This is a genomic window from Aeromonas sp. QDB30 (genome assembly GCF_027707645.1).
GTDB lineage: Bacteria > Pseudomonadota > Gammaproteobacteria > Enterobacterales > Aeromonadaceae > Aeromonas > Aeromonas caviae.
Genome location: NZ_JAPCIY010000018.1, coordinates 1 through 57,671 on the forward strand (window position 1 = coordinate 1; position 57,671 = coordinate 57,671).

Annotated in this window: 46 protein-coding genes, 1 tRNA gene and 6 pseudogenes (1 of these 53 running past the window's edge); 31 read left to right on the forward strand and 22 right to left on the reverse strand. The window is 60.3% G+C overall.

All coding sequences use genetic code 11. The features are described from left to right. Positions 1–146: 146 nt before the first annotated feature. The 3 genes and pseudogenes from PG896_RS07865 to PG896_RS07875 all read right to left on the reverse strand — a co-directional run. Positions 147–356, reverse strand: a pseudogene (locus tag PG896_RS07865) (ISL3 family transposase); the annotation flags it as partial. A gap of 155 nt (positions 357–511) precedes the next feature. Next, entirely contained in the window at positions 512–1,501 is a 990-nt protein-coding gene (locus tag PG896_RS07870) for a D-alanine--D-alanine ligase (protein ID WP_010674866.1), read from the reverse strand. A 200-nt stretch (positions 1,502–1,701) separates the two neighbouring features. Next, positions 1,702–2,310 (reverse strand): 2OG-Fe(II) oxygenase, encoded by a 609-nt coding sequence (locus PG896_RS07875; RefSeq protein ID WP_041211488.1) that lies wholly within the window; start codon positions 2,308–2,310, stop codon positions 1,702–1,704. A gap of 208 nt (positions 2,311–2,518) precedes the next feature. Between PG896_RS07875 and PG896_RS07880 the strand changes: the two genes are divergently transcribed. Together PG896_RS07880 and PG896_RS07885 are read left to right on the forward strand one after the other, a co-directional pair. Further along, the gene (locus PG896_RS07880) at positions 2,519–2,995 is read left to right on the forward strand and encodes a glutathione peroxidase (protein WP_039038588.1); all 477 of its coding nucleotides are present in this window, start codon (positions 2,519–2,521) and stop codon (positions 2,993–2,995) included. Between the two features lie 196 nt (positions 2,996–3,191). Further along, positions 3,192–4,586, forward strand: a complete 1,395-nt coding sequence (locus PG896_RS07885; protein WP_270835585.1) for a DEAD/DEAH box helicase — start codon at positions 3,192–3,194, stop codon at positions 4,584–4,586. A 70-nt stretch (positions 4,587–4,656) separates the two neighbouring features. Here PG896_RS07885 and PG896_RS07890 read toward each other — a convergent pair whose 3' ends face one another. From PG896_RS07890 to PG896_RS07900, 3 genes and pseudogenes are all read right to left on the reverse strand, one after another. After that, positions 4,657–5,094 (reverse strand): acetyltransferase, encoded by a 438-nt coding sequence (locus PG896_RS07890; protein WP_069784644.1) that lies wholly within the window; start codon positions 5,092–5,094, stop codon positions 4,657–4,659. A gap of 36 nt (positions 5,095–5,130) precedes the next feature. Beyond that, a pseudogene (locus PG896_RS07895) lies at positions 5,131–5,615 on the reverse strand (GNAT family N-acetyltransferase). A 116-nt stretch (positions 5,616–5,731) separates the two neighbouring features. Next, positions 5,732–6,577: a DUF5718 family protein gene (locus PG896_RS07900; protein ID WP_103243065.1), complete on the reverse strand. Its 846-nt coding sequence runs from the start codon at positions 6,575–6,577 to the stop codon at positions 5,732–5,734. A gap of 267 nt (positions 6,578–6,844) precedes the next feature. Here PG896_RS07900 and PG896_RS07905 point away from each other — a divergent pair, with 267 nt between their 5' ends. From PG896_RS07905 to PG896_RS07920, 4 genes are all read left to right on the forward strand, one after another. After that, a complete protein-coding gene (locus tag PG896_RS07905; protein WP_270835586.1) occupies positions 6,845–7,396 on the forward strand; it encodes a class IV adenylate cyclase in 552 nt (183 codons plus the stop codon). 26 nt (positions 7,397–7,422) lie between these two features. Beyond that, positions 7,423–7,815, forward strand: coding sequence for an NUDIX hydrolase (locus PG896_RS07910; RefSeq protein ID WP_103243063.1), 393 nt, complete (start codon positions 7,423–7,425; stop codon positions 7,813–7,815). Positions 7,816–7,916: 101 nt separating this feature from the next. Beyond that, on the forward strand, positions 7,917–8,423 hold the full coding sequence (locus tag PG896_RS07915) for a GNAT family N-acetyltransferase (protein WP_010674875.1): 507 nt from the start codon (positions 7,917–7,919) through the stop codon (positions 8,421–8,423). A gap of 104 nt (positions 8,424–8,527) precedes the next feature. Beyond that, positions 8,528–8,836, forward strand: a complete 309-nt coding sequence (locus tag PG896_RS07920) for an antibiotic biosynthesis monooxygenase family protein (RefSeq protein ID WP_103243062.1) — start codon at positions 8,528–8,530, stop codon at positions 8,834–8,836. A 40-nt stretch (positions 8,837–8,876) separates the two neighbouring features. Here the strand turns inward: PG896_RS07920 and pdxY are convergent, their stop codons facing one another. The 3 genes from pdxY to PG896_RS07935 form a co-directional block, all read right to left on the reverse strand. Further along, on the reverse strand, positions 8,877–9,740 hold the full coding sequence (gene pdxY / locus PG896_RS07925) for a pyridoxal kinase PdxY (protein WP_103243061.1): 864 nt from the start codon (positions 9,738–9,740) through the stop codon (positions 8,877–8,879). A 542-nt stretch (positions 9,741–10,282) separates the two neighbouring features. Next, positions 10,283–11,038, reverse strand: coding sequence for a DUF429 domain-containing protein (locus tag PG896_RS07930; RefSeq protein WP_103243060.1), 756 nt, complete (start codon positions 11,036–11,038; stop codon positions 10,283–10,285). 77 nt (positions 11,039–11,115) lie between these two features. Next, on the reverse strand, positions 11,116–11,679 hold the full coding sequence (locus PG896_RS07935) for a VC2662 family protein (RefSeq protein ID WP_103243059.1): 564 nt from the start codon (positions 11,677–11,679) through the stop codon (positions 11,116–11,118). A gap of 316 nt (positions 11,680–11,995) precedes the next feature. Between PG896_RS07935 and ybcJ the strand changes: the two genes are divergently transcribed. Both ybcJ and PG896_RS07945 read left to right on the forward strand, forming a co-directional pair. Then, positions 11,996–12,229 carry a ribosome-associated protein YbcJ gene (gene ybcJ / locus PG896_RS07940; RefSeq protein ID WP_128274016.1) on the forward strand — a complete coding sequence of 78 codons (234 nt, stop codon included), beginning with the start codon at positions 11,996–11,998 and terminating at the stop codon, positions 12,227–12,229. A gap of 36 nt (positions 12,230–12,265) precedes the next feature. Beyond that, positions 12,266–12,340, forward strand: a pseudogene (locus PG896_RS07945) (ribosome-associated protein); the annotation flags it as partial. A gap of 149 nt (positions 12,341–12,489) precedes the next feature. On the opposite strand, the gene PG896_RS07950 reads toward PG896_RS07945, so the two are convergent. After that, a complete protein-coding gene (locus PG896_RS07950) occupies positions 12,490–12,963 on the reverse strand; it encodes a DUF4442 domain-containing protein (protein WP_270835588.1) in 474 nt (157 codons plus the stop codon). 428 nt (positions 12,964–13,391) lie between these two features. Between PG896_RS07950 and PG896_RS07955 the strand changes: the two genes are divergently transcribed. Further along, positions 13,392–14,573 (forward strand): hypothetical protein, encoded by a 1,182-nt coding sequence (locus tag PG896_RS07955; protein WP_043155175.1) that lies wholly within the window; start codon positions 13,392–13,394, stop codon positions 14,571–14,573. A gap of 54 nt (positions 14,574–14,627) precedes the next feature. On the opposite strand, the gene PG896_RS07960 is transcribed toward PG896_RS07955, so the two are convergent. The 3 genes from PG896_RS07960 to PG896_RS07970 all read right to left on the reverse strand — a co-directional run bounded on the left by PG896_RS07960 (position 14,628) and on the right by PG896_RS07970 (position 21,163). Next, positions 14,628–16,379, reverse strand: coding sequence for an ABC transporter transmembrane domain-containing protein (locus PG896_RS07960; protein WP_043155177.1), 1,752 nt, complete (start codon positions 16,377–16,379; stop codon positions 14,628–14,630). 109 nt (positions 16,380–16,488) lie between these two features. Then, the gene (locus tag PG896_RS07965; protein ID WP_041211502.1) at positions 16,489–18,225 is read right to left on the reverse strand and encodes an ABC transporter transmembrane domain-containing protein; all 1,737 of its coding nucleotides are present in this window, start codon (positions 18,223–18,225) and stop codon (positions 16,489–16,491) included. Positions 18,226–18,364: 139 nt separating this feature from the next. Next, entirely contained in the window at positions 18,365–21,163 is a 2,799-nt protein-coding gene (locus PG896_RS07970; RefSeq protein ID WP_270835589.1) for a hybrid sensor histidine kinase/response regulator, read from the reverse strand. A 153-nt stretch (positions 21,164–21,316) separates the two neighbouring features. Between PG896_RS07970 and trxC the strand changes: the two genes are divergently transcribed. From trxC to PG896_RS07995, 5 genes are all read left to right on the forward strand, one after another. Next, positions 21,317–21,757 carry a thioredoxin TrxC gene (gene trxC, locus PG896_RS07975; RefSeq protein ID WP_010674892.1) on the forward strand — a complete coding sequence of 147 codons (441 nt, stop codon included), beginning with the start codon at positions 21,317–21,319 and terminating at the stop codon, positions 21,755–21,757. Positions 21,758–21,911: 154 nt separating this feature from the next. Next, positions 21,912–23,300 carry an SLC13 family permease gene (locus tag PG896_RS07980; RefSeq protein ID WP_043155181.1) on the forward strand — a complete coding sequence of 463 codons (1,389 nt, stop codon included), beginning with the start codon at positions 21,912–21,914 and terminating at the stop codon, positions 23,298–23,300. A gap of 201 nt (positions 23,301–23,501) precedes the next feature. Further along, positions 23,502–23,711 carry a hypothetical protein gene (locus PG896_RS07985; protein ID WP_424924215.1) on the forward strand — a complete coding sequence of 70 codons (210 nt, stop codon included), beginning with the start codon at positions 23,502–23,504 and terminating at the stop codon, positions 23,709–23,711. 75 nt (positions 23,712–23,786) lie between these two features. After that, a protein-coding gene (locus PG896_RS07990; protein ID WP_270835590.1) for an IS3-like element ISAs17 family transposase occupies positions 23,787–24,991 on the forward strand; the annotation gives its coding sequence in 2 pieces (ribosomal slippage) (positions 23,787–24,105 and positions 24,105–24,991; 1,206 coding nt in all). A gap of 22 nt (positions 24,992–25,013) precedes the next feature. Beyond that, a complete protein-coding gene (locus PG896_RS07995; RefSeq protein WP_270835592.1) occupies positions 25,014–25,406 on the forward strand; it encodes a cytochrome b/b6 domain-containing protein in 393 nt (130 codons plus the stop codon). Positions 25,407–25,470: 64 nt separating this feature from the next. Here the strand turns inward: PG896_RS07995 and PG896_RS08000 are convergent, their stop codons facing one another. Beyond that, entirely contained in the window at positions 25,471–27,945 is a 2,475-nt protein-coding gene (locus tag PG896_RS08000; protein ID WP_113978769.1) for a glycogen/starch/alpha-glucan phosphorylase, read from the reverse strand. A 393-nt stretch (positions 27,946–28,338) separates the two neighbouring features. Further along, complete coding sequence (locus tag PG896_RS08005; protein ID WP_005323525.1) at positions 28,339–28,536, reverse strand: DUF4250 domain-containing protein; 198 nt, start codon at positions 28,534–28,536, stop codon at positions 28,339–28,341. 234 nt (positions 28,537–28,770) lie between these two features. On the opposite strand from PG896_RS08005, the gene PG896_RS08010 reads away from it, so the two are divergent. Further along, a complete protein-coding gene (locus PG896_RS08010) occupies positions 28,771–29,250 on the forward strand; it encodes a cell division inhibitor (protein WP_201888295.1) in 480 nt (159 codons plus the stop codon). A 73-nt stretch (positions 29,251–29,323) separates the two neighbouring features. Then, entirely contained in the window at positions 29,324–29,590 is a 267-nt protein-coding gene (locus PG896_RS08015; protein WP_270804892.1) for a hypothetical protein, read from the forward strand. Positions 29,591–29,621: 31 nt separating this feature from the next. On the opposite strand, the gene PG896_RS08020 is transcribed toward PG896_RS08015, so the two are convergent. Continuing rightward, positions 29,622–31,145 (reverse strand): fumarate hydratase, encoded by a 1,524-nt coding sequence (locus PG896_RS08020; protein WP_039040872.1) that lies wholly within the window; start codon positions 31,143–31,145, stop codon positions 29,622–29,624. Positions 31,146–31,355: 210 nt separating this feature from the next. On the opposite strand from PG896_RS08020, the gene pabB reads away from it, so the two are divergent. The 3 genes from pabB (at position 31,356) to PG896_RS08035 (ending at position 34,850) form a co-directional block, all read left to right on the forward strand. Further along, the gene (pabB, locus tag PG896_RS08025) at positions 31,356–32,726 is read left to right on the forward strand and encodes an aminodeoxychorismate synthase component I (RefSeq protein ID WP_223932033.1); all 1,371 of its coding nucleotides are present in this window, start codon (positions 31,356–31,358) and stop codon (positions 32,724–32,726) included. 43 nt (positions 32,727–32,769) lie between these two features. Continuing rightward, positions 32,770–33,336 carry a CoA pyrophosphatase gene (locus PG896_RS08030; RefSeq protein WP_029314598.1) on the forward strand — a complete coding sequence of 189 codons (567 nt, stop codon included), beginning with the start codon at positions 32,770–32,772 and terminating at the stop codon, positions 33,334–33,336. A gap of 215 nt (positions 33,337–33,551) precedes the next feature. Further along, positions 33,552–34,850, forward strand: a complete 1,299-nt coding sequence (locus PG896_RS08035; RefSeq protein WP_113978762.1) for a serine/threonine transporter — start codon at positions 33,552–33,554, stop codon at positions 34,848–34,850. A gap of 740 nt (positions 34,851–35,590) precedes the next feature. Here PG896_RS08035 and sstT read toward each other — a convergent pair. Beyond that, positions 35,591–36,841, reverse strand: coding sequence for a serine/threonine transporter SstT (gene sstT / locus PG896_RS08040; protein WP_049636004.1), 1,251 nt, complete (start codon positions 36,839–36,841; stop codon positions 35,591–35,593). Between the two features lie 332 nt (positions 36,842–37,173). Between sstT and PG896_RS08045 the strand changes: the two are divergent. The 5 genes and pseudogenes from PG896_RS08045 to PG896_RS08065 all read left to right on the forward strand — a co-directional run. Next, positions 37,174–38,055, forward strand: a pseudogene (locus tag PG896_RS08045) (RecQ family ATP-dependent DNA helicase); the annotation flags it as partial. 217 nt (positions 38,056–38,272) lie between these two features. Next, a pseudogene (locus tag PG896_RS08050) lies at positions 38,273–39,313 on the forward strand (RecQ family zinc-binding domain-containing protein); the annotation flags it as partial. A gap of 572 nt (positions 39,314–39,885) precedes the next feature. After that, positions 39,886–41,808, forward strand: a complete 1,923-nt coding sequence (locus tag PG896_RS08055; RefSeq protein ID WP_010674903.1) for a PrkA family serine protein kinase — start codon at positions 39,886–39,888, stop codon at positions 41,806–41,808. Positions 41,809–41,832: 24 nt separating this feature from the next. After that, on the forward strand, positions 41,833–43,104 hold the full coding sequence (locus PG896_RS08060) for a YeaH/YhbH family protein (protein WP_052815757.1): 1,272 nt from the start codon (positions 41,833–41,835) through the stop codon (positions 43,102–43,104). Between the two features lie 10 nt (positions 43,105–43,114). Further along, entirely contained in the window at positions 43,115–44,635 is a 1,521-nt protein-coding gene (locus PG896_RS08065; RefSeq protein ID WP_039040868.1) for a SpoVR family protein, read from the forward strand. 59 nt (positions 44,636–44,694) lie between these two features. Here PG896_RS08065 and fadR read toward each other — a convergent pair whose 3' ends face one another. After that, positions 44,695–45,408, reverse strand: coding sequence for a fatty acid metabolism transcriptional regulator FadR (gene fadR / locus PG896_RS08070; protein ID WP_010674906.1), 714 nt, complete (start codon positions 45,406–45,408; stop codon positions 44,695–44,697). Positions 45,409–45,741: 333 nt separating this feature from the next. On the opposite strand from fadR, the gene nhaB reads away from it, so the two are divergent. Further along, a complete protein-coding gene (nhaB, locus tag PG896_RS08075) occupies positions 45,742–47,316 on the forward strand; it encodes a Na(+)/H(+) antiporter NhaB (RefSeq protein WP_052814370.1) in 1,575 nt (524 codons plus the stop codon). A gap of 86 nt (positions 47,317–47,402) precedes the next feature. Beyond that, positions 47,403–47,924 (forward strand): disulfide bond formation protein DsbB, encoded by a 522-nt coding sequence (gene dsbB / locus PG896_RS08080; protein WP_010674908.1) that lies wholly within the window; start codon positions 47,403–47,405, stop codon positions 47,922–47,924. Between the two features lie 246 nt (positions 47,925–48,170). Here the strand turns inward: dsbB and PG896_RS08085 are convergent, their stop codons facing one another. The 3 genes from PG896_RS08085 to uvrB all read right to left on the reverse strand — a co-directional run bounded on the left by PG896_RS08085 (position 48,171) and on the right by uvrB (position 51,247). Next, positions 48,171–48,833, reverse strand: a complete 663-nt coding sequence (locus tag PG896_RS08085; RefSeq protein ID WP_010674909.1) for a DedA family protein — start codon at positions 48,831–48,833, stop codon at positions 48,171–48,173. A 147-nt stretch (positions 48,834–48,980) separates the two neighbouring features. Further along, a complete protein-coding gene (locus PG896_RS08090) occupies positions 48,981–49,238 on the reverse strand; it encodes a DUF1232 domain-containing protein (RefSeq protein WP_041215068.1) in 258 nt (85 codons plus the stop codon). After that, a complete protein-coding gene (uvrB, locus tag PG896_RS08095) occupies positions 49,235–51,247 on the reverse strand; it encodes an excinuclease ABC subunit UvrB (RefSeq protein WP_264787762.1) in 2,013 nt (670 codons plus the stop codon). Before uvrB ends, PG896_RS08090 begins: the two co-directional genes overlap by 4 nt. A 132-nt stretch (positions 51,248–51,379) precedes the next feature. Between uvrB and PG896_RS08100 the strand changes: the two genes are divergently transcribed. The 3 genes and pseudogenes from PG896_RS08100 to PG896_RS08110 all read left to right on the forward strand — a co-directional run bounded on the left by PG896_RS08100 (position 51,380) and on the right by PG896_RS08110 (position 55,636). Continuing rightward, positions 51,380–51,455, forward strand: a tRNA-Asn gene (locus tag PG896_RS08100). Positions 51,456–52,227: 772 nt separating this feature from the next. Next, positions 52,228–53,913 carry an aspartate:alanine antiporter gene (locus tag PG896_RS08105; protein WP_029314601.1) on the forward strand — a complete coding sequence of 562 codons (1,686 nt, stop codon included), beginning with the start codon at positions 52,228–52,230 and terminating at the stop codon, positions 53,911–53,913. A gap of 177 nt (positions 53,914–54,090) precedes the next feature. Beyond that, positions 54,091–55,636, forward strand: a pseudogene (locus tag PG896_RS08110) (transglycosylase SLT domain-containing protein). Here PG896_RS08110 and PG896_RS08115 read toward each other — a convergent pair. After that, positions 55,580–56,806, reverse strand: coding sequence for an RNA-guided endonuclease InsQ/TnpB family protein (locus tag PG896_RS08115; RefSeq protein ID WP_261921534.1), 1,227 nt, complete (start codon positions 56,804–56,806; stop codon positions 55,580–55,582). The pseudogene PG896_RS08110 and the gene PG896_RS08115 overlap by 57 nt on opposite strands. Positions 56,807–56,863: 57 nt before the next feature. Between PG896_RS08115 and tnpA the strand changes: the two genes are divergently transcribed. Together tnpA and PG896_RS08125 are read left to right on the forward strand one after the other, a co-directional pair. After that, positions 56,864–57,268, forward strand: a complete 405-nt coding sequence (gene tnpA / locus PG896_RS08120; protein ID WP_021141233.1) for an IS200/IS605-like element ISAs26 family transposase — start codon at positions 56,864–56,866, stop codon at positions 57,266–57,268. Positions 57,269–57,596: 328 nt separating this feature from the next. Next, positions 57,597–57,671, forward strand: partial view of a tripartite tricarboxylate transporter substrate binding protein gene (locus tag PG896_RS08125; protein ID WP_052815427.1) — the beginning only. 891 nt of this gene lie beyond the right edge of the window; the window shows 75 of its 966 coding nt (coding positions 1–75); it begins with the start codon at positions 57,597–57,599; its stop codon lies off the right edge, out of view.

Here is a 57,671-nt window from a genome sequence, read left to right on the forward strand (position 1 = left end):
GAAAGTGTGCTAACGCCAGGAATCGCATGCGTTTCCTGGCGTTGGTTTCTGCCTTGGCGAGGGCCAAGAAATCGATTGGATCGGACATACTGAGTACAGTGAAACCAGAATAGAGCAATTAGATCACATCTTTAATCTGATTGGTATAACCAGACTTGTCGGTCAAATAGGTCTCGCTCACGCACCCGGCGGATACGTTGGTCGTGGATCAATGGCGTGGGTTGCAGGCATCGGCGACAACGGGGCAACAGGTCGGCGCGAGGCTCAAGGGTAAACAGGGTGTGATGGTTGGCAGAAAGCGCTTGGGCGATGACGGTATAACCTGGCCAGAAGGAGGCAATATCAATATGATGCACGGCGACAGCAGGGTGATGGTGGTGGTGTGTTTGGAGACAGCCAGTTTACCAGCACCCTGTCTGTCAACTTCCACTTCCCCAAGATCCCGCGAAGAACCTGATAAAAGGGCCCTGAGGCCCCTACTCACCATCCGTTGCAACCGGGTCTGGCGATGTCAGACCGCCTTTCGCAGGATCTGCTCCAGATAGTGCGCGAAGCTGTGGCCGTGGTGCTCCAGCAGTTTCGGGAACATGGAGATGGAGGTCATGCCCGGGAAGGTGTTGATCTCGTTGAGCAAAATCTCCCCTTCTTCGGTCAGGAAGAAGTCGATGCGCGACAGATGGGTCAGCTTGAGCTGACGGAACGCCTTGAGCGCGTACTCGTGGATGGCGTCGGCCTGGGCCTGAGTCAGCCCCTCGGCCTTGAGCGCGGTCTCGGTGTGACTGGCGCTGCTGTACTTCTCTTCATAGGTGTAGAACTTGTCCTGGGGTACGCAGATCTCCCCCGGATAGGTGGCCACCAGCTCGTCACCATACTGGTAGACCGCCACTTCCAGCTCGCGGGGCTTGACCGCTTTTTCGATCAATACCTGCTCGGAGTAACCGAAGGCATCGGCAATGCCCTTCACCAGGTCTGCCTCGTTGCTGGCGGAGTAGCAACCCACGGAAGAGCCCTGGGAGGCCGCCTTGATGAAGACCTTGCCCCACTTGGCCAGCGCCGCTTTTGCCTCGATCAGGCTCGCCTCACCTTGCTCGGTCAGGAACAGGTAGGGGGTATTGGGGATGCCGATGGCGGTGAGCCACAGCTTGGTGGTGATCTTGTTGAAGCACACCTTGCTCGCCTCGGCGTCACAACCCAGATAAGGCAGGCCGGCCAGCTCGAGGAAGGATTGCAGATCGCCGGTCTCACCGGGATAGCCGTGGATGCAGGGCACCACGTAGTCCACCGGACGGGCCACGCTGTCGAACGAGAGCAGCTTGTCCAGCCCCAGCTTGCACTCGCGACCGTCGGCGGAGAGCCAGCGGTCGGCAAACATCTCGACCCGGGTCACTTCGATACCGGGCAGGAGCCCAAGCTGTTTTTCGAGGAAATTGGCGCTGCGCAGCGAGACTTCGTGCTCGGAGCCGCCACCGCCGCACAGCAGCAAGACATGCATGTTCTTCATTAGATGTGATCCCTTGGGAGAAGCGGCTTCGTCATCATCATGTCAAACCCAACCGCATGAAAACCGGACGAAGCCAGAAACGAACATAAGTGCGGGCAGTGTAGCAAGGGAGGGGAAGCCTTGTCAGCCGATGGGGCGCACCTCCCCCTGCCCGGGCAGATAAAAGTCTCTTCCTGTGTCAGAAACAGGATGAAATGCGCTCAGCGGGGGGGATCGACCCGCCCGGCGCCATTGCCGTTGACCCGAAACCAGCCGGCAATGCTGTAACGCTCCCGGCTTGCGGGCAACACCTCGTGGGGAAACTCTTCAGACAGGAAGAGCACCAGCCGCCCGCCCCGGGGGGAGACATCCATCAGAAACTGCTCGCTGTCGTCATAGACTCGCAATATTCCCCCCGCCTCTGGCTGCCAGTCGTTGTTCAGGTAGAACACCGAGGTGAGCCGGCGGTTGGATCGCCCGGCGAAGGCGTCGCGATGGGTGGCGTAGAAGTCCCCCTGACGGTAGCGGGCAAAGTGGGCCTCGTAGTCGAACAGGCCCAGCATCAGGCTGCGATTGGCGGCCAGACGCAGGGACTCCATCCGGGCCAGATAGTCGGCCACCGGCGCGCCGAGGGAGGCGTCGAGCCAGTGGATCTGATCCCGACGGATATCGCGGTTGTCCTGATGCAGGGTCTCGCGCCCGATCCCCGCCGGTCGCCACTCGTCCGGCAGGCAAGCCTTGAGGGCATCCACCTCGGCGGCGGTTAAAAAATCATCCACTATCACCCAACCCCGGGTGTAGATGGCATCCATGACGGCTTGATAGTCCAAGATAGGCTCGCAGCGAGGGGAGAGAGTGCGCTTTGTAGCGACTTCGGACCATCGGCACAAACCGGATTGCTTCTCTTGAGAAGTCCCGCCATCAATAGGAGTCTGGGGGGCACAGACGCCCTCCCCCTTGCTCCCCGGTCCTCGGCCCGTTAACGTGCAAGGATTGTCCCCCGGGCGCCTTGTCGCCCCTCTTGCATCAGGAGAAACCATGCCCCTGCCCCTCATCCCCCTGCAACGACTCGATGGCACGGCCTGGTCCACCGCCGATCTGCAGGGCCGTGTCGTGCTGGTGGTCAACGTGGCAAGCCGCTGCGGTTTTACCCCCCAATACACCGGGCTTGAGGCCCTCTATCGCCAGTTCGGCCCCCAAGGCTTCGAGATCCTGGGCTTTCCCTGCGATCAGTTTGGCCATCAGGAGCCGGGCGATGCCGAGGAGATCGCCCGCTTCTGCTCTCTCGACTACCCTGTCAGCTTCCCCCTGATGGCCAAATGCGAGGTCAACGGCGCCGGGGCCCACCCCCTCTATCGCTGGCTCAAGGAACAAAAGCCCGGACTCCTTGGCAGCGAGGCCATCAAGTGGAACTTCACCAAGTTCCTGATTGACCGTGAAGGCCGAGTGGTGGACCGCTTCGCCCCCCAGACCAGACCGGAGGATCTGGTGCAGGCCATCGAGGGACTGCTCTGACGGGCGTGCGCCGCTCGCGACACGGCTGCTGCGCGTACGCCTCGCATCTGCTATATTACGCGCCCACTGTTCTCTTGTACGGTCGCTTTGCCGGGCTCAGGCCCAGCCTCGATGGCGACCCACCCTATTTTCCATGTCGTGACGGACCAAGGCTGCCGTCACCCGTTGAGCCCAAGGCTCGGAGTGTCCCTCGAACATGTCATTCAATGAACTGGGTCTGTCACCGCACATCCTGCGGGCCGTCAAGGAGCTGGGTTACGAACAACCCACCCCCATCCAGCAGCAAGCCATTCCCGCCATCCTGGCCGGGCAGGACGTGCTGGGCGGCGCCCAGACAGGCACGGGCAAGACGGCCGGTTTCACCCTGCCCATGCTTCATCGACTGCTGGCCAACCACGGCCGTGGCGGTCGTCGCCAGGTGCGAGCCCTGGTGCTGACCCCGACCCGGGAGCTGGCCGCCCAGGTGGGCGAAAGCATCATCAAATATGCCCACCACCTGCCGTTTCGTACCCTGATCGCCTATGGCGGCGTCAGCATCAAGCCGAACCTGGACGCCATCAAGCTCGGGGTCGACATCCTGGTCGCCACCCCGGGCCGCCTGCTGGATCTGCTGACCCAGGGCGCCCTGACCCTGAGCGCCCTCGAGGTACTGGTGCTGGATGAAGCGGACAGAATGCTCGACATGGGGTTCATCACCGACATTCGCCGCATCATGAAGGCCCTGCCGGAGGAGCGTCAGACCCTGCTCTTCTCCGCCACCTTCTCCAATGACATCAAGGCACTGGCGGACGATCTGCTCAAGGATCCCACCCTCATCGAGGTGGATCCCAGCAACACCGCCGCCGAGCAGGTAAGCCAGCGCATCATCCAGGTCGATCGGGAGCGCCGCCGGGAGATGCTCTCCCACATGATTGGCCGTGGCAACTGGCAGCGGGTGCTGGTGTTCGTGCGCACCAAGCAGATTGCCGACAGGCTCGCCCAGCAAATGCAGAAAGATGGCCTGGATACGGTCGCCATCCACGGTGACAAGAGCCAGGGGGCCCGCAACCGGGCGCTGGCGGATTTTCGTGAAGGCAAGGTGCGGGTGCTGGTTGCCACCGACATCGCCGCTCGCGGCCTGGACATCGATCAGCTGCCCCACGTGATCAACTTCGAGCTGCCCCAGATGGCGGAGGATTACATCCACCGCATCGGCCGCACCGGCCGTGCCGGGCGCGGCGGCGAGGCCATCTCCCTGGTGAGCCAGGATGAGCTGGGTCAGCTCAAGGAGATCGAGGCGCTGATCGGCCAATCCCTGACCGTGGAGATCCTGGAAGGGTACGAGCCGAGCGGCAAGCCGAGCCGCCAGACCCTGCCGGGCAGCAAGCCGGTGCAAAACCCGCCCCGCGCCCGTGGCCATGCCAACGCCAACGCCAAGGGCAAACCCGCCGCCGGGAAAGGCAAGGGTGATGGCGCCAAGAAGCCGGCCCAGCCTGCGCAAAACAAGTCCCGCAAGCGGGAAGTGGTGGGCGAGGACATCGGTTTCGCCCCTATGCGCCGTCTCCCCAAGGCCCAGCGGGGCGACTATCAGGACAACTCCAGCGAGGAGTGAGGGGGCGCGAGCCAAACCTCCTGAACAACAAAAAACCGCCCTCGGGCGGTTTTTTTATGCTCTAGCGCCCTTAACCGGCGGCCAAGGCCATGTGCAGCAGCGGATAGGGCTTGCCCTGGCCATCCAGGGGGGAGCGCCCCGTCACCTCGAAGCCCAGGTGCTGGTAGAAGCCGACAGCCTGGGCATTCTGTTCGTTGACGTCCACGCGAGTCGCCCCCAGACAACGGATGGCGTGGTCCACCAGCTGGCGGCCGACCCCGCCCCCTCTCGCCTCGGGGGCGATGAATAGCATCTCGATATTGCCCTCAGCCACCCCGATAAAACCGACGATCACGCCATCCTGCCTGGCGCAATAGAGGCGCACGGCATCGAAATAGTGTTCGAGGATGAGAGGCTTGAGGGTCGCGATATCCTCCTCTTGCAGGAAGTGATGGGTAGCGCGTACCGAGGCCTCCCAGAGAGCGATCAGGGCCGGGTAATCCCCGGTTTGTGCTGGTTCTATCTTCATGAATTGTTGGCTCAATTTATGGCAAAAGCGCCGATGCTAAGCCTCGGGGCCGAACCTCGTCAAGGTGCAGCCCTGGGCCTCTGCCTGCTTGATGACAAACCCCTTCTCGATGCCCGCCTTGAAGCCCAGCTTCTCATAGAGGCGATGGGCTTCATCGCGCCCTTCCCCCGAGAGCAGCATCACCTTGTAGCCATCCAGCCCCCAGGCCAGGGAGAGCGCCTGTTCAAGCACCTTCTGGCTCAGCCCCTGGCGTCGGAACGCAGAGGCCGTTACCACGTGCTCTATGATGCCACAGGGCCTGCCGCCGTTGCTCAGGGTCGGGATCACCCCGAGCTGGCAGGTGGCGGCGAGCTCACCGCCCACCTTCGCCACGATGATCCGCACCTCGGGCCTGGCCAGCAGGCTCGCGAGCGTCTCCCTCGCCATGGAAAGCGGCATCACGGGATCCCGTGGTCTGAGCTCGGCGTAAAGGCTGAGCAAGCCGCCAGATCCTGCTCCCTGCACTCTCTGATCACCACCATGGCAACCTACCTGATCTGCCACTCCTCTTTCGGCTGATCATGCATGACGCCAGCATGGAGTGTGCGCAGGCATAAAGAGAAAGAAGATGCCTCCCCAGGTTGGGAAGGCATCGCGATCAACGGGTCTTGACCGCCTGGAGCAGGACAGAGACGTCGGCGCCAACGCGGCGGGTCGCGATGGCTTCGCGAATGTCGCGCTCGCTGTAGCGACTGGCGGGGTAGACCACCACGCAGGCAGTGTCACCGGGAGCGAGGAAGTGGGTCTCGCCAAAGGGGGTGTAGCGGGTGGCGCCAATGCTGATGAGTGCATGGGCCGGGCGCCCCGCCTGGGCCAGCAGCCCCTGGATATGCTCGGCCGGGCCTTCGTCCTGCTGATGGTTGAACTTGTCGATGGCCCACGCCAGCAACTGACCGTGGAAGTAGCTGTAGTCCACCGCCGCGCTGTCGATCCCGTAGGGGTGCAGCTCGCCGCCGCGCTCCAGGTAGCAGGCGATGCGGTAGTCATCGAGCTCGCATCCTGCGGCAAAGTGGGTCAGGGGCAGCAGGTTCGCGGCCAGCCCCTTGCTCTCTTCACCCCAGTTCTTCTTCTCGCTGATCTTGTTGGCATTGGGGCGACGGATGGAGCAGTCGTTGTAGGCGCCAAACGCCTTGGGATGGATGGCCACCACCTGCTCCCCCGCGTACTCCAGCTCGCACCACAGTGCCACCTCGGGTTCAATCTGCACCTTCTCGTCCCCGCTCACCGCCGCCTCCGGCAGGAAGATGGCCTCGCCGCTCAGGGGAAAGACCCCGAGCTGGCCGGGATGGTTCGGCACATAGAAGGGGAACAGCGCCTTGGGGGCGACCTTGTCGTCAACCTTGACGGCGACGAAGTCCGCCGCCTCCCCTGCCTGTTCCAGGTGACCGGCGAAGTTGCCCGCCACGCCCAGTCCGATAAAGGGGGTCTGTGAGGTGATCTGCATCTGTGGCTCCACTGGCGCGGCCGGGGCCGCCGCCTCGTTGTCGTTGTTCAGGGCGGAAATACCGCCAAAGAGGGAGCTTATTAGAGCACAGCCCCCGTACGGCGCCCAGCCACCGGGCCACAAGCTGTGCACCAGGGCGGATTTTCCCTCACCATCTGGTCATAAAGTCGGCAGTCAATACGAAGCTGTGATCCCGATGCTTGGGAGAGCCCGGCACTTTTGCTAGGCTGACCTATTCATTTGCCGTTCGGGAGCCGTCGCAAGGCCATGACCACCCACTTTCAGGGGCGCTTCGAGGTGGAGTTCAAATACCGCCTGACGGACAGCGCCGCCTTTGTACATACCCTCACGGCCCTCGGCCCCGAGGTGATGGTGGCGGACAATCATGAGCAGGACTGCTACTTCGACACGGCAGATGGCGCCCTGGCCCGGGCAGAGAAGAGCCTGAGCATCCGCACCATGGCCCCCAGCGGCATCCGGCTCTGGATAGTCAAAGGACCCGGACCCGATCGCTGCGAGGCGGTCAACATCACCGATGCGGACAAGGCGGCCAGCATGGTGCGCACCCTGGGCTACCAGCCGGTGCTGACCATCGACAAGCGGCGCAGCATCTATTTTCTGGGGGCCTTCCACGTCACGGTGGATCACCTGGCAGGCGTCGGTGATTTTGCCGAGCTCGCCATCATGACTGACGACGAGACCGCCCTGCCCGCCTACCGCGCGCAGTTGCTGGCGCTGGCTAGCCGGCTGGGACTGGCGCCCGAGATGCGGGAAACCCGCTCCTATCGCACCCTGTGCGAGCAGCGAGCCCCCCTTTGACAAGCGGCAACAAGAGGAATCTGCCCATGATCGACAAACTCGCCTGGCTGACCTTCAAGAAGGGACAACTGCTGTGCGCCCGCTCCCACGGCAAGGACATCTACTACATTCCGGGGGGCAAGCGCGAGCCGGGCGAGAGCGACGAGGCGGCCCTCGTTCGTGAAATCGAGGAAGAGCTCGCGGTCACCCTGAAACCCGACACCCTGACGTTCGCCTGCGAGTTCAGCGCCCAGGCGGACGGCAAGCCGCAAGGGGTGAATGTCAATCTGCGTTGCTACACGGGGGACGCCGACGGCACGCCCGTCGCCTCGGCGGAGATCGCCGAGCTGCGCTGGCTGGACAGCCGCCACCTGGCCGAGGTCTCCCCCGTCTCCCGCCTGCTGTTCCAGTGGCTGGCAGCGCAGGGACTGATCCATTAAGAGACGGCGCACCTGACCGGATGACGATGGCACCGGCAGGAGAGTCCGCGCCCGAGACATTAATCCCCCACGTGGGCCAAGAGAGAAGATGAGGACATTCAATGGAGATCCTTGAGGTCGAGAGTACCAGAGGCATCAAACCGGCGCTGATCGCCCTGCTGCAAGATTGCGTGGCCAGCGGTGCCTCGGTGGGCTTTCTGCCTCCCCTGCAGGAAGAGCAGGGGCTGGCGTACTGGCAAGGCATCGAAGGGGAGCTGGCGGATGGAGTGCGCAAGCTCTGGGTGGCGTTTGATCAGCACCATCTGGTGGGCGCCCTGCAGCTCTCCCTGTGCACCAAGGCCAACGGGGGCCACAGGGCCGAAGTGGAAAAGCTGATGGTCCACAGCCAAGCCCGTGGCAAGGGGGTGGGCCGAGCCCTGATGAACGCCATGGAGCAAGGGGCCCGGGACGCCAGGCGTACCTTGCTGGTGCTGGATACCCGGGTCGGCGACGTGGCCTCCAGCCTCTATCGCCAGCTCGGCTATCAGGAGGCCGGCCAGATCCCGGACTTCGCCCGCAATGGGGACGGCACCCTGGCCGCCACCCAGTTCTTCTACAAGCAGCTCTGAGGCAGACGGCTTGGCAAGATCGGACAGCGTGCCGGTCTTGCCCCCTCCAAGGCTCGGCGCACATAGGTTTTTGGTTCAATCAGACTCATCGGCAAGGAGCCATCATGATATTGGAAGTCGCCCATCTGCAGATCATTCCCGGCAAGGCCACTGACTTCGAGCAGGCCTTCGCCCAGGCCCAGCACATCATCAGCGCCATGCCCGGCTACCTGGGCCACCAGTTGCAGCGTGCCCTGGACGATCCCCATCACTACCTGCTGCTGGTGCAGTGGGAACGGCTGGAAGATCACACCCGGGGGTTCAGGGGCTCCCCCCAGTACCAAGAGTGGAAGGCCCTGCTGCACCACTTCTACGACCCCTTCCCCAGGGTCGAACATTTTCAGGATGCAACACCGATCAGCGCCGCAAGCTGAACCTTGATCAGACAGTCCCGTCACGGGCTGATCAATGGCGTCAGGCCAGTCGCTCGGCCCTGTGGGCAATCTGCGGCTCGGCAAAGGCGCCCTGGGCCGCGATGAGCTGCAGCTCGTAGGCATTCGCCTCCCAGGTCTGTCGCAGCACCGCATCCACCGCGGCGTTGGTGCGCTCGAAGGCGCTCACCCCATCATATCCCGCCTGCAGGTTGGCCAGCATCAGGGCGCTGATGAGATCCCCCACGCCCACCGGTTGGCGCGCGAAATCGTAAAGGGGACGGGCGATCAGATAGTCTCCCTCGGGGGTGGCAAGCAGCATCTCGAAGCGGCCGGGGACGCTGGCGGCGCGACCCAGGTGCTTGACCAGCACCATCTTCACCCCCCTCTCCAGCAACTGGTGTGCGGCGACCCGGGTCTGGGCCAGGGTTGTCAGATGGACATCACACAGGGTCTCCAGCTCCAGCAGATTGGGGGCCATGATGTCCGCCACCGGCAGGGCCTGCTCGGTGAGAAAGCGGGTGACGCCCGGGGCGACGATGCACCCCTTCTCCGGATGCCCCATCACGGGATCGCAGAAATAGAGGGCCGCCGGATTGGCTCGCTTCACCGCCGCCACCACCGCCAGGATCTCGTCCCCCTGCTCCGCCGAGCCCAGATAGCCGCTCAGCACCGCATCGCAGCGCGCCAGCACCTCGATATTGCAAAGCCCCTGGCACAAGGCGGCAATGTGGCCCGCCGGCATCGCCATTCCCTGCCAACCCGCCTCGTACTGGGTGTGGTTGGAGAACTGTACCGTATTGATGGGCCACACCTCCATGCCGAGACGGCGCATGGGGAACACGGCGGCGCTGTTGCCGGCACAGCCAAACACCACGTGGGACTGGATAGAGAGAATGCGTTTCATCGACACCACCGCACAAGAAGCCTGAGGAAAAGAGGCAATATATCGGATGAAGAGACGGCTCTTCCAGCAATTAACGCCATGACTCCCTATTTATGCTTCTGCAGGCCTAACCTGCCGCATATTTGACCGCCGCTACCCTGTTCCTGCACAACCCTGGAGCCATCTCCCCCGCTGCTGCGGGGTGATAAATGTACCTGGACGCCTCTTGTCTGATGGCATACAAGGTGATTTTTTAACCAACCATAAACAGTCGGGATCAAGGATGAGGTCCGATGGAAAGGCGCCAGTCGGCAGTCGGCAGTCGGCAGTCGGCAGTCGGCAGTCGGCAGTCGGCAGTCGGCAGTCGGCAGTCGCAAAATAAGGCAACAAGGGCAAGGGTCAAGGAGGCGTCGGAAGATCACAGGACAAAGGCGGCCTACCCTTGCCTGACACCGTGGCAACGGCAAGCCATACGCAGTGGCGACAGCAAGTCACGTCACCAGTGCCGTGGCTGCAGCGAGTCGCCAGCAGTCGTCAGGGGGAGCGCGGTGCCCTTGGGCGTCTCAATCCCGGGCGAAGTGGTAGACCCAGCCTTCGTCCGGTGCCATCTCGTCCGGCAGGTCCACCAGGGCAGGCAGCGAGGTGACGGCCCCTTCGGCCGCATATTGCAGGGCCATCAGGGCGCAGAGCGCGGCATCATAGGGATCCGTGCCAGGGATGAGGGACGCCGGCAGGTGGGGTTGCAGCTCGGGCCGCACCGCAGAGGCTTTGCCCCCCATTTTGGCCAGGGCGGGATAGACCTCCAGCACCGCGCGCCCGGCAGCCCTCGCCTGTTTTGGCACCAGTTGCAGATCCCCGAGACGCGGCAGCATGGAGAGGGCCAGGGTGGCGTTGTTGCCGAGCCTGTCGAAGGTGGCGGAGAGGGGCTTCTTGCCATAGTGCTGATGGAGCCAGCGCTCGCAATCCCGGTAGGCGTAAGGGTTGTCAATCTCCCGCTGGGGCACGGGAAAGCCGCTCCCCCGCCCCGCCAGCAGATCGGCGAGGGCGCGGGGAAAGGCCAGGGGCGCATCGATGCCGAGAGCAAGGCGCGGGCAGGCCAGCACCTGCATCAGCGCCACCTCGTCTTGCAGGGCCGGGCGCAGCAGGGCATCCAGATCCGGCGCGACCCGGGAGCTCAGGCGAAACAGGGGGGAGATCCCGAGCCAGTGCAGACGCGACTCCCGGGCCTGCCAACCCACCACCGCCACCGCCTGGGCATTGCCCTGCCAGCCCCTCACGTCCCAGCCGATGCCGATGGCGTCCATGTGTTCCGTTGTCATGCCCCTGTTACCTCTGTGCAGCCTTGATGGAGCACAGGGTAATGGCTGCCCCTCCTAAAGCAAGGGCAAGTTGGTCCCTAGAAGGATTTCTTGAAGTTGATCAGGGGCAGAATGGGGAAGATGCCGTTCTCGGCGTAGTTGGCCAGGCCAATCTGCAAGCCGTCCAGGTGCTTGGTGGCATTGACGAATCCCAGCTGGAACGTGGTGCGTTCGGCATAGTTGACGAAGCCGACGTTGGCCAGGGCATTGCCCTGGGCGATGTTGACCGCCCCCCAGTTGAGCCCCTTCACATTGTTGGTCAGGTTGACGAAGCCCAGATTGAGGCCGGTATCCTGCCCTTCGTGCCAGTTGACGGCGTTGATGGCGACCCCGCCAAACTGATGGCGCACCCGGCTCGCGCCAAAGAACACACCAAGCTGCAGGCCGGTGAACTGATCCACGTCGGAGAGGGCGAACACCGGCAGATCGATCCCCCTCACCTGGCCGGTGCGGCCGTAGAGGAAGGAAGCCCGTGCCCCTTCCACCTGATTGGACGAGGGCAGGTTGACACCGGGCAGGGAGATCTGGACCGGCGTGCTGGCCTGGGCGACACCGGCGAGGGTCAGGGCACCACAGCCGAGCAGCAGGGCGAACGGTTTCATCGGGGATTCCTTGTGAAGAGGGTGTGGCTCAAGGGTACCAGCGCAGGCCCCGGGGGACGAGGTCCCGGCCCTTTCCCTGCGTCACCTCTCGTCTGAATCCGGGGATGGCTCTCTCGGCGTGACGGGGGAAGCGGTGGTGAAACTCCCTTGAGCGCCAGTGGCCCCCAGAGACACAACCAGCCCGGTCGGGCTGGTTTTATTGCCTGTGCTCGCCCCTTTTTCGGGGCAATTCGGCCCGGGCCCTTTCCCTGCCCCGCCTAACTGCCTAGAATGAGCCCCCGCTGTTTCAGCCATTCATCCAGCTAGAGGATTTCCCATGGAGACGTTTCTGCTCGAAGGTCACCCCTTCGTTGCCTTGTGTGACCTGATCAAGCATCAGGGTTGGGCCGATTGTGGCGGTGCCGCCAAGGCGCTGGTCGCCGAGGGCCTGGTGGAAGTGGACGGTCAGGTCGAGACCCGCAAACGCTGCAAGATAGTCGCCGAGCAGGTGGTCAACTTCAACGGCATGAAGGTCGTGGTGAAGGAAGGCGTCAGCCCCGAGATCCCCTGATCCTGACGCCCTGCCACGCAAGCGCTACCCAGCACAGTCGCCAAGCAGGTGGTCAACTTCAACGGCATGAAGGTCGTGGTGAAGGAAGGCATCAGCCCCGAGATCCTCTGATCCTGACGCCCTGCCACGCAAGCGCTACCCAGCACAGTGGCCGAGCGGGCGGTCAACTTCAACGGCATGAAGGTGGTCGTGAAGGAAGGGATCAATCCCGAGATCCTCTGATACCGGCTTGAACAAGGGCGCCAAGCGCCCTCTGGCCTTCAGCTGGCCTTGATGGAGAGGGTCAGCACGAAGCGGGCCATGGCCTCGTCGCCGTTGCGCGAAGGGCAGGTGGCCACCACCTGGATGGGGCGGTTGATGCGCTGGCCGCTCGCCAGGGACTCGTCGATCATGGCGTCGATAAGCTCCCCCGCCGCGCAATCAAACTGCACGTCCCCCTCCGGGCGCTTCAAAAACACCCCCTGCACATCCTTGAAGGCAAAATGCACCTTCTTGCGCCGCGCCCGCCCCTTCTCCATGACCAGGAGCCCTCCCACCAGGTCGGCACCGGTGGCGAGCGCCCCGAAATACATGCTGCCCAGGTGGTTGCGGGTGCGCCAGCCCAGCGGAATGCGGATGCGCAGCGCCCTGGCGTCCATCTGCTCGATGACGGGGGCACAGAAACCAATGACGGGAATGTAGCGCCAGGCGAACAGACGCAGGGCGAGGTTGGCTTTGAGGCGTTGCAGGTCCATTGCAAACTGATCCGATGAGTGAATGTGACGCAAATGTTGCCAGCCTGCTTCCCGATAGACAAGCCTCCCGTGCCATCCCTGTGAGCGGCCCCCCAAAGGGTATTTGCAAAATTCATGCAATGGCAGGTTCTATTTGCCTGGCAAATGATAAAACCGGCCTTTCCTGACCCCGGGTCGCCCCCTCTTTTCCCTTTTTCCGATTTTTTTCAAGGTCCCGCCCCGGATGACGGGACCATGACAGCCATATCCGAATGAAACACAACGAGAAATACTCCCCGTCAGGGGGCTAGCCCAGGATCCCGCCCCCGCCACTGGGATTATTCGCAGTAACCAACCCCCCCTCTCCCTCGCTAGGCTGTTGCTGGCCCGGAAGTAGCCACTCGGCACCGGGTCAACCCGTCTACCAATCTCACCATAAGGATAGAGAGATGAGTCACGTGCAACAGTTGTTCAACGGGGGCGAGAGCGCCGGTACTTTCCAGCTCAACTTCAACAACAACCGTGCCTACGAGCTGTTTGGCCGGGAGTACCTCAAGTGCTATGCCAACCTCAGCGCCAAGGGGAAGATGAGCAAGCCCCTGCCCACCGGGCCGCTGAGCTACACCGTCGACTTCGCCATGGATTGCGGCTGCAGTTCGGTGCTGTTTGACTTCAACCTCGCCTACAAGAAGACCTTCGGCAACCAGTTGCAGGCCCCCCTGTGGCGCGAGTCGGACTACGAGGCCGAGCTGGTGCTCTGCCAGCTGGTGCGCGAGGCACCGGCCAACCGCCTGAGCAACCATGATCAGTTCGCCGAGGCCGAGGCCTTCTTCAACGACGTCAATCTGCCCGACACCGTCCGGGCGGTGGGCAATGATCCCTATGCCGACAAGGACGGCCTGGTGGAGTTCATCGTGGCCAACGAGCTGCTGGACGATCCCGCCGTCATGGCCAAGCTGGCGGAACAGAAGGCCTACCTCATCGCCATCACCTCTGTGGTCACCGCCTACATCAACCGTTACGCCGAAGCCTATGGCGAGCAGTACAAGACGGACGCGGATCTCTGGGCCAGGGCCCTCTCCAAGATCCCTCTGATGGGGCCGAGCAAGATCGATCAGCAGAGCTACAGCCGCCACATCAAGGGGCTCAGCATCGCCACCGACTTCATCAACTTCATCATGGACGTGGTGGTGAGCCAGGGCACCACGGCGCTGGCCAGCTTCAACAAGTTCCTGCAAAAGCAGGGGGATGCCATCCGCTTCGGGGTGGAGAACAACAAGGACTTCTACAAGACCATCACGGTGGGGGTCACGGTGGAAGTGTTCAAGGTGGGCAACGAACTGGTCTATGTGCCGAAGATCAAGCAGTACCGCGTCAACTTCGACCGCCAGAACAGCAAGTTCACCTCCGCCTGTGCCAGCGCCGAGTTCGTCGACATCTACTTCAACTACCTCTATGCCGCCAACGTGTTCGACTACGAGGCCCTCAAGGACCCCGAGATCAAGCGCGACTTCGACAACTTCATCCAGAAGCAGCGCAAGGCACAAATTGAAGAAGCGGATACCTTCTTCAACGATGACTTCCCGCCCCTGGAGCCCAAACAGGTCAGCCGCAGCAAGGCCACGGTCTAACCCCGCCAGTCAAAAAAACAGCCGGCAGATGCCGGCTGTTTTTTTAGGTGGGCCTCAGGCCCGTTTCTCTTCAAGCCAGGCCCCCTGGCTCTGCATCTCGAACAGCTGGGCATAATGCCCCCCCAGCGCCATCAGCTCGCCGTGGGTACCGCGCTCGCTCACCCACCCGCGGGAGAGCAGCAGGATTTCATCGGCATCCACAATGGTGGAGAGGCGGTGAGCGATGGCGATGGTGGTGCGGCCACGGCGCGCCGCCGAGAGCGCCTGGGAGAGGGCGAGCTCGGTCTGGGAGTCCACGCTCGCGGTCGCCTCGTCCAGGATGAGGATGCGCGGATCCCCCACCAGGGCGCGGGCAAAGGAGAGCAGCTGGCGCTGGCCGGCGGAGAGGTTCTTGCCCCCCTCCTCCATCAGGGTGGCCAGGCCATCGGGCAGGCGGCGCACGAAATCGGCCAGCTGCACCTCCTCCAGGGCCTGCCAGAGCCGCCCATCCTCGATGCCGTCACGCCCAAGGCGCAGGTTCTCGGCCAGGGTGCCGACGAAGATGAAAGGATCCTGCTGCACCAGGCCGATGCTGCGGCGCACCGCCGAGAGGGCCAGGCCGTTCATGGGGTGATCATCGAAGTGGATGCTCCCCCGATCCAGGGGGTAGAAACCCATCAGCAGGCTGATGATGGTGGACTTGCCGCTGCCGGTGTGGCCCACCAGCGCCAGCATCTGGCCCGGCCGTGTGGCAAAGCTCACATCTTGCAGTACCTGCTGCTCCCCGTCGTAGGAGAAGCCCACCCCGTCGAAGCGTACCCGTCCCTCCAGGGGGCGCACCTCCCCGTCGGTGCTCTCGCGGGTTTCATCGAGCAGGGCGAACACCCGCTCCCCCGCCACCATGGCCTGCTGCAACTGGTTGAGCTGGTTGGTCATCTCGATGAGGGGCTCGATCATCCGCCCCAGATAGCTGATGAAGGCGTAAAGCACCCCCACCTGGATGGCCCCCGCCGTGCTCAGCCCCTCGTGGGCGAACAGGGCCAGCAGACCGATGAGCACCATCATGTAGAAGAGATCGATGAGGGGGCGCAGCAGGATGCCGTTGATCTTGAGGCTCTTGATCCGCGCCTGCCAGTGCTGCTGGTTCACCCCCGCAAAGGCGTTGGCGAAGTGGCGCTCCTGCACCATGGCCTGGATCACCGGCATCCCCTGCAACGACTCGTTGAGACGGCTGTTGATGTCGGAGAGCAAGGATCGGGTCGCCCGCACCACGGGCACGCTCAGTTTCTGATAGAGCCACATCACGGCTCCCACCGCCGGCAGCAGGGTGGCGCACACCAGCATCAGGCGCAGATCCAGCAGCGCCATGGAGAGCAGGATGCCGCACAGGAGCACCACTTTTTGCACCAGGAGCCCTATCACCTGGACATAGAGGTTCATGATCGCCTCGGTGTCGTTGGTGATGCGGGAGATGAGGGAGCCCGAGCGGTGCTTGTCGAAATAGCGGGCAGGCAGGCGGATGGCGGTGGCGAACACCTGCTCGCGCAGACGCTGCACCACCGCCTGGGCGATGCGGTTGAAGCGCAGGGATTGCAGATAGAAGCCGGCCGCCGACAACACCTGCAGCCCCAGATAACCGGCGGCAAGGGCGGCGATGATGCCCCACTCCAGCCGGCGCGGCGCCAGGTAGTCATCGATGAAGAGCTTGATGAGCAAGGGGCCCGCCACCTCGGCGCCGGTGGCGAGCAGCAGGCAGATGCCCGCCTGCACCAGCCAGCGGGGGTAGCTGGCGCAGTAGGCGAGCAGCCGTTTGATGGTTGGATTCACAGACTTGCCTCCAGCGCAACGTTCCACGGGAATTGACTCTCTTTGCTCCCCTCTCCGCTCGCGGGAATCGGGTGAGGGGTGAGGGGTGTCTGGGGCCTTGTCATCCTGTTCACAGGCTCTCCTCCACGTCCTGCTCCAGGCGCTGGTAGCGGACCATGTCCGCGTACCAGCCGTTCCTGGCCATCAGGGTCTCGTGACGGCCCCGCTCGCTGATCGCTCCCTGCTCCAGCACCAGGATCTCGTCCGCCTGCTCCACCGCCGTCATGCGGTGGCTCACCAGCACCAGGGTGCGCTTATGGACCTTGAGGGCCAGCAGGATCTGCTGCTCGGTGTGGGCATCCACCGCCGAGAGGGCGTCATCCAGCACCAGGATAGGGGCATCCAGCAGCAGGGCGCGGGCGATGGCCAGACGCTGCTTCTGACCACCGGAGAGGGTCACCCCCTTCTCCCCCACCTCGGTTTCATACCCTTTGGGGAAGCGGCTGATGTCGTCGTGAACACAGGCGATGCGCGCCACCCGCTCAATCTCCTCCCGGCTCGCCTCGGGGCGGCCCAGGGCGATGTTGGCCGCGATGGTGGTGGAGAACAGAAACGGCTCCTGGGGCACATAGGCAAACTGGCTGCGCAGCTCACCCAGCGACAGTTGCGAGATGGGCACCTCCCCCATGCGGATCTCCCCGGCCGTGGGGTTGGCCAGGCGCATCAGCAGCTTGAGCAGGGAGCTCTTGCCTGCCCCGGTGCGTCCCACTATCCCCAGCATGGCGCCAGCCTGCAGGGTGACATCCACCCCCTGCAACAGGGTGCGTTGCTCCAGCCGGTAGCCCAGCCCCTGCACCCGCAGGGGAAACGCCGAGGCCAGCGCCACGGGATGGGCCGGCTCCTCGATGTCGCTGCGCTCCCCCAGCAGGCTTTCGATGCGCGAGTAGGCGGCGCTGCCCCGCTCGATGATGTTGAACAGCCAGGCGATGGCGAACATGGGCCAGATGAGCTGGCCGAGGTACATGGTGAAGCTGGTGAGCTCCCCCAGAGTCAGCTTGTCTTGCAGCACCAGGGCGCTGCCCCCTGCGACCGCCAGAAAATAGGAGCAGCCGATGCACAGGTAAATCACGGGGTCGAACTTGGCGTCGATGCGGGCCACCGCCATGTTGCGCTCCCCCGCCTGACGGGTCAGCTCGGCAAAGCCCTCGTCCTCCAGGGATTCGACCGCGTAGGATTTGAGCACCCGCACCCCGGAGAGGGCCTCCTGGGTCTTGTTGTTGAGGCGGGAGAAGGCCCCCTGCGCCGCCTTGAACTCCTTGTAGATCTGGGTCCCGAAGCGGTTCATGAAGAAAGCCATCACCGGCAGGGGCAGCAGGGAGAGCAGGGTCAGCTGCCAGGAGTACTGGCTGCACATGATGGAGAGCACCAGGATGCCGACGATGAAGGAGTCCACCAGGGTCAGCACCCCTTCCCCTGCGGTCATCTCCACCGCCTGGATGTCGTTGGTGGCGTGGGCCATCAGATCACCGGTGCGGTGGCGCTGGTAGAAATCCGGGCTCATGCGGGTGAAGTGGCTGAACAGCCGGTTGCGCAGCACGTAGGCGAGCCGGTAGGAGGCACCGAACAGCATGACCCGCCACACATAGCGCAGCAGGTAGATAAGCAGTCCCAGGCCAAAAAGCCCCGCCAGATAGCCGGTCAGGGTGCCGCTGTCCAGGTCACCCTTGGCGATGCCATCCACCACCCAGCCCACCACCTTGGGGGGGATCACGGTCAACAGGGCCACCAGCATCAGCAGGGAGATGGCCACCAGATAACGCCGCCACTGATCCTTGAAAAACCAGCCAAGCCGCAAAAATACGCTCACAGAGAAGTCCTTGGTCGCGGCGCGCTGCCGCGTGATCGTGAAGAGAAGCTCAATACAATCGCCCCCTGGCGGGGGCGAACGAGTGGGTCATCATAGCCTGAAGCGGGTGACTTGAGAACGATTGCTATCTTGCCCTCCCTCAGAGCCGCTTGTCGGGGGGTGAGAACGGGAAGGCGACCGACTCCTGCTGCTCTCCGGTGAGCAGGAAGTGGGAGACCTCCTCCCGGGTCTGGGTAAAGACCTGCTGCAACTGGTTGAGCTCCCCCTCGCTCAGCTCCTCCTGCAGCCGCAGCCGCCACTCCAGTTCCCCGGCCAGCAGTTGCAGGCGGGAAGCGGAGATGTTGGCCGAGACCCCCTTCAGGGTATGCAGCAAACGGCACGCCACTTCGGGCTGCTGGCGACGCAGGGCGGTGCGGATGTCCCACAGATCGTCCTTGTGCTCGGAGAGGAACAGCTTGAAGAGGATCTGCAGCGCCTCCCTGTCATGCTCCAGCCGGCGCAGGGCATCCTCCAGATCCAGCACGCCCATGAGGGCCGGCGGCTTGACCTCGATGGGCACCTTGGGCTCCCCGCCGCTGCTCTTCACCCATTGCAGCAGGTTGTTGTAGAGATCGAGCTTGCTCACCGGCTTGGTGACATAGCCGTTCATGCCGACGCCAAGGCAGCGCTCCCTGTCCCCCGGCATGGCGCTGGCGGTGAGGGCGATGATGGGCACATCGTGCTTGTCCACCATCTTGCGGATCTGGCGGGTGGCATCCAGCCCGTCCAGCACCGGCATCTGCAGATCCATCAGGATGACGTCAAACGGCTGCTCCGCCACCTGCTCCACCGCCTCGCGGCCGTTGTCCACCACGGTGACCTTGGCCTCCACCCGGCGCAGGTACTCCAGAATGAGCTGCTGGTTGACCCGGTTGTCCTCGGCCAGCAGCACCCGGGTACCACGCAGCAGCTCCCGGAACTGCTGCTGATCCCCCTGGGCCTCCGCCTGGCGGACCTTGCTGTCATGGGAGCTGCCGTTGAGCAGTTCGTCCACCTTGGCCAGCAAGGCGTTTTCGGTCATGGGCTTGGCCAGGAAATGGGTCAGTCCCATGCTCTCCATCCGCCCGTGCAGCCCCTCCCTGGACCAGGCGCTGGTCATCAGGACAGGCAGGCGCCGCCACTGGCTGTGCTGGTACATCTCGAGGGCCAAGTCCAGACCATCCTCCTGACCCATGCGCCAGTCGAGGATGGCGAGGCGGAGGTGATGCCCCTCTTCCCGCAGCACCTGACGGGCGCGGGAGAGGCTGTTGACCGTGATGACGGACGCCCCCGCCCGCCCCAGGATGTCCTTGGCCAGTTCCAGCACCAGCTCGTTGTCATCCATCATCAGGATCAGGGGCTGGTGATCGAAGAAGACCCGGCGACCCGAGACCCCGTACACCGCCTGGGAGATGGGGATCTCGAACAGGAAGGTGGAGCCCACCCCGGGCTTGCTCTGCACGGTGATCTCCCCGCCCATCAGCCCCACCAGGCGCTGGGAGATGTTGAGGCCAAGCCCGGAGCCGCCATATTTACGGGTATTGCCCGCCTCCAGCTGGGTAAAGGGCTGGAACAGCTGGGCCTGCTTCTCCGGGGCGATGCCGATGCCGGTATCCCGCACGCTGAAGCAGACCCGCATGGGATGCTGGCTGGTGAGCGTAATGGCCACCTCCACCTCGCCCCGCTCGGTGAACTTGATGGCATTGTTCACCAGGTTGACCAGCACCTGACCGAGGCGCAGCGGATCCCCGCGCAGAAAGTCGGGCACGGCGGGAGACTTGTTGATGATGACCTCGATGTGCTTGCGCTCCGCCAGATCCGCGAACATGGCGGCGAGGGAGTCGAGCTGCTCGCTGAGATCGAAGTCGATCTCCTCCAGGGTCAGCTTGCCGGACTCCACCTTGGTGAGATCCAGAATGTCGTTGATGAGCAGCAGCAAGGTGTCCGACGAGGATTTGATCTTGTTGAGATAGTCCCGCTGCTGGGGATCCAGACTGGTTTGCAGTGCCAGGGCGCTGAAGCCGATGATGGCATTCATGGGGGTGCGGATCTCGTGGCTCATGTTGGCCAGGAAGTCGCTCTTGGCCTGGGCCAGCAGCGCGGCATGGCGAGAGAGCTCGCTCAGCTTCTGGTTGCGACGCCACAGGGTCGCGGCCACTAGCGAGAAGCAGAGCAGCGCCCCCCCCAGCACCATCAGGTAGAAGCGGCTCTTGAGGGAGGAGGCCCGCTCCAGCTTGCTCTGCTTCCAGGCGGGCAGTGAGCTCAGCCCCTTCATCTCCACCACCTGATTGCGCAGGCGATGGTACTCCATCACCTGCTGATTGAACTCCTGGCCCAGCCGGACGAGGGCCGCGACCCTCGGCTGCTCGCCATAGCGGTCAAGCAGGTGCTGCTGGAGTTGCAACAGTTGTCGCTGCTCGTTCTGATCCCAGCTACGTCTGAGGTAGTGGTGCAGGCGCATGAGTTCGGTCAGGTCGCGGTACTGCGCCTCACCGACCGGCAGGGTGCCTTGCAACGCCTTGAGCTGGCCCTGGAAGCGGGGAGCCAGATACTCGATGGTCATCTCCATGGTGTAGAGCCTGGCGAGATCCAGCAGATAACCGTCGATGTCCCGCTGCAACGCCTGGGAGCCGGGGTCGTCCACCGACTCCGGATCCTCGTGCACCAGCCTGACGAACCTGTCCAGGTGACTGGAAAGCAGGCTCAGGCGTTGCTGTACGCTGCCATCGCTGGCCTTCTCGCGCCCCAGCAGATAGACGGTATCGGTATTGACCCGATTGAGCACCATCTCAGCCGCCACGCTCAAATCGAAGGCACGCTGCTGCTGGCTGAGCAACTGCCAGCAATAGGCAGAAAAGCCCACCAGCGATACGATGATAAGGCCAAAGACAACACGATTGCCCCGTGCAACACTCTTCATCCCGTCTCGATTCTCATGTCATGGTCGGCCATCCGGTGACATCAGGTCACGGCCGGAGGCCAACTGTGAAAAACCACTGAGTGCTATGTTACCGTTAGTCGGCGCTCTGATTGCAATAAAGATGTTGCCGGGCCATGAAATAAGGAAGCAATTATGTCACTTGTCACCACCTATTGTAGCCAATGCTTTACCCGCAACCGCCTGCCTGTCGAAAAAGCAGACTCAAACGCGAAGTGTGGCCGCTGTCGTCACGCCCTCTTCGAACAAACCCCGGTGGCGGGGCGTCAGGCCAGCTTCGATGCCCTGATCCAGTCCGACATCCCGGTGGTGGTGGACTTTTGGGCAAGCTGGTGTGGCCCCTGCCTGCAGTTTGCCCCCGTCTTTCAGGAGGTCGCCCGGGAGCTTGAGCCCCGCCTTCGCTTCGTGAAACTCGATACCGAGCAGGAGGCCGCCATCGCAGGTCGCTATGGCATTCGCAGCATTCCTACCCTGATGGTCTTCCAGCGGGGGGAGATCCTGGCACAGCGCAGCGGCTCCCTGCCCAAGAGCCTGTTCAAGGAGTGGCTGCTCTCCTTCACCTCCCCCGTCAAATGAAAATGAAATGTTTCATTTCTGTTTGATTGAAGATCCATTTTCACTTGACTCTGTGAGTCGCCACATGATTTGACCATATCCCCCTGTTTCAAACAGGGGGATATATGTAACCTCGGCATCACAACAACAACCATAAATTAACCGAGAGAACGTTATGCACACATCGGCTGTACCTCCGACTCCCCCCTCACGCTGGCTGGACATCAAGTCCGGGATCGTCATCCTGGATCTGCTCCTGCTCTGCGCCATGCTGGCATGGCTCCCGTTTGACCCCATGGTCAACAAGGGGCTGGCCATCCTGATCTTCATCGCCATCCTCTGGCTGACCGAGGCAGTGAACATCACCATCACTGCCATCTCCATCCCGGTGCTCGCCACCCTGCTCGGGGTGTTCGACATGAGCAAGTCGCTGACCGACTTTGCCAACCCCGTCCTGTTCCTCTTCTTTGGCGGCTTTGCCCTCGCGGCAGCCCTCTCCAAGCAGGGACTCGACACCCAGATCGCCGGCAAGGTGATGCAGCTCGCCAAGGGACACCTGGGCTGGGCTTCCATCGTGCTCTTCACCATCACGGCCGCCCTCTCCATGTGGATCAGCAACACCGCCACCGCGGCCATGATGATGCCGCTGGCACTCGGCATGCTGAAGGGGCTGGACGTTCACAAGGAGCGCCGCACCCTGGTCTTCGTGCTGCTTGGCGTCGCCTATAGCGCCAGCATCGGTGGCATCGGCACACTGGTGGGCAGCCCCCCCAATGCCATCGCCGCCGCTCAGATGGGCTTGGGCTTCACCGACTGGCTGGAGTTCGGCATCCCCGTGGTGATCATCTTCATGCCGGTAGGCATCGGCCTGCTCTATCTGGTCACCCGTCCTAATCTCTCCCACCAGGTCAGCACCGAGCAGGTCACCATCGAGTGGACAGGCCAGCGCAAGGTGACCCTGGCCATCTTCCTGACCACGGTGCTGCTGTGGATTGGATCCCAGCCTCTTGCCAAGGCACTGGGCGGCATTCCCCAGTTCGATACCCTGATCGCCATGGGCGCCATCCTGGCCATCGCCGTCAGCCGGGTCGCCAGCTGGGATGACATCAACCAGAACACCGACTGGGGCGTGCTGCTGCTGTTCGGGGGTGGTCTCACCTTGAGCGCCATCCTCAAGCAGACCGGGGCCAACGCCTTCCTGGCGGAGCACCTCTCCAGCGGCCTCTCCTCCATGCCCATCTTCGTGATCCTGCTCTGCCTGGCCGCCTTCGTGGTGTTCCTGACCGAGCTGGTCTCCAACACCGCCACCGCCGCGCTGCTGGTGCCGCTGTTCGCCGGGGTGGCCGAGGCTCTGGGGGTCTCCCCCATCGTGGTCTCCGTGCTGATCGCCGTCGGCGCCTCCTGTGCCTTCATGCTGCCGGTGGCCACGCCCCCCAACGCCATCGTCTTCGCCAGCGGCCATATCCAGCAGCGGGAGATGATGCGGGCCGGCCTGGTACTGAACCTGGTGTTCACCGTCATCCTGACCATGCTGGCCTATTTCATGGGGGATATCCTCCACTGAGGTTCGCCCCCTAATGCCCCTCCAAGCCCCGCATCGCCGGGGCTTTTTCTCGCCCCGAAACCACCGCACTCCCTACCCGTGACATCACGGCGACATTAACTCGCACTTAAGAAATCACCTCCATGATGCTGACAACGGCCATCACGCAGCCATGGCTGACGATGGCGATGATCATGGACATCACGACAAGGGGATCACCTCATGGGAAAGACGATGCAGAACAACCGTGAAATCATGGTATGGGATCCGGTGGTCAGGGGATTTCACTGGGCCACTGTGCTGTTGTGCGTGCTGAATCTCTTCATCCTTGAAGAGGGGGCGCGCAACCACCGCTATGCGGGATATGCGCTGGCCGGACTGCTGGCACTGCGCATCGTATGGGGATTCATCGGCTCTAGATTGGCCCCTTGAAGATCCAGACACTTCGCCCCTCTTAACTTAAGAGGTAGTCTTGGAACTATGTTCAGTACTAGTCGCAACGAGAAGATGGTCGAAGTATTAACAGGGGCTGAGCGCCGTCGACGCCGGACTCCGCAAGAAAAAATCGCCATCGTGCAGCAGACCTTTGAGCCCGGTATGACCGTCTCTCATGTCGCTCGCTTGCACGACGTCAACGCCAACCAGCTTTTCAAATGGCGTAAGCAATTCCAGGAAGGGTCTCTCACGGCGATCACCGCCGGTGAGGATGTTGTTCCAGCCTCAGAGTTGGCTGCTGCCATCAAGCAGATCCGAGAGCTCCAGCGTTTGCTCGGGAAGAAGACCATGGAGAACGAGATCCTTAAAGAAGCCGTGGAGGTTGGTCGAGCAAAAAAATGGATAGCGCATGCGCCCTTGTTGCCAGGGGACGACGATTAAGGGCTGTGAGCCAGGCCCTTAATGTATCGCGTGCGCAGCTATCCGTTCGTGTTCATCGAAAACCGGGTTGGCAAGATGGTCGTCATCATCGCCAGCGTGATGATGCAGCCTTACTTGGCCGTATCATGGAGGCGATGGCAGAGCTTCCCTCCTATGGCTATCGCCGGGTCTGGGCGCTGTTACGGCGTCAGTCAGAGGCAACACGACAGCCTGTGGTAAACGCCAAGCGGGTATATCGCGTCATGCGCGATCATGGCCTGCTGCTGGAAAGAAAACCAGCGGCACCATTGGCCCAGCAGGCACATAAGGGGCGTGTTGCCGTCAAAGAGAGCAATCGACGTTGGTGCTCGGATGGCTTTGAATTTCGCTGTGATAACGGTGAAAAACTACGGGTCACGTTCGCCATGGACTGCTGCGATAGGGAAGCGTTGGACTGGGCTGCCAGTACCGGGGGTTACGACAGTGACACGGTGCAAGATGTCATGCTGAGTTCTGTCGAACGTCGCTTCGGGGATTCGTTGCCGGCATCACCGGTGGAATGGCTGACTGATAATGGTTCGGCATATCGAGCCCATGAGACCCGTGCGTTTGCACGAGAAATCGGGTTGGAGCCCAGAACGACTGCGGTGAGAAGCCCACAGAGCAACGGTATAGCGGAGAGCTTCGTGAAGACGATGAAGCGAGACTATATCGAGATGATGCCAAAACCGGATAGCCGAACAGCGGTAGGCAATTTGGCTATCGCGTTTGAGCATTATAACGAGCACCACCCGCACAGCGCCTTGGGATACCGTTCACCCCGGGAATATCTGCGCAGTCGGGTATCACAACCCTAAGCGGGAAAAAGTGTCTGGATCTATGGGGTCAAATCCAGGCTCCTATCATGCCCGCTTCGCCCAGTGGCTGCCGACACCGACCGGCGTCATCACCTATCTCAAGGAGACGATCAAGGGGCGCCACCCCTACTATGCCGGTCACAATCCTTTGGGGTCCTTGATGATACTGCTGCTGTTGACCTGCCTTGTCGGCACCGCCGCCAGCGGGATCATGACCGAATACGGGCCGCTCTCCGGCACCCATCGCATGGAAGAGATCCACGAGTTCTTTGCCAAGGGGCTGCAGGTGACCATCTTCGTCCATGTACTGGCCGTCATCGCCCTGGATCGCCTGGTACGGGGCGATCTCGTCAGGGCGATGATCACCGGCAAGAAACGGGTGCCGGCGGACACCCGGGTGGTCGACAGGCCCTGAGCCTCTCTCAACCCGACAGATGAAAAAAAACCCCGCATCGCGGGGTTTTTCACTGGAGCAGACATCAGCCGACGCTGCAGCTCGTCAGTTTCCAGATCCGGTCTACGTAATCCTGGATGGAGCGGTCGGAGTTGAACTTGCCCATGGTGGCCGAGTTGATGATGGCCTTCTTCGCCCACAGGGCCGGATCCCGGTACCAGGCGTCGATCAGCTTGTGCGCCTCGGAGTAGGACTCGAAATCCGCCAGGGTCAGGTAAGGGTCTCCCCCTTCCAGCAGGGAACGCTTGATAGAGGAGAGTTCCCCCGGGCGACCCGGCGTGAAGTAGTCGGTATCAAACCAGTCCAGCACGGCTTTCAGTTCGGAGTTGGCGTAGTAGAAGTCATACGGGTTGTAGCCGCGCGCCTTCAGGGACTTCACCTCGTCCACATTCAGACCGAAGATGGCGCAGTTTTCGGCACCCGCCTCTTCGGCGATCTCGATGTTGGCTCCATCCAGCGTCCCGATGGTGATGGCACCGTTCAGCGCCATCTTCATGTTGCCGGTACCGGATGCTTCGTAACCTGCGGTGGAGATCTGCTCGGAGACATCCGCCGCCGGGATCAGCTTCTCGGCAAGGCTCACGCGGTAGTTCGGCATGAACACCACTTTCAGCTTGCCCTGGATACGGGCGTCGTTGTTGACCCGCTCCGCCAGCTTGTTGATGGCGTAGATGATGTCCTTGGCCAGCTTGTAGCCGGGCGCCGCCTTGGAGCCGAAGATGAACACCCGCGGATGCATGTCATAGTCCGGGTTCGCCAGCAGGCGACGGTAGAGCGCCATGATGTGGATGAGGTTCAGCTGCTGGCGCTTGTACTCGTGCAGACGCTTGATCTGGACGTCGAAGATCGCCTCCGCGCTCACGTCGATGCCGGTTTCCGCCTTGATGACCTTGACCAGCTTCTCCTTGTTGTGGCGCTTGATGGTCATGAACTGCTGCTGGAACGCCTTGTCGTCGGCAAACTTCACCACGCTGCGCAGCTTGTCCAGTTGCAGCGGCCACTCCTTGCCCACCACCTCGTTGTAGAGTTCGGCCAGTTCCGGGTTACAGGCCAGCAGCCAGCGACGGGGAGTCACACCATTGGTGACGTTGCACATCTTCTCGGGCCACAGCTCGGCATACTCGGGGAAGAGATCTTCCTTCACCAGCTTGGAGTGGATCTCGGCCACACCGTTCACCTTGGAGGAGCCGATGACGCACAGGTTGCCCATGCGCACCTTGCGCACGTCACCCTCTTCGATGATGGAAAGCTTGGCCTTGATGGCATCGTTGCCTGGCCACTTGGGCTCCACCAGCTCGTTCAGGAAGCGGGCGTTGATTTCATAAATGATCTCGAGGTGACGGGGCAGCACCTTCTCGAACAGGCTGACGGACCACTTCTCCAGCGCTTCCGGCAGCAGGGTGTGGTTGGTGTAGGAGAAGACCTGATAGCAGATGCCCCAGGCGGTATCCCAGTTCAGCCCCTCTTCATCCACCAGCACGCGCATCAGCTCGGGGATGGCCACGGTGGGGTGGGTATCGTTGAGCTGAATGGCGATTTGCGCGGCAAAGTTGCGGAAGTCACTGCCATGCACCCGCTTGTAGCGACGCATGATGTCCTTGATGGAGCAGGCGCAGAAGAAGTACTGCTGGATCAGGCGCAGCTCCTTGCCTGCGTCGGTCTCATCGTTCGGGTAGAGCACCTTGGAGATGGTCTCGGCCTGGGCCTTCTCGGCCTGGGAGTCGATATAACCACCGGCGTTGAACACGTCCCAGTCGAAGAACTCGGAGGCGCGGGATTCCCACAGACGCAGGATGTTGACGGTGTGACCACCGAAGCCGACTACCGGAATGTCCCAAGGCACCCCTTTGATCTTGCGACCGGCGTGCCACACCTTCTTCAGGCCACCCTTGTCACCAAAGACGGTCTCCACGTAGCCGTAGAGCGGGATCTCCTGCACCGATTCCGGGCGGCAGATCTCCCAGGGGTTGCCATATTCGCGCCAGGAGTCCGGACGCTCGATCTGACGGCCATCCTGAATTTCCTGACGGAACAGGCCGTGCTCGTAGTGAATGCCATAGCCCACCGCCGGGTAGTTCAGGGTCGCCAGGGAATCGATGAAGCAGGCAGCCAGACGACCCAGGCCGCCGTTGCCAAGGGCCATGTCAGGCTCTTGTTCGCAAAGATCGGTCAGTTCCAGACCGAGTTCACCCAGCGCCTCTTCACAGACTTTGTAGAGGGAGAGGTTGTGCAGGTTGTTGGAGGTCAAACGCCCCATCAAAAATTCAGCAGAGAGATAGTGAATCGCACGAGTATCTTTCTTGAAGTGAGTCTGCTGAGTACGGGTCAGGCGCTCGTACACCTGTTCATTGACGGCGGCAGCAGTCGCTTTCCACCAGGCATCCGGAGAGGCTTTCTGTTCGCTTGTACCCAAGGTAGAACGCAGGTGACGCACGATACTCGCCTTGAGCTGATCTTTATCCAGTTGGAGATCCTGGTCTGTCTTCTTCTTGGTAGCCATAAACCATTTTCCTTCGTTACAAATAAAAAATGTCATCCCATCGGGGGGACCGGCGCTGTTGTTATCTCAGAATATGCTCCGGCGGGGGCATACTAGCTAAAGCCAAGGGTTTAAAAGTTAACGTGAGTCACACTTTAACGCATAAAAATGACAGTTTCACCATGAAAACCCTTTCCTTTAGTCCGCCTGAATTAAATACAAATTTCGTTTTAAATCATAGCGATACAAGAAAACAAAAAAGATAGTTTCATGAATAGGTTTTCAATGATTGCCTGTGACTGAAAATACGTGAAAATAACCGTCAACACGGGAGAAATTGAAAGCGTTTTCAATTCACACCTCCTCGTCAGGTAATAAAAAGGATGCCCCAATCGGAGCACCCTTTGATTTCAATTAACCATGCGCCTTGAACTGATTGCTCATGGGGTCGTAGTGATACCCGATCTGTTGCAGACGGGTAGCCAGCTGATCTTCTGTCATGTCGTAGTAAGCCAGCAGCTCTTCAAGGCCATCACACTCCAGCCGCAGCTTCTCGTTGATGATCCCGAGCAGAATGTTGGCATCCAGTCGTTGTAAGGTACTGACGTCCATCTCACTCCCTCCTCTCCCCATACAGGACTGTATAACCATGAGCGCCGACCCGAAGTTTGTCTACAGGTTAAAAAACACCCTGCATAAGAAAGATATAAATATTCTTTTTAATCATGGAGTTAAAATCATCTCCTGTTAATCGGCTCACACTTTTAGCCACAAATGACTTGTCACTCCTTGCGAACAGAACTACTGTATACACATACAGCATGGTTATTCATACAGGAACGACATATGAGCCAGCCCCTGAATCTTTGCCCCCCCTCCTCCTCTGCCGGTCTTATCACCACCTGGCCCACTCGCCATCAGAGCAAGATGGGACAAGAGCAGCGGCGCGGCCCTCTCCATCAGGAAGCACCGCTGCTGGATGCCCTGGGGCAACTGAGTCAGTCCGACAGTGGCTGGATCCTGCTCGTCGCCCCGCCAGGTCTGCCCGCCGCCGCGCAATTGCAGGCCAGAGGGATCAATCCTGCCAGGGTGCTTGTCGTGCACGCCCCCAAGATCAAGAATTGGCAGCGCCTGCTGGAGCAGAGCCTGATCAATGGTCACTGTGCCGCCGTGCTGACCTGGCTGCCCGAACAGGTCGCCCTGGACCGGAGCACATTGAGCACCCTGGGCCAGCGTGCCGGTGTCCTGACCCGCTTCTTCGAGCCCTCAACCCCTCTGGGTGGGGCACTGAGCTACGGCGGCCAGGATGTCTACCTGAACCACTGATCGCCCCTTCGGCGTGACAGCCAATGCGCCGGCATTGCCCACCGGGTTATCCAGGCTTCCGACCCGGGATGTCATGGCGACAAAGACAAAGCAGCACAGCAGCACAGCAGCACAGCAGCACAGCAGCACAGCAGCACAGCAGCACAGCAGCACAGCAGCACAGCAGCACAGCAGCACAGCAGCACAGCAGCACAGCAGCACAGCAGCACAGCAGCACAGCAGCACAGCAGCACAGCAGCACAGCAGCAGTAAATTTGCTCAGGCCCAGACCGTCAAATGGGGCCCGCAAAAAAAGGCGACCCGAGGGTCGCCTTTCAACATGCTGCTGTACGGGGGCTAATCGCTCTGCGTTTGCATCGAAGTCCGATTGATCAAGCCAGTTTGGTCTCCAGCTCGGCAATTTTGGCGGACCAGTAGGCCGGGCCGGTCTCGTGGATGTTATTGCCCTGGGAGTCGACCGCCACGGTGACCGGCATGTCTTCCACCTCGAACTCGTAGATGGCCTCCATCCCCAGATCGGCAAAGGCCACCACGCGCGCCTTCTTGATGGCTTTCGCCACCAGATAGGCGGCGCCGCCCACCGCCATCAGGTAGACAGCCTGGTGCTGCTTGATGCTCTCGACCGTCTTGGGGCCGCGCTCGGACTTGCCGATCATGCCGATGAGGCCGGTTTCTCCCAGCATCATGTCGGTGAATTTGTCCATCCGGGTGGACGTGGTGGGGCCAGCCGGGCCGACCACCTCGTCACGCACCGCATCGACCGGGCCCACGTAATAGATGAAGCGGTTGGTGAAATCGACCCCTTCCGGCAGTCCTTCACCCTTTTTCAGCATGTCGGCGATGCGCTTGTGGGCGGCGTCGCGGCCGGTCAGGATCTTGCCGGAGAGCAGCACGGTATCGCCGCTCTTCCAGCTGGCAAGCTCTGCCTTGGTGATGCCATCCACGTTGACCCGGCGCACATTGCCACCGGACTCACGGGTGATCTCCGGCCAGTCTTCCAGCCTGGGGGGTGTCAGCTCCGCCGGGCCGGAGCCATCGAGTTCGAAATGCACGTGACGGGTGGCGGCGCAGTTGGGGATCATCACCACGGGCTTGGAGGCGGCGTGGGTCGGGGCGGATTTCACCTTCACATCCAGCACCGTGGTCAGGCCGCCCAGCCCCTGGGCACCGATCCCGAGCTTGTTGACCTTGTCATAGAGCTCGACCCTCAGCTTCTCTTCGGTGGTCTCGGGACCACGGGCAATCAGCTCTTGGATGTCTATGTGCTCCATCAGAGCTTCCTTGGCGAGCACCGCCGCCTTCTCGGCGGTGCCGCCGATGCCGATGCCGAGCATGCCGGGCGGGCACCAGCCAGCCCCCATGGTCGGCACCGTCTTGAGCACCCACTCCACGATGTCGTCGGAGGGGTTGAGCATCACCATCTTCGATTTGTTTTCGGAGCCGCCCCCCTTGGCCGCGATACTCACTTCCACCTTGTCGCCGGGGATCATGTCGATGTGCACGACAGCGGGGGCATTGTCTTTGGTGTTCTTGCGGCTGCCGGCCGGATCCGCCAGCACGGAGGCGCGCAGCGGGTTGTCCGGATTGGTATAGGCGCGGCGGGTGCCCTCATCCACCATCTCCTGGACCGTCATGTCGCTGTCCCACTGTACCTGCATGCCGATCTTGACGAAGCAGGTGACGATACCGGTATCCTGACAGAGCGGGCGATGACCTTCGGCAGACATGCGGGAGTTGATCAGGATCTGGGCCAGGGCATCCTTGGCGGCCGGGTTGATCTCGCGGTCATAGGCGGCCTTGGCGGCCTGCACGAAATCGAGGGGGTGGTAGAAGGAGATGTACTGCAGGGCGTCAGCAATGGAATCGATAAAGTCCTGTTTTCTAATGATGCTCATATCATCCTCACTGGTCCTTGTTATCGCTTGCGCGAGCAAGGGCTTCCATATGAGCCGGGCCTTCGGCAGGTGGCAAATGCACCTGGAGCCGGCAGACTGCGGCGTGTTTTTATAACGGTGTTTTTCTTAAAAATGCCGGCGGCCATGATACGCTTGACCACCCGAACCGGCTAGGGAGCCGGGCGCAAACTGTTGCCTATGTAACAAAAAATGAAACCAAGACTGCATATCCACCATTTCGACCCGCAGGCCTCGCTCCACACCTGGTTTGCCTGCCTGCAACACCAACCCTGGGCCATCCTGCTGGAATCCGCCGGCCCCCTGGGGGCTGACAACGGTTTTGACATCATCAGCGCCGATCCGCTTGCCACCCTGGAAACCCGGGGTACCAGCACCTGCCTCACCCAGGATAACCACCAGCACCATCATGACGGCGATCCCCTCGCCCTGCTCGCCAAGACCCAGCAAGCCCTGCTTGGGGAGCGCGTTGAGGATGACTCGGGATTGCCGTTTATCGGGGGAGCCCTGGGACTCTTTGGCTACGATCTGGGCCGACGATTCGAGCGTCTGCCCGCAGTGGCGCAACAGGACATCCAGGTGCCCGACATGGCGGTCGGGATCTACGACTGGGCGCTGCTGCGAAATGTCGCGACGGGACACTGGCAACTGGCCCACTGGGGTGATGAAGCCGGCCTCGCCCGCAGGCTCGACTGGCTGATGGCGCAGCGCGAACGAACCACCCTCCCCCTTCGCCTGACCGGCCCCTGGCAGAGCAACATGACGCGGGCCGAATACGGAGACAAGTTTGCCCGTATCCAGGCCTATCTGGCGGCGGGGGATTGTTACCAGATCAACCTGACCCAGCGCTTCAGCGCCCCTTATCAGGGGGATGAATGGTCCGCCTATCTCGCCCTGAGCGCCGCCAACAAGGCGCCGTTCTCCGCCTTTGTCCGCCTGCCGCACAGCGCCATTCTGAGCCTCTCCCCGGAGCGTTTCCTGCTGCTCGACAAGCGCCATATCGAGACCAAGCCCATCAAGGGCACCCGGCCTCGCCACCCTGATCCCGCCCAGGATGCCAGGGTGGCCGAGTCGCTCGCCAGCGCCGACAAGGACAGATCGGAGAACCTGATGATCGTCGATCTGCTGCGCAACGACATCGGCCGGGTGAGCCGGCCGGGGTCGGTCACGGTCCCGCACCTCTTTGCCGTGGAATCCTTCCCGGCGGTGCATCATCTGGTTTCCACCATTCGCGGAGAACTGGATGCGCGCTGGCAAGAAGTGGATCTGCTGCGGGCCTGCTTCCCCGGCGGCTCCATCACAGGGGCTCCCAAGATCCGGGCGATGGAGATCATCGAGGAGCTGGAACCGGTGCGGCGCAATGCCTACTGCGGCAGCATCGGTTATCTGAGTCAGCACGGAAGGATGGATACCAGCATCTGCATCCGTACCCTGATCGCCGAAGCCGGTCAGCTGCACTGCTGGGCGGGGGGCGGCATCATCGCCGACTCCGATCCCGACGCCGAATATCAGGAGACCTACGACAAGGTGGCCCGCATCCTGCCACTGCTCGATGCCCTTTGACCCCATCCGGCCCTGCGGGGCCGACACAAGGAGACCCATGGAGATGACGAGTGCCGAGCTGCTGACCCGCTTTTTGCTGCAGCGCCCCGCCCCCGCCCATCGCCTGGCACTGGCCGGGCTCAAACCTGCCGCCGTGTTGATCCCCCTGGTGGAGCGCCCCGAGGGCCTGCACCTGCTGCTGACGCGCCGCAGCGCCGCCCTGCGCCACCACCCGGGGCAGATCAGCTTTCCCGGCGGGCGCCAGGACCCGGAAGACCGGGACCTCATTCACACCGCGCTCAGGGAAACCGAGGAGGAGCTTGGCATTCCCCCCTCCCAGATCCGGATCATCGGCAGCCTCACCCCTCTCAATACCGTCTCACGCTACGATGTGCTGCCGGTCCTCGCCATGCTCGACCCAGGCTACGGGCTGACCCTGAGCCAGGACGAGGTGGCCCAGGCCTTCGAAGTCCCCCTCGCCCACGTGCTGGATCCGGGGCAGCACATAGCCCTGAGCCTGCCAAGGGCGGACGGACGTCACACCATCTATTGGATCCCTTGGGAGCAATCTTTCATCTGGGGGGCCACTGCCAGCATGATCCGCCAGCTTGCCCAACACATCTCGACATAACATTTCGACAACATGATGAGGTGGGAAATTATCCAGCTAACATTCAAATAACACTGCATTTGATAAATAAATTTTGATTTTTTATTCTTTTGATCACATTTCTACAAGAAAGTACGGGTTTTAGCCGCACAAAGGTGAATTTGATCAACATTTTTGATTAAAAAGAAAGTATTCTTGCGCCGACTAATTAAAACCACACATTCGGGGTGAGACACATGTCCAATACTGTCACTGGCGCACAGGATGTTGCAGCCGCACAGGAGCAAGGAATCAGCTCGGTCCAATCTCGCGGTTGGAGTAAACAAGACACCACCTGGGTGATCAGCCTGTTCGGTACCGCCGTCGGTGCAGGTATCCTGTTCCTGCCCATCAACGCCGGCATGGGTGGCTTCTGGCCGCTGGTAGTGATGGCGCTGCTGGTCGGCCCCATGACCTACCTGGCACACCGTGGTCTGGCGCGCTTCGTGCTCTCCTCCAAGCAGCCCAATGCCGACATCACCCAGGTGGTGGAAGAGCACTTCGGCGTGGGTGCCGGTAAATTGATCACCCTGCTCTACTTCTTTGCCATCTACCCCATCGTGCTGATCTACGGCGTGGGCATCACCAACACGGTGGAAAGCTTCCTGGTCAACCAGTTGCAGATGACGCCGCCCCCGCGCTGGATCCTCTCCATCGTGCTCATCATGGCCATGATGTCCGTGATGCTGGCTGGCGAGAAGCTGATGCTGAAAGTGACCGAGTTCCTGGTCTATCCGCTCATCGCCATTCTGGCGGGTATCTCCCTGTACCTGATCCCGGACTGGACCGGTGCGGCCCTGAATGAAATGCCGAGCACCAAGGATTTCGCCACCACCCTGTGGCTGACCATCCCGGTGCTGGTGTTCTCCTTCAACCACAGCCCGGCCATCTCCAGCTTCGCCCTGGCTCAGCACCGTGATCACGGTGAGCATGCCGTCGCCAAGTCCGACGCCATCCTCAAGCGCACCGCCATCATTCTGCTGGGCTTCGTGATGTTCTTCGTCTTCTCCTGCGTGATGAGCCTGACGCCGGCCCAGCTGGCAGAAGCCAAGTCCCAGAACATCGCCGTGCTCTCCTACCTGGCCAACCAGCATGCGAGCCCCATCATCTCCTACTTCGGTCCGCTGGTTGCCTTCGTGGCCATCGTCTCCTCCTTCTTCGGCCACTATCTGGGTGCCCGTGAAGGTCTGAAAGGGATGATCGTCCAGAACATGCGCAGCTCCGGCAAGGCACCGAACCACAAGAAAGTGGAGCTGTTCATCATCGCCTTCTTCATCCTGACCCTGTGGGGCGTGGCCGTGATCAACCCCTCCATCCTCGGGATGATCGAATCCCTGGGTGGCCCCATCATCGCCACCATCCTGTTCCTCATGCCCATGTACGCCATCAAGCGCGTTCCGGCCATGGCGAAATACCAGGGTCAGATCAGCAACGTCTTCGTGGCGACCATGGGCCTTATCGCCATCTCCGCCATCCTTTATCAACTGGTCGGCTAAGCCTTCCTGCGATACCGTCGGGCCAGCATCTGGCCCGGCGCCTCCCACAGCCCGGCAGATCTCCTCTGCCGGGCTGTGTTCGTTGTGATCATAAGGTACTGGGCTCAGATGATCAGAGCCCCCTGCCCTCAAATCAGAGACAGCCCTTTCACCCACTCTCTTTCCCCTTGGTGACAGCTTGCCGCTCATATTCCTTCCCCAATGACACACGACCAAGACGTACTGTGTTATCCCGTCATCTGCTGCGCGCCATCGGCCTTGCCAGACAGAACACCAGAGCCCTTGTCCTTACCAGGAACGCCCGCTCTTCGGGGTTTAGCCCAGAGAGCCGACACCCCCACCCAATGGAGCCTTTCTTCAAGGTACTCAGGGAAAGTACCGGCTACAGGGCGCAGGCAAACCGCCGAGAGGGCCTTGACCGGGCTTCCCGTACAGCGTCCGAAGAGCAGATGACCCCTTCGGTCACCAGAGGGGATGTCACACGCCGCCATGCTGACAGCACAATCAGCCCGATATGCCCGGCGAATGCAGCGCCGGGCACGTTTGTACAGGGAATGGCTTGTTGGCGGTGGCGAGAACACGTAAGGCAGCCAACGGGCCCCTCCCGAGAAATCACACAGGGGGATCCGAGCACTGTCAGTGCCATGACACGGCGAGAAGGTGCAGGGCGCCTGACGCGCGCGCAAATAAAAAGCGCCCTCCGAAGAGGGCGCCTGTGCAGAGCGGAAAGTCTGAGGGGATCAAGCTTCGCGGCTGGGGACCGGGGCGGCATCCAGCAGGCTCTCATCCTCGGCCATGCAGGCCGCCGCAGTGAACAGCACGTCGGTGGAGCTGTTGAGGGCCGTTTCGGCGGAATCCTGCAACACCCCGATGATGAAGCCAACGGCCACCACCTGCATGGCGATGTCGTTGCTGATACCGAACAGGCTGCACGCCAGCGGGATCAGCAGCAGGGAGCCGCCCGCCACACCGGAAGCGCCACAGGCACTGATGGTGGCGACGACGGAGAGCAGAATGGCGGTTGCCATGTCCACTTCCATCCCCAGGGTATGCACCGCCGCCATGGAGAGCACGGTAATGGTGATGGCGGCGCCGGCCATGTTGATGGTGGCCCCCAGCGGGATGGAGACCGCATAGGTGTCTTCCGGCAGGCGCAGCCTCTCGGCCAGGGCCATGTTGACCGGAATGTTGGCGGTGGAGCTGCGGGTGAAGAAGGCGGTCACACCGCTCTCTTTCAGGCAGGTCAGCACCAGGGGATAGGGGTTGCGCTTGATCTTCCAGAAGACGATGAGCGGATTGACCACGAAGGCGATGAACAGCATGCAGCCGATCAGTACCACCAGCAGCTGGGCATAGCCAAACAGCGCATCGAAGCCGGTTTCAGCCAGGGTGGAGGCAACCAGGCCCAGGATGCCGAGTGGAGCGCAACGGATCACGGCCTTGACGATGGCGGAAACCCCGTGGGACACATCGGAAATCAGTGATTTGGTGCTCTCATTGGCGTGACGCATGGCGATACCAAGGCCGATGGCCCAGGCCAGGATGCCGATATAGTTGGCTTCCAGCAGTGCTTTCACCGGGTTGGTCACCACGTTGAACAGCAGGGTCTGCAGCACTTCCGTGATGCCCCCCGGCGGCGTGATCTCGGTAGCGCCTGCCACCAGATGCAGGTTGGAGGGGAAGAGGAAGCTCGCCACCACTGCCACGGCAGCCGCCAGGAAGGTACCCAGCACATAGAGCAGCAGGATCGGTTTCATGTTGGTCTTCTGACCCTGCTTGTGGCCGATGATCGCCGACATCACCAGCACGAAGACCAGCAGCGGCGCCACGGCCTTCAGGGCGCCGACGAACAGGCTGCCGAGCAGACCCGCCGCCTTGGCCCACTCGGGCATGAACATCGCAAGAAGGATACCGAATACCAGACCGACTAGGATCTGGCTAACCAGACTGGTGCTGTTGACCAGTCGAATGAGGGGGTGTTGTTGTGTCATCAAGTAGTCCCTGTGCACTCATGGTGCGTGAATCATTAGTCCTGTTGGCAACCAGCCCCGCGCATTGGCACCGGTCCGTTGACGGTGACGCCGTGGGCAGCTCTTCTGGTGGATCTGTCCCGTTCGCGTGGGGTTGCGGACAAGAATATCCCATCTGCCATGGTTTTTTTCCACATAATCACTGAAAAATATCAGGGTTACCTCACAAAAAATCTACAACAATGTGATAACACAATATCAACCACGGTCAAAATGTCACCAAACCAGTCCGATCATCGGCCACCACTGGGCCAGAAGTGATATGATGACGCCCTTTTTCAGGGAGCCTTGCCATGATCACCTCTTTATTGACCCGACACTTCGGCTTTGATCGCTTGCGGCCCGGGCAGGAAGCGGTGATCAGTCGTCTGCTGGCCGGCAAGAGCGCCGCAGCCATCTTCCCGACTGGCGCGGGGAAATCCCTCTGTTATCAATTGCCCGCCCTCGCACTGCCCCACCTGACCCTGGTCATCTCTCCCCTGCTGGCCCTGATGCACGATCAGCTCGCCTTTTTGCGCAGCAAGGGGATCGCCGCCGCCACTCTGGACTCCAGCCAGACAGCGGAAGAGAGCCGGCGCGTGATGCAGCAGGCCAGCGATGGCAAGCTCAAGATCCTGATGATTTCGGTGGAGCGCCTCAAAAATGAGCGCTTTCGCCGCTTCATCGCCCACATCCCCCTGTCACTGCTGGTGGTGGACGAGGCCCACTGCATCTCGGAGTGGGGCCACAACTTTCGCCCCGACTACCTCAAGCTGCCGGATCATCGCCGTGAACTGGCCATTCCCCAGGTGCTGTTGCTGACCGCCACCGCCACCCCGGCCGTCATGGCGGACATGCAGGCAAAATTTGCCATCGACCGGGACGATCTGGTGGTCACCGGTTTCTACAGACCCAATCTGGATCTGGCCGTCCTCCCGCTGGCCGGCAGTGCCCGCGATACATGGCTGCGCGAGGAGCTGCACCGGAATCCGGCCGCCCCCACCATCGTCTACGTGACTCTGCAACACAGCGCAGAGCAGTGCGCCGCGCAGCTACAGGCCAGCGGCATCCGGGCATGCGCCTACCATGCGGGGCTCGATCCCGCCCTGCGCAGCCAGATCCAGCATGACTTCATGGCTGGCAGACTCGACTGCATCGTGGCCACCATCGCCTTTGGCATGGGCATCGACAAGGCCGACATTCGCCGCAATGCTGTTCAGATAAGCACTTTATTGACTGATTATTCATAAATTAGATTTGAGTTGGGGGGACAAGGCTGTGTCCAGTCGCTCTTCCTCCAGCCTTTATCCAGCGAGGCTTGCAATAGAAAGAGGGAGGCATCATGCCTCCCTCGCTTTTTGTCCTGATACTACGTGGACTGGAACTCAAATTCTCTTAAGTGAACAGCATTGCGACATTCGCCGGGTCATTCACTACGACCTGCCCAAGTCCATCGAGAACTACAGCCAGGAGATAGGCCGCGCCGGACGTGACGGGCTTCCCTCCCGCTGCACCGTGCTGGCGAGCCGCGCCCAGTTGCCGGTACTGGAAAACTTCGTCTATGGGGATACGCCGGACAGGGACGCCATCGCGCACTTGCTCGATATCGTGCGCCAGAGCGGCGCCGAGTGGGAATTCAGCCTGCTGCGCCTCTCCAACGAGACCAACATTCGCCAACTGCCCCTCAAGACCCTGCTGGTCTATCTGGAGATGGCGGGGGTCATTGCACCGGCCTACAGCTACTTTGCCGAGTACCGTTTCAGGTTCGTACTGGAAAAACAGGCGATCCTCGCTCGTTTCAATTCCGAACGCCGCCAGTTCCTGGAGCAGGTCTTTGCCTGCGCCCCCCAGGCGCGCACCTGGTGCACCATTGACTTCGAGGCGCTGTGGCAGGGATATCAGGGAGAACGCCAGCGCGCCGCGGCGGCGCTGGACTACCTGCAGCAGCAGGGTTGGATCGAGCTTGAAAGCAAGCAGATGACCGAGCTCTATCGGGTGCTGAGCCAGCAAATCGATACCGTGACCCTGGCCGAAGAGCTGCATGGATTGTTTGAAAAGAAAGAGCAGAGCGAGCTGGCCCGCCTTCAGGCACTGCTGGCCTTTTTCACCTCGACCACCTGCCTCAGCCATGAGCTTGCCCGCTATTTTGCCGACGACGCCGCCCCCGAGCGCTGCGGGCACTGTTCCGTCTGCCGGGGAGAGATCGCCGTGTTGCCGCCGTTGCCATCACCGGGCTTGCCCAACGAGCACGGTTTGCGCGCCTGGTGCGATCCGCTGATCGCCCTGTGCCATCAGCGCCATCCCAGGATCCTGACCCGTTTCCTGTGTGGCATCGCCACCCCGCTGACCACCCGTCTAAAGGCCAGGGATCTGGCCGGTTTTGGCCAGTTGGCGAACCATCCCTTCGCCGAGGTGCTGGCGGTGGTGTCAGCCCTCTATCCCGCCGAATCCTGAGCTTGCAGGTTTGGCGCCGTTCAGGCGCTGAAAAAATAAGACCCTCGCGGATGCGAGGGTCAAGCCAACGGAAACGTGCTTAAACAGAGCTTAGTATCTGCACAATCACCCACTCTCTTGCTAAAGCGATGACTGCTCGACACAGGACCAATCTAGAGCAGCCAGAATGTAGCGTCAATGTAAAAATTAGAGCAAAAGCACCAAGCAAGTAACATTACGTTGACGTAAGCGACACGTCTTTTTACCCTCTATTCCCTGCCGCCCTTGCCCTTGCTGGCACCGCCCCCTGACAAAACAGAGCGTCACCATTTTCTCCCTCTGGCACACAAAGATTTATTTTTTATGTCTTTGACATTTGCATCACTGTCGTGGCAAAAATAATTTAACAGTCAGTAACATAGGTATGTCACTTACTGCTTCTTCCCGCACGAGGATCGGGAAGCTCCCGCACAAACTTAAACCAATGATGGCGATGGATTACTGGGGGCTGTTGACTAGGCTTAAGAGGTAAACAGAACAAAAGTAGTGATCCACTCTTTTTCAGGGCAAGCGACTATAACGAGGGCTAAGTTATGGGCATCTTCGAGCACTATCAACAGCGGTATGAGAAGGCCAGAGAGGAGGAGTACAGCATCCAGGAGTTTCTGGATATGTGCAAACAGGACAAATCCTGCTACGCCTCTGCCGCCGAACGTCTGCTGACCGCCATCGGCGAGCCGGAAATGATCGACACCTCGACCAATCCACGTCTCAGCCGTCTCTTTTCCAACCGCGTCGTCGCGCGTTATCCCGCTTTCAAAGACTTCTATGGCATGGAAGAAGCCATCGAACAGATTGTCTCCTATCTCAAACATTCCGCTCAGGGTCTGGAAGAGAAGAAACAGATCCTCTATCTGCTCGGACCGGTTGGCGGCGGTAAATCCTCGCTGGCAGAGAAACTCAAATCCCTGATGCAAAAAGTGCCCATCTATCGCATCAAGGGCTCACCAGTGAATGATCACCCCTTCTGCCTGTTTGACATCGACGAAGATGGCGAAATCCTCGAGAAGGAGTACGGCATCCCTCGCCGTTATCTGCGCCCCATCATGTCTCCCTGGGTCGCCAAGCGCCTTCACGAGTTTGGCGGCGACATCACCAAGTTCAAGGTGGAGAAGGTGAACCCCTCCATCCTCGATCAGATCGCCATCGCCAAAACCGAACCGGGGGACGACAACAACCAGGACATCTCCTCCTTGGTCGGCAAGGTCGATATCCGCATGCTGGAACACTTCGCCCAGGATGATGCCGATGCTTACTCCTACTCCGGTGCGCTATGCAAGGCAAACCAGGGGATGATGGAGTTCGTCGAGATGTTCAAGGCCCCCATCAAGGTGCTGCACCCGCTGCTGACGGCGACGCAAGAGGGGAACTACAACGGTACCGAAGGGCTCTCCGCCCTCCCCTTCGACGGCATCCTGCTGGCCCACTCCAACGAATCCGAGTGGCAGCAGTTCCGCAACAACAAGAACAACGAAGCCTTCCTCGACCGTGTTTACATCGTCAAGGTGCCCTACTGCCTGCGCGTCTCGGAAGAGGTGAAGATCTATGAAAAACTGCTGTTCAACAGCGAGCTGACCGAGGCCAAATGCGCACCGGGTACTCTGGAGTTGCTGGGCCAGTTCTCGGTGCTGTCGCGGCTCAAGGAGCCGGAAAACTCCAGCCTCTATTCCAAGATGCGAGTCTATGACGGCGAGAGTCTCAAAGACACGGATCCCAAAGCGAAAAGCTATCAGGAGTACCGGGATTATGCGGGGGTTGACGAGGGCATGAACGGCCTTTCCACCCGTTTCGCGTTCAAGATCCTCTCCCGTGTCTTCAACTTCGACCACGCGGAAGTGGCAGCCAACCCGGTGCACCTCTTCTATGTGCTGGAGCAGCAGATAGAGCGCGAGCAGTTCCCGCAAGAGCTGCACGATCGCTATCTGGAGTTCATCAAGGGTTACCTGACTCCGCGCTACGTCGAGTTCATCGGCAAGGAGATCCAGACCGCCTACCTCGAGTCGTATTCAGAGTACGGTCAGAACATCTTCGATCGCTACGTCACCTACGCCGACTTCTGGATCCAGGATCAGGAGTATCGTGACCCAGAAACCGGCCAGCTGTTTGACAGAGCGTCTCTCAACAGCGAGCTGGAGAAAATTGAAAAACCTGCCGGGATCAGCAACCCGAAAGATTTCCGCAACGAAATCGTCAACTTCGTGCTGCGTGCCCGGGCCAACAATGCAGGCCGTAACCCCAACTGGACCAGTTACGAGAAGCTGCGCACCGTGATTGAGAAGAAGATGTTCTCCAACACGGAAGAGCTGCTGCCGGTTATCTCCTTCAACAGCAAAACCTCGGCTGAGGAGCAGAAGAAGCACGATAACTTTGTCGAACGGATGATGGAGAAAGGCTACACACGTAAACAGGTGCGGCTGCTCTCCGAGTGGTATCTCAGGGTACGCAAGTCATCCTGACCCTGCCGTGTTCAAGGGGGAGTTATGGCGCATTTTATCGACCGCAGGCTCAACGGCAAAAACAAAAGCGCTGTCAATCGGCAGCGCTTCATCCGCCGCTACAAGAAGCAGATAAAACAAGCGGTCTCGGATGCTGTCTCCAAGCGCAGCATTCAGGACGTGGACAAGGGTGAGAGCATCAGCATCCCGACCAAGGACATCGGGGAACCCCATTTTCATCAGGGTCATGGCGGCAAACGGGAGATGGTGCATCCAGGCAACGACCAGTTCGTATCTGGTGACAAGATTGACCGGCCCAAAGGGGGTGGCGGCGGCCAAGGGAGTGGCGAGGGCCAGGCTTCGGATCAAGGAGAGGGAGTCGATGATTTCGTCTTCCAGATCTCCAAGGACGAGTACCTGGACTTGCTGTTCGAGGATCTGGAGCTGCCGCGGCTGCAAAAGACCCAGCTCAACCAGCTGATGGAGATGAAGACCTATCGGGCCGGCTACACCTCCAACGGGGTGCCTGCCAACATCAACGTGGTGCGCTCCCTGCAAAATTCGCTGGCGCGGCGCATGGCGCTGCAGGCAGGCAAGAAACGTCAGTTGTGTGAACTGGAGGAGCGCCTGGCCCAGCTGGCTTGCGAGCCCAACGACCATTTCGCCGAAATGGCGCAACTTGAAAAAGAGATCAGGGAGCTGAAACGACGCATCGATGCGGTCCCCTTTATCGACACCTTCGACCTCAAATTCAACAACTTTGTCAAACGGCCCGTCCCCTCGAGCCAGGCGGTGATGTTCTGCCTGATGGACGTCTCCGGTTCCATGGATCAGGCTACCAAGGAGATGGCCAAGCGTTTCTATATCCTGCTTTATCTATTCCTGAGCCGGACTTACAAGAATGTCGAGGTGGTCTACATCCGCCACCACACCCAGGCCAAGGAGGTGGACGAGCACGAGTTCTTCTACTCCCAGGAGACCGGCGGCACCATCGTCTCCAGTGCGCTCAAGATGATGAACGACATCATCAACGAACGTTATCCCGCCAACCAGTGGAACATCTATGCGGCGCAGGCCTCTGATGGTGACAACTGGGCCGATGACTCACCCCAGTGCAGGGAGATCCTGATGCGCGACATCATGCCGCGGGTGCGTTACTACTCCTACATCGAGATCACTACCCGCGCCCACCAGACCCTGTGGCACGAATATGAGGCGGTGGCAGAGCAATACGCCCACTTCGCCATGGAGCACATTCGCAAGGTCGAGGACATTTATCCGGTGTTCCGGGAATTGTTCAAGAAGCAAGCGGCTTGAGGGATCACATATGGTAGAAACCGCAAGAAAGATAGCGCCGCTGGACGATGGTCCTGACTGGAACTTCGATCTGCTGGAGCTTTATCACCAGGAGATAGCCCGGGTCGCCAAATTCTATCGGCTCGACACCTATCCCAACCAGATCGAGGTGATCACTGCAGAGCAGATGATGGATGCCTACTCCAGTGTCGGCATGCCCATCGGTTATCAACACTGGTCATTCGGCAAGCGCTTTATCCACACCGAGCGCAACTACAAGCGCGGCCAAATGGGACTGGCCTACGAGATCGTCATCAACTCGGACCCCTGCATCGCCTATCTGATGGAAGAGAACACCATGCCGATGCAGGCGCTGGTCATGGCCCACGCCTGCTATGGTCACAACTCCTTCTTCAAGAACAACTATCTGTTCAAGGCCTGGACCGATGCCTCCTCCATCATCGACTACCTGTTGTTTGCCAAGAACTACATCACCGAGTGCGAGGAAAAACACGGCATCGATGCGGTGGAGAAACTGCTTGACTCCTGCCATGCCCTGATGAACTTCGGGGTGGATCGTTACAAGCGGCCCCAGAAGATTTCTCTGGCCGAGGAGAAACGGCGCCAGAAGGCGCGGGAAGATTATCTGCAAACCCAGGTCAATGAGCTGTGGCGTACCCTGCCCAAGCAGCACAAGATTGCCGGGGTGGAAGACAGGCGCTATCCTGCCGAGCCTCAGGAGAACATCCTCTATTTCATCGAAAAGAATGCCCCCCTGCTCGAGCCCTGGCAGCGCGAGGTGGTGCGTATCGTGCGCAAGATCAGTCAGTACTTCTACCCGCAGAAGCAGACGCAGGTGATGAACGAGGGCTGGGCCACCTTCTGGCACTACACCATTCTCAACCACCTCTATGACGAGGGAAAAATCAGCGATCGCTTCATGCTGGAGGTACTGCACAGCCACACCAACGTGGTCTATCAGCCCCCCTACAACAGCCGGTATTACTCGGGGATCAACCCCTACGCCCTTGGCTTTGCCATGTTCACGGACCTGCGTCGCATCTGCGAACACCCGACCGAGGAGGACAGATACTGGTTCCCCGATTACGCTGGCACCAACTGGGTCGAGACATTGCATTTCGCCATGCAGAACTTCAAGGACGAAAGCTTCATCAGCCAGTTCCTCAGTCCCAAGGTGATGCGCGACATGAAGCTCTTTGCCATCGATGACGACGATCTGAAGAACTACCTCAAGGTGTCCGCCATTCACAATGAAGAGGGCTACCGACTGGTGCGTAGCACCCTGTCCGCTCAATACAACCTGAGCAACCTGGAGCCCAACATTCAGGTCTACAACGTGGCAGTGAAAGGCGATCGCTCCCTGACCCTGCGCTATGTTCCCCACAACCGCATCCCCCTTGGCGAGTCACGCCACGAGGTGCTCAAGCATCTGCATCAGCTGTGGGGCTTCGATGTGGTGCTGGAGCAGGACAATGGCGAGCTATCCGCAGATATCATCGGCCGTTGTCCGGACCGCAAGAGCATGACCTGACGTCAGTGCCGGGCATAAAAAAACGCGCCATCAGGCGCGTTTTTCTTGGATCAGGGCAATCAGTTGTCACACAGGTTGCTTGGCATGTCCTGACGCAGACGGGTCCAAAGCTTGCCAGACTCGATGCCGTACTGGCGTACCGTCATGAACACGGCTTCGTGATCCTTGGTTTCGGCCAGCTTGCGCAGCGTCTTGTAGTAGGCATCTGCGGTTTCCCGCGCCTGTTTGTCCGAGAAGTAGTAGCGGCCAACCCGGCTGTACAAGCCCTTGAAACCGTTGAGAATCAAGGCATAGATGGGGTTGCCCGAGGCAAATGAAAGCTGGTGATGCAAACGGTAGTCGAAGTCCGCATAGGCCTCGGCCGTGTTCTCCACATCATCGGCACCCCGCAAGATCTCGGCGGCCTGTTCCGGGTTGTTGCGAATGGCGCCACGGATGAAGATGGTGCAGATGTTGGTCCGGGCGGAGAGCAGCTGTGCCACCAGATCCGGCACCTTGTCCTGATCGAGACGTGCCAGTGTCTCCAGAATGTTGAGACCGGAGGTTTCCCAGAAATTGTTGACCTTGGTCGGTTTGCCATGCTGGATGGTGAGCCAGCCATCACGGGCAAGGCGCTGCAACACTTCACGCAAGGTAGTGCGAGTCACGCCGATCAATTCGGACAGCTCGCGCTCCGCCGGCAGAATGGATCCAGGAGGAAAGCGATTGTTCCAGATGGACTCGATGATGTATTCCTCGGCAAACCCGGCAGGGCTTTGCGCTTTAATGACCATGTAATGACTCTGTTGTAGTGCGTAAAAAGGCCCCCGAATAATAGCAAAGCCGGTCATGCTGGCAAGCAGAAGGTCGGTCCTCTGCTCACATTACCCCGATCTTTTTGTTAAAAATATGTATACAGCAACAAGTGGGGAGTCAACCAACACCAAATGATGGGGATATAAGCGTTTGCTCGCTGGGCAAGTTCGGCGAGCTTATTTATAGTTATCGCTCCCTTGATTAAAATCATGTGCAATCAATCTGATACAGGTGAATATCCGGATGTTCGGCTCGGGTCGGGCTCGACTGCATAGACGCAGATATCAACAACAGAACAGAGAACCATCATTATGCCAATCAGCCTAGGGCGCGCGTTTACAAAGAACTTTTTGGGCAATGCTCCGCGATGGTACAAAATTGCCATCGTTCTATTCCTGCTGATCAACCCGGTCATTTTCTACGTTGATCCCTTCCTGGCCGGCTGGCTGCTGGTTGTCGAGTTCATTTTCACCCTGGCCATGGCCCTCAAGTGCTATCCGCTGCAACCGGGCGGACTCCTGGCCATCGAAGCCGTGCTCATCGGCATGACCTCCGCCAACCAGATAAAGCATGAGCTGGTGGCCAATATCGAAGTGCTTCTGCTGCTGGTCTTCATGGTGGCCGGCATCTACTTCATGAAGCAGTTGCTGCTCTACGTCTTTACCAAGATGCTGGTGCGCATCCACTCCAAAACGTTGCTTTCTCTCGCCTTCTGCCTGGTGTCTGCCTTCCTCTCCGCGTTCCTTGATGCCCTGACCGTGATCGCCGTGGTCATCAGCGTCGCCACCGGCTTCTACGCCATCTACCACAAGGTGGCCTCCCGGGATGAGTCCGGCAATCTGCATCATGATGACGAAGAGATTGACGAGCTCTCCCGCCAGCATCTGAACGAGTTTCGTGCTTTCCTGCGCAGCCTGATGATGCACGCCGCCATCGGTACCGCCCTGGGGGGCGTCTGCACCCTGGTCGGCGAACCCCAGAACCTCATCATCGGTGAACAGGCCGGGTGGCACTTCGGTGAATTTGCCATTCGCATGGCACCAGTCACCATTCCGGTCTTCATCTGCGGCCTGCTGACCTGCATCCTGGTCGAAAAATTCCGCTGGTTCGGTTATGGCGCCCGCTTGCCCGAGCCCGTGCGTCACATCATGGAATCCTACGAGCGCGACGAAGACGCACAACGTACCCCGCAGGACAAGGCCAAGCTGATCGTCCAGGCGCTGATTGCCACCTGGCTTATCACGGGTCTTGCCCTCCATCTGGCTGCAGTTGGGCTGATCGGCCTGACGGTCATCGTGCTCGCGACGGCGTTCACCGGCGTGACTGAAGAACACGCGCTTGGCAAGGCATTCCAGGAGGCTTTGCCATTCACCGCCCTGCTCACCGTCTTTTTCAGCGTGGTGGCGGTCATCATCGATCAACAGCTGTTCAAGCCGGTGATCCAGTGGGTACTGGCGGCCAAGCCGGAGGATCAGCTTGCCCTCTTCTACCTAGCAAACGGTCTGCTCTCCATGGTCAGTGACAACGTCTTCGTCGGCACCGTCTACATCAACGAGGTGAAGACCGCCCTGATCAACGGCGCCATCAACCGGGAGCATTTTGATCTGCTGGCCGTGGCCATCAACACGGGCACCAACCTGCCGTCGGTCGCCACCCCCAATGGCCAGGCCGCATTCCTGTTCATGCTCACCTCGGCCCTCGCTCCCCTGCTGCGCCTCTCTTATGGCCGTATGGTCTGGATGGCGCTGCCCTATACCCTGGTGCTGGGGCTTGTCGGCTTTTTCTCCGTGGAACTGCTCCTCGGTCCTGCAACCGAATGGTTCTATCAGGCAGGGTGGTTGCTGGATCATGGGGCACTGCCACTGCCCACCCCGTCCACACACTGATCATGAAAGGGGCTGTTCGGCCCCTTTCTTTTCAGATGGGACTCTGCTCTAATTCAGCCACTATTTTTCTCTGAGAGATCAATCATATGATCGAGTATCTTCGCCGCATTGCCAGTCATCGTCTGGCCTGGGGATTGCTGGCAGCCTCCGCTTTCGCGCTGGAACTCTGCGCCCTCTTCTTCCAGCACGTGTTGGGTTTGCACCCTTGCGTGATGTGCATTTATGAACGTATCGCCCTCCTCGGCGTACTCACGGCCGGCCTCCTCGGCATGGTCGCGCCAGAGCGCTGGTACCTGCGCTGGAGTGCCATGCTCCTGTGGGGTTACAGCGCCTTCTGGGGCCTGAAACTGGCGCTCAAGCATGTGGATTACCAGATGAACCCCTCCCCCTTCAACGTATGCGAGGGATTTGTTGACTTCCCTGCCTGGGCACCACTGGATAAGTGGGTTCCCTGGATGTTCTACCCGGACGGCGACTGCAGCGAGATCAGCTGGCAGTTCCTCGGTTTCTCCATGCCGCAGTGGCTCGTGGTCATCTTTGCCGCCTATCTGCTGGTGTTCGTCATCGTGGCTGCTGGCAACCTGATAAAAGGGCGCTGCTGCAACTAGTTCGTCACTCGACCCTAAGAAGGGAGCCCATGGCTCCCTTTTTATTTCCTCTTTATCGCCTCACGACCCCATGCCCAGAGGGCCGGATCTCCTTCTCCCTGTTCTGCCAATGAAGTGGCTGCCTGCGGGTGTGCATCATCGTAACAGGCCACAAGCGGGTCAAAGGGCGCAGCAGCGACCTGCCACTCGGCCTACCAACAAGAAGGGAGCCATCGGCTCCCTTCTTTCATGTCGTGCACGGCGATGTCACGCGCCTTCGGAGGTAGCCTTGCTGGCACTTCTCCTGGCCTTCACCATGCCGATCACCATGGGCAACAAGGAGACCGCGATGATGCCGAAGATGAGCAGGGTAAAGTTGTGGCGCACTACCGGCAGATTGCCAAAGAAGTGGCCGGCATAGACGAAGGAGAGCACCCACAAGAGCCCCCCCACCAGGTTGAACGCCAGGAAGCGGGGATAGGTCATGGCCCCCATGCCCGCCACGAAGGGGGCGAAGGTGCGCACTATGGGCAGGAAGCGGGTGATGATGATGGTCTTGCCGCCATGCTTGGCATAGAAGGCATGGGTCTTGACCAGATAGTCCCGGCGAAAGATTTTGGAATCGGGGTTGCGAAACAGCTGCTCACCGAAGAAGTGGCCTATGGTGTAGTTCACCACGTTGCCGAGCACCGCGGCGATGATCAGCACGGCGGCTAGGGTGTGCACGTCCAACACGCTGCCCACGGTGAGGGCACCTGCAGCAAACAACAGGGAGTCCCCCGGCAGGAAGGGAGTCACCACCAGCCCGGTTTCACAGAAGATGATGAGAAACAGGATGGCGTATACCCAGACGCCATAGTTCTCGAACAGCTCTTTCAGATGCACGTCAACGTGCAGAATAAAGTCGATGGCAAAGAGGATCAGATCCATTTTTTGGTACCCATGAAGTGAACGGCGTGGAGTCTACGCCAATGAGACCTGGCTCACAATCTCCCCATGGTCCCCTTTTTCGAATCCCATGAAGGGAGTCATTCAGTCCCCCCTTCTTTTCCCCTCTCCCTGAACGTAGGCTTCTGCTCACTCGGCCTTGTCCAGAGCGGCCAGCACCTCGCCGGGCAAGCATTTCTCCCAGCCCCACAAGAGGAGCAGCAACAAGGTAGCGTCGTCGAGCCAGCCAAGGAGAGGCACCACATCGGGGACAACGTCCACCGGGCTGATGCCATAGAGCAGAATAAGGATCACCAGCCCCTTCGCCCACCAGGGCGTGCCTGGGTGGCGAAAGCCTTGATAGAGGCGGCGCAAACGCCGCCAGATGAGCCAGCGTCTGGTGCTCATGACTCGATCAGCTCGCCGCGCAGCCGCTGGATCTGATCCCGCAGCGCCGCCGCCTGTTCGAACTCCAGATCCCGCGCATGCTGGAACATCTGCTCTTCCATCCGCTTGATCTCCTTGCTGATCTCGCTGGCAGAGCGGGCATGGTACTCCCCTTGCGGTTCGGCAGCCTTGCGACTCCCCTTGCCCGCCTTGCCCGCCGTGCGGCTGCCCCCCATGTCCATCACATCGCCGATGGCCTTGTTGAGCCCCTTCGGCACGATGCCGTGTTCCAGGTTGTGGGCGTGTTGCAGGGCGCGGCGCCGCTCGGTCTCTTCGATCGCCACCTTCATGGAGTTGGTGATGGTATCGCCGTAAAGGATCACCTTGCCGTTGAGGTTACGTGCCGCCCGGCCGATGGTCTGAATGAGGGAGCGGGTGGAGCGCAGGAAGCCCTCTTTATCCGCATCCAGAATGGCCACCAGGGAGACTTCCGGCATGTCGAGGCCTTCGCGCAGCAGGTTGATGCCCACCAGGACATCGAACTTGCCAAGGCGCAGGTCGCGGATGATTTCCACCCGCTCCACGGTATCAATGTCCGAGTGCAGATAGCGCACCCGTACCTCGTGATCTGCCAGGTATTCGGTCAAGTCCTCCGCCATCCGCTTGGTCAGTGTCGTGACCAGCACCCGCTCCTCCACGGCGACCCGCTTGCGGATCTCGGAGAGCAGGTCGTCCACCTGGGTGGTGACCGGACGCACCTCGATCTCGGGGTCCAGCAGGCCGGTGGGACGCACCACCTGTTGCACCACGTCACCGCCGGACTTCTCCAGCTCGTAGGGACCCGGGGTCGCCGAGACGAACACCGTCTGGGGCATCAGCGCCTCGAACTCGTCGAACTTGAGGGGCCGGTTGTCCAGCGCCGAGGGAAGCCGGAAGCCGTACTCCACCAGGGTCTCCTTGCGGGATCTGTCCCCTTTGAACATGGCGCCGATCTGCGGCACCGTGACGTGGGATTCGTCGATGATGAGCAGGCCGTCCCCCGGCAGGTAGTCAAACAGGGTGGGTGGCGGCTCACCCGGCGCGCGACCGGAGAGGTAGCGGCTGTAGTTCTCGATACCGGAGCAGTAGCCCAGCTCCTGCATCATCTCCATGTCGAACTGGGTGCGCTGGCTGATGCGCTGCTCCTCCACCAGCTTGTTGAGGCTCATCAACTGCTCACGCCGCCCCTTGAGCTCCTCCTTGATGTGATCGATGGCCCCCAGGATGGTTTCCCGGGGGGTGGCGTAGTGGGTCTTGGGGTAGATGGTGTAACGCACCACCGTCTGCTCGATGGCGCCGGTCAGGGGATCGAACAGGGAGAGGCGTTCTACCTCTTCATCAAACAGCTCCACCCGCAGGGCCAGCTTGTCCGATTCGGCGGGGTAGATGTCGATCACCTCCCCCCGCACCCGGAAGGTGCCGCGCTGGAAGGCCATGTCGTTGCGGGTGTACTGCAGTTCGGCGAGGCGGCGCAGGATATCCCGCTGATTGATCACGTCCCCCACTTTGAGGTGCAGCATCATGCTGAGGTAGGCCTGGGGATCCCCCAGACCATAGATGGCCGATACCGAGGCGACGATCACCACGTCGCGCCGCTCCAGCAGCGCCTTGGTGGCTGACAGCCGCATCTGCTCGATGTGATCGTTGATGGAGGCATCCTTCTCGATGAAGGTGTCCGTGGTCGGCACATAGGCTTCGGGCTGGTAGTAATCGTAATAAGAGACGAAATACTCCACCGCGTTGTCGGGGAAGAACTCCTTCATCTCCCCATAGAGCTGGGCCGCCAGGGTCTTGTTGGGGGCCAGGATCATGGTGGGACGATTAAGAGTCGCGATGACGTTGGCCATGGTAAAGGTCTTGCCCGAACCGGTCACCCCGAGCAGGGTCTGGTGGGCCAGTCCCGACTCGATGCCATCGAGCAGCTGGGCGATGGCCCTCGGCTGATCCCCGGCGGGTTGAAACTGGCTGGCCAACTGGAATAACTTGCTCATGACGACTCCCGGCAAAAAACGGCAAGGGAGCAGTGTACCCCGAGTTGAAGGAGCTGGGTATCCGCTCACCCTCCCTGATGGCTATTGACCCTGAAATACGACCTCTGTATGATGCACCTCCTTGCCTGATGTTCCCCCGTAGTTCAGTCGGTAGAACGGCGGACTGTTAATCCGTATGTCACTGGTTCAAGTCCAGTCGGGGGAGCCAATTCCTCACCATCTCGGTGCAAGTTATCCACTTTAGTGCTTTCCTCTTCCAATTTTAATGCACAAGCCCTCCCCTGCGGCCTGACTCCCTTTTGATCTCCCGTTACTGACCAGCAGCGTTTTGTTCTGCTGCGTATAACTATTTGATTTTTATAGAAACAATTTATTGCAGGTATTTTTTGAACAGTCCTTGCAGCCCAGTATTGGCGCGGCTTTCAGCCTGATCGCCAAGTTTCATAAACAGGGTTATCCACAGTTTCTGTGGGTAACTTGACCAAAGCCACGGTTCATCTGGGCTGGCAGCCATTGTCCCCGGTTTGCGATGGCTGCCCCCGCTCTTCCCCATTTTCTGCTGTTTTTCCCTTCCCCCCTAAATGGGATGAATCGACTCGCGGTGCTGCCTGTGGGGGATTTTTTTTCGCTATGCCGCGTCCTGCGGGTCAGCCCTCGCCGGATGAGTCATGAGTCTCTTTTGTTACCCTTCAATTTCCTCAGTGGAAAATGCTGAAAAACATGCCCGTTTGCTCCCCATGCAGCAGGTAATAAATTGTCCACAGGAGCGTCATCCCCTCTCTGCTCAACAGCATATTTCACTCATTGACAGCGGGCCTTGCAGCGTAAAATAGAGGTGTTTTCCCCAGCCCCCCCCTCGCATCCCTATCTTCATCGAAGAGACCAGCACTTAACTGGCTGTTAATCCGCTTTGGCGCTTCTTTCTTGATACAGGATCCGGCACAATATCGGCCTCACTTTTATCCTCGGTTTTTCCGGGCATGACCATAGATTTCGTGACACTGCTACATCAAAGCGACTCCCTGCTGCTGTTCGTGGTACTAGCCTTCGGGCTGCTGCTGGGCAAGGTACGCATCGGCAACTTCCAGATAGGCAACACCATAGGCGTGCTCTTCACCGCCCTGCTGTTTGGCCAGATGGGATTCCAGTTTTCCACCTCCACTGAAAACGTCGGCTTCATGCTGTTCATCTTCTGTGTGGGAATTGAAGCGGGGCCGCACTTTTTCAGCGTCTTCCTTCGCGACGGCATCCACTACATCACCCTGACCCTGGTGATCCTGCTGTCGGCCCTGCTGCTGACCGTGGGGCTCGCCAAGTTCTTTAATCTGGGGCCCGGCATGGCCGCCGGCATTCTGGCAGGTTCCCTCACCTCCACGCCGGCCCTGGTGGGGGCGCAGGACGCCCTGCGAAGCGGATTGCTCAACCTGCCCCACCAGACCGACATGCAGTCGGTGCTGGACAACATGGGCATCGGCTACGCCCTGACCTACCTGGTGGGGCTGGTGGGGCTGATGCTGGTGGTGCGCTACCTCCCCTCCCTGGCCAGGCTGGATCTCAATACCGAAGCGCAGAAGATTGCGCGCGAGCGGGGGCTGTCCGACAGCGAGAGCCGCAAGACCTATCTGCCCATCATCCGCGCCTATCGGGTCGGCCCAGAGCTCGCCGCCTGGATCGGGGGGCGTACCCTGCGGGAGACCGGCATCTATCCCCACACCGGCTGCTATGTGGAGCGCATTCGCCGCAACGGCATCCTGGCGAGCCCCGACGGTGATGCCGTCATTCAGGAAGGGGACGAGATAGCTCTGGTGGGCTACCCCGAGAGCCACGAGAAGCTCGACGTCAACTACCGCAACGGCAAAGAGGTGTTCGATCGCAACCTGCTTGACCTCCAGATCGTCACCGAAGAGATCGTGGTGAAGAACGATGCCGTGGTGGGTCGCCACCTGGTGGAGCTCAACCTCACCGAGAAGGGGTGCTTCCTGAACCGGGTGGTGCGCTCCCAGATCGAGATGCCGTTCGATCGCAATATCATGCTGCAAAAGGGTGACGTGCTGCAGATCAGCGGCGAGAAGCAGCGGGTCAAGCTGCTGGCCAACAAGATCGGCTTCATCAGCATCCACAGCCAGACCACGGATCTGGTGGCCTTTGCCACCTTCTTCGTGCTGGGGCTGCTCATCGGCTCCGTCTCCCTGGTGTTCGGCCAGATAGAGTTCGGCCTCGGCAATGCCGTCGGCCTGCTGCTGGCGGGGATCCTGATGGGCTACCTGCGGGCCAACCACCCCACGGTGGGCTATGTGCCGCCGGGGGCCCTGCGCCTTGCCAAGGATCTCGGGCTCGCTGTCTTCATGGTGAGTACCGGCCTCAAGGCGGGGGGCGGCATCCTTGATCACCTGAGCGAAGTGGGGATGGTGGTGCTCTTCTCCGGCATGCTGGTGACCACCTTGCCGGTGCTGGTAGGCTACCTGTTCGGTGTCTGGGTGCTCAAAATGAACCCAGCCCTGCTGCTCGGCGCCATCACGGGCGCACGTACCTGCGCCCCGGCCATGGACGTGGTGAACGAAGCGGCCAACAGCTCCATCCCGGCGCTCGGCTATGCCGGCACCTATGCGGTGGCCAACGTCATGCTGACCCTGGCGGGCTCCTTCATCATCGGCTTCTGGTTCTAGCCAAACGGGCCCGCAACACGCAGAAAAAGAGGAGCCTCGGGGCTCCTTTTTTCATGGGCGGGCACTCCTGGATGGAATAGTGGAAATCGTGCTATGGGGCCATCTCTATCAAACCCAATAAGCTAAATCACCCACAAGGCGCCACTTACACTCAATAAAACGAGCGAGGTGTAAGTGATGAAACGCGCATGGATGGTCGTGATCTGGTGGTTCTGCTCCCTGACGCCAGCCTGGGGGGCCGAATCCGGCAAGCAGGTGGCCCCCGAGGCAGAGACGGAGAAAAGCGCCCTGAGCTTTGAGGGGGACGAGCTTGCCAGACCCAGGCTGGGAGATCTCGACGTCATGCTGGAGCAGCGCACCATCCGAGTGCTCACCACCTACAACAAGACGGGGTTCTTCATCACCAAGGGCGTGCAGCGGGGCGTCACCTACGATGCCTTCATGTAGGTGGAAAAGCGTCTCAACGAACAGTTGCGCAAGCAAAAGGCGATCAAGCGCCACCTCAAGGTGCACTTCGTCTTCATTCCCGTGGCCCGGGAAGCGCTGCTGAGCTCCCTCATCGAGGGCAAAGGCGACATCGCCGCCGCCAATCTCACCATCACGGACAAGCGCAAGAAGCAGGGTATCGCCTTCACCGATCCCCTGCTTGAAAACGTGCGGGAGCTGCTCGTCTCCGGCCCCCTCTCCCCCAAGGTGGAAAGCGCCGCCGATCTCGGGGGCCAGCGCGTCTTCGTGCGCCCCTCCTCCAGCTACTACGAGTAGCCTCATGGCCTACAACCAGGCCCGCAAGTCGGCGGGAGAGCCCCTCATCGACCTCCAACCCGCCTCGGAGGTACTCGAAGATGAAGATCTGGTGGAGATGGTGAACGCAGGCCTGCTCCCCTTCATCGTCATGGACGAGCACAAGGCCCGCTTCTGGCAAAAGATTTTCCCCGGAATCACCATTCACGACGCCCCCGTGTTCCGGGAAGGGGGCGTCATCGCCTGGGCGGTGCGCAAGGAGAGCCCCCAGTTGCTCGCCATGCTCAACGAGCAGATCAAGGCGCTGCGCGGCAAGGCGACGGGGGATGAGATCCTGGCCCGTTATCTCAAGCAGAACAAGTTCGTCAAAAGCGCCGCCGCCGAGGCGGAGCGCAAGAAATTCCTGCAGGTGGTCGAGCTGTTCCGTGAATATGGCGAACGCTATGACATGGACTGGCTGCTGATGGCGGCCCAGGGCTACCAGGAGTCCGCCCTCAACCATCATGCCCGTAGCCATGTGGGCGCCATCGGCATCATGCAGATCATGCCCGCCACCGGCAAGGGGCTGAAGGTCGGCGACATCCGCCAGCTCGAGCCCAATATTCACAGGGGCGTCAAATACATGCGCTGGATGATCGATCACTACTATGCGGACGAGCCCATGACCGCCCTCGACAAGGCCCTCTTCTCGTTCGCCTCCTACAATGCCGGCCCCGCCCGGGTAGCCAGGCTCCGTGCCGAGGCCAGGAAACGGGGGCTGGATCCCAACGTCTGGTTCCACAATGTCGAGTACGTGGCGGCAGAGAAAATCGGCCCCGAGACGGTCACCTATGTGGGCAACATCTACAAGTACTACATCGCCTACAAGCTGGTGTTGACATCCTCCCCCACCTTAGCGCTTCGCGTCACAGGAGGGGGATTCCCATTACTGGGTGATAGCTGCTCGCGCAGTACCGGGTTCCTGCTTCATCGGGCGGCCTGATTGCACCACGCCTCCACAGGCTAAAACGGCGTGTCCCGCCGCTAAAATATTGCGAGCGCCGTTCACATCGGCGTTCGCCTCATAACCACACGCAGCGCATTTAAACTGGCTTTGCGTCTGGCGGTTATCCTTCGCAGTATGCCCACAACAGGCGCACTGCTGGCTCGTGTAGGCCGGGTTTATCGCCAACACCTGACCGCCTCGCCATGCCTGCTTATATTCGAGCTGGCGGCGCAGCTCAAACCAGCCCTGATCTAATATCGAACGATTCAGCCCTGATTTTGCCCGGACGTTGCGCCCCGGCTGGCTGGTCGTGCCCGCTGCTGATTTTGACATGCTGGCAACCTTCAAATCCTCAATGACGATCATCGCGTGGTTTTTGCTGATAGTCGTTGTGACCTTGTGAAGGTAATCGCGGCGGGTATTGGCGATATGTGAGTGCAGCCGCTGGATCTTGGCTTTTTGTTTCTTCCAGTTGCTGCTGAACTTTACCTTTTTGCTCAACTGGCGTTGGAGCCTTGCCAGCTTGGTCTGATTGGTTTTGAAGCTGTTGACGGGCTCAAACACCGTGCCGTCTGACAGGGTTGCGAGCTTGGCGATCCCCGCATCTAGCCCGACCATTGAGCCGGAGGGGTGAATTGGCTCAAGCGTCTCCTGCTCGACCTGAAAGGAGATATACCAGTGCCCGGCTGCTTGGCTGACGGTCGCGTTTTTAATTTTCCCTTCAACTGGCTGGGACTGACGGAACTTGACCCACGCCAGCCCGGCAGGCAGCTTCACGCGACCCTTTTCAAGGCGGCAATACTTGTCGAAGTTGACGAAGCGGATTGAGTCGCGGTTGTCGCTTTTTTTCTTGAATACGGGTGCCTTGGCGGCGAGTTTCTTATCAAAGCAGCGCATCCACGCGCCATGCAAATCCTTGAGCTTCTGCTGGAGGTTGTCGGTATATGCCTCGGCCAGAAAGGCCATTTCTGGGTCTTTCTTCCAACTGGTGAGCATCCTGTTCAGCTCAAAGGCAGAAGGCAGTTTTTCGCCAGCATCCAGAATGCGTTTGGTTTCTGCCAGCCCGTGATTCCAGACATAACGAGCACAACCGCCCAACTGGCGCAGGCGTTGCGCTTGTTGTTCGGTCGGTTCGAGTCGGAATTTGTAGGCTTTCAGAATTTGCATTTAGCGCTCAGTGTGTAGCATTATTGCCATATCTATTAAGCCCGATTGAGTGACAGAATGCAATTCACTAAAATTAATAAATCACGCCATGCGGCCTACGCTTTGCACGTACATTTGGTGTTTATCACCAAGTATCGAAAGCCGATATTGGGGGATCTGCATCACGCTTCCTTCGGTCAGTGTGCGGCAGAGGTTTGCAGAGATTTTGGTGCGGAACTGAAAGAGTGTGACGGAGAGGCTGATCATGTTCACATGCTGATAGAGTACGCGCCAACGGTGCAGCTATCGGTACTGGTGAACTCGTTAAAGGCGGTCACATCAAGGCGACTGCGTAATGAATTTCTGGACTTGAGAGGTGCTTACAGCAAACCCGTACTCTGGTCACGCTCTTACTTTGCGGGCTCTTGCGGCGGAGCACCGTTGGAGGTGATCAAGCAATACATTCAAAACCAGCGGGGCTGACGCCCCGGCGAAATTCCCCTCCCACCTACGTCGGAGGGAGTCCCCTTTCGCATTTAAGATGGAGCAGGTGGCTCTGCGCCAGCAGGCGAGCGATGCCCTGAAACAGGAGGCGAAGGAGGACATCAGCACATCGGCGGCGAAACCGACCCAGTGATCCTTGCCGGACGAGGCGCTCACGGGCGCCTCGTTTCTATACGCGCCCCCCTCTTCGGCCCATGACCAGAATGAACACAATGGCCACAACAGCCTTAATAGCCATTACGGTCAGATTGTTTTCCAGTCAGACATGATTAATTAACCTTCTTGCAACAATCACAAGGAGAGCACCATGTTGCAAGGAACCTTCAAGCGTACCCTGATCGGTAGTCTGCTCGCACTGAGCGTCGGCGCCCACGCCCAGATC

Bases quoted from the DNA above. Each gene is read 5' to 3' on its own strand.
- PG896_RS07870 (WP_010674866.1), bottom strand. From the start codon at position 1,501: ATGAAGAACATGCATGTCTTGCTGCTGTGCGGCGGTGGCGGCTCCGAG.
- PG896_RS07880 (WP_039038588.1), top strand. From the start codon at position 2,519: ATGCCCCTGCCCCTCATCCCCCTGCAACGACTCGATGGCACGGCCTGG.
- PG896_RS07885 (WP_270835585.1), top strand. From the start codon at position 3,192: ATGTCATTCAATGAACTGGGTCTGTCACCGCACATCCTGCGGGCCGTC.
- PG896_RS07890 (WP_069784644.1), bottom strand. From the start codon at position 5,094: ATGAAGATAGAACCAGCACAAACCGGGGATTACCCGGCCCTGATCGCT.
- PG896_RS07900 (WP_103243065.1), bottom strand. From the start codon at position 6,577: ATGCAGATCACCTCACAGACCCCCTTTATCGGACTGGGCGTGGCGGGC.
- PG896_RS07905 (WP_270835586.1), top strand. From the start codon at position 6,845: ATGACCACCCACTTTCAGGGGCGCTTCGAGGTGGAGTTCAAATACCGC.
- PG896_RS07910 (WP_103243063.1), top strand. From the start codon at position 7,423: ATGATCGACAAACTCGCCTGGCTGACCTTCAAGAAGGGACAACTGCTG.
- PG896_RS07915 (WP_010674875.1), top strand. From the start codon at position 7,917: ATGGAGATCCTTGAGGTCGAGAGTACCAGAGGCATCAAACCGGCGCTG.
- PG896_RS07920 (WP_103243062.1), top strand. From the start codon at position 8,528: ATGATATTGGAAGTCGCCCATCTGCAGATCATTCCCGGCAAGGCCACT.
- pdxY (WP_103243061.1), bottom strand. From the start codon at position 9,740: ATGAAACGCATTCTCTCTATCCAGTCCCACGTGGTGTTTGGCTGTGCC.
- PG896_RS07930 (WP_103243060.1), bottom strand. From the start codon at position 11,038: ATGACAACGGAACACATGGACGCCATCGGCATCGGCTGGGACGTGAGG.
- PG896_RS07935 (WP_103243059.1), bottom strand. From the start codon at position 11,679: ATGAAACCGTTCGCCCTGCTGCTCGGCTGTGGTGCCCTGACCCTCGCC.
- ybcJ (WP_128274016.1), top strand. From the start codon at position 11,996: ATGGAGACGTTTCTGCTCGAAGGTCACCCCTTCGTTGCCTTGTGTGAC.
- PG896_RS07950 (WP_270835588.1), bottom strand. From the start codon at position 12,963: ATGGACCTGCAACGCCTCAAAGCCAACCTCGCCCTGCGTCTGTTCGCC.
- PG896_RS07955 (WP_043155175.1), top strand. From the start codon at position 13,392: ATGAGTCACGTGCAACAGTTGTTCAACGGGGGCGAGAGCGCCGGTACT.
- PG896_RS07970 (WP_270835589.1), bottom strand. From the start codon at position 21,163: ATGAAGAGTGTTGCACGGGGCAATCGTGTTGTCTTTGGCCTTATCATC.
- trxC (WP_010674892.1), top strand. From the start codon at position 21,317: ATGTCACTTGTCACCACCTATTGTAGCCAATGCTTTACCCGCAACCGC.
- PG896_RS07980 (WP_043155181.1), top strand. From the start codon at position 21,912: ATGCACACATCGGCTGTACCTCCGACTCCCCCCTCACGCTGGCTGGAC.
- PG896_RS07985 (WP_424924215.1), top strand. From the start codon at position 23,502: ATGGGAAAGACGATGCAGAACAACCGTGAAATCATGGTATGGGATCCG.
- PG896_RS07995 (WP_270835592.1), top strand. From the start codon at position 25,014: ATGGGGTCAAATCCAGGCTCCTATCATGCCCGCTTCGCCCAGTGGCTG.
- PG896_RS08000 (WP_113978769.1), bottom strand. From the start codon at position 27,945: ATGGCTACCAAGAAGAAGACAGACCAGGATCTCCAACTGGATAAAGAT.
- PG896_RS08005 (WP_005323525.1), bottom strand. From the start codon at position 28,536: ATGGACGTCAGTACCTTACAACGACTGGATGCCAACATTCTGCTCGGG.
- PG896_RS08010 (WP_201888295.1), top strand. From the start codon at position 28,771: ATGAGCCAGCCCCTGAATCTTTGCCCCCCCTCCTCCTCTGCCGGTCTT.
- PG896_RS08015 (WP_270804892.1), top strand. From the start codon at position 29,324: ATGGCGACAAAGACAAAGCAGCACAGCAGCACAGCAGCACAGCAGCAC.
- PG896_RS08020 (WP_039040872.1), bottom strand. From the start codon at position 31,145: ATGAGCATCATTAGAAAACAGGACTTTATCGATTCCATTGCTGACGCC.
- pabB (WP_223932033.1), top strand. From the start codon at position 31,356: ATGAAACCAAGACTGCATATCCACCATTTCGACCCGCAGGCCTCGCTC.
- PG896_RS08030 (WP_029314598.1), top strand. From the start codon at position 32,770: ATGACGAGTGCCGAGCTGCTGACCCGCTTTTTGCTGCAGCGCCCCGCC.
- PG896_RS08035 (WP_113978762.1), top strand. From the start codon at position 33,552: ATGTCCAATACTGTCACTGGCGCACAGGATGTTGCAGCCGCACAGGAG.
- sstT (WP_049636004.1), bottom strand. From the start codon at position 36,841: ATGACACAACAACACCCCCTCATTCGACTGGTCAACAGCACCAGTCTG.
- PG896_RS08055 (WP_010674903.1), top strand. From the start codon at position 39,886: ATGGGCATCTTCGAGCACTATCAACAGCGGTATGAGAAGGCCAGAGAG.
- PG896_RS08060 (WP_052815757.1), top strand. From the start codon at position 41,833: ATGGCGCATTTTATCGACCGCAGGCTCAACGGCAAAAACAAAAGCGCT.
- PG896_RS08065 (WP_039040868.1), top strand. From the start codon at position 43,115: ATGGTAGAAACCGCAAGAAAGATAGCGCCGCTGGACGATGGTCCTGAC.
- fadR (WP_010674906.1), bottom strand. From the start codon at position 45,408: ATGGTCATTAAAGCGCAAAGCCCTGCCGGGTTTGCCGAGGAATACATC.
- nhaB (WP_052814370.1), top strand. From the start codon at position 45,742: ATGCCAATCAGCCTAGGGCGCGCGTTTACAAAGAACTTTTTGGGCAAT.
- dsbB (WP_010674908.1), top strand. From the start codon at position 47,403: ATGATCGAGTATCTTCGCCGCATTGCCAGTCATCGTCTGGCCTGGGGA.
- PG896_RS08085 (WP_010674909.1), bottom strand. From the start codon at position 48,833: ATGGATCTGATCCTCTTTGCCATCGACTTTATTCTGCACGTTGACGTG.
- PG896_RS08090 (WP_041215068.1), bottom strand. From the start codon at position 49,238: ATGAGCACCAGACGCTGGCTCATCTGGCGGCGTTTGCGCCGCCTCTAT.
- uvrB (WP_264787762.1), bottom strand. From the start codon at position 51,247: ATGAGCAAGTTATTCCAGTTGGCCAGCCAGTTTCAACCCGCCGGGGAT.
- PG896_RS08105 (WP_029314601.1), top strand. From the start codon at position 52,228: ATGACCATAGATTTCGTGACACTGCTACATCAAAGCGACTCCCTGCTG.
- PG896_RS08115 (WP_261921534.1), bottom strand. From the start codon at position 56,806: ATGCAAATTCTGAAAGCCTACAAATTCCGACTCGAACCGACCGAACAA.
- tnpA (WP_021141233.1), top strand. From the start codon at position 56,864: ATGCAATTCACTAAAATTAATAAATCACGCCATGCGGCCTACGCTTTG.